We start from the raw sequence: 43,594 nt of genomic DNA on the forward strand, positions 1-43,594 counted from the left end.
TCAAGCACTTCATCGCCGATAATACTGCAGGGTCCCCCTGTGGAAACGTAGGTCGCTGCCAGCTCATTGAGTTTTACAAATCCCCCCAAGAGCTTATCTTGTCTTACTAAGAAAAACAATAGTAGGTCAAGGTAAGCTTTTTTATTTTCTACATTTTTATTGTATCTTTCTATTTTTAAAAATTAAAAAACCGTATGATTTAACATACGATTTAAAATATAACAATTTATTTTCTATTTAAAATTTCACAAACTTCTTTTGCATGATATGAAATAATTATATTTGCCCCAGCTCGCTTAAATGCAATCATAGTTTCCATCATAACTCTTTCATAATCAATAAGTCCAGCAAGACCAGCGTGTTTTAACATAGCATATTCACCACTTACATTATAAACACAAATAGGAAGTTTAGTCTCATTTCTTATATCTCTTACAATATCTAAAAATGCAAGTGCTGGTTTTACCATTAAAATATCAGCACCTTCTTTCTCATCTTCTAAAGATTCACTAATAGCTTCAAGTCTATTTGCAACATTCATTTGATATGTTCTTCTATCCCCAAAGCTTGGAGTTGATTCAGCCACATCTCTAAATGGTCCATAATAACCACTTGCAAATTTTGTAGAGTATGCCATGATTGGTAAATCTTTGAAACCATTTTCATCTAAAGCAGCTCTTAAAGTTGTAATAATTCCATCCATCATACCACTTGGTGCTATCATATCAGCTCCTGCACGTGCGTGAACTAGTGCTTGTTGGGCAGATATTTCAAGTGTTTTATCATTGTGAACACTTTGTATTTTTGGATCAAGTATTCCACAATGCCCATGATCTGTATATTCACAAAAACATAAATCTGTAACTACAAACATATTTGGAAACTTCTCTTTAATTGCTTTTATTGTTCTTGAGATTATACTTTCATCACATAAACACTCACTTCCAACCGAATCTTTAATATCTGGAATAGCAAAAAGAATAATAGAATTTAAACCTATTTTTTGTAAATATTCACACTCTTTTAAAATTTCATCAATACTCATTTGAAAAACACCAGGCATACTTGATATTTCTACTTTAATACAATTTCCCTCTTTTACAAAAAGAGGATATATAAAATCATCTTTGCTAACAGTTGTTTCTTGAACTAAATTTCTTAAAGTTTCATTTAATCTTAATCTTCTAAATCGTTTAAACATAATATTTACCTCTTTTTGATATAATCTTTGGATTTTAACAGTTTAAGGTTTAAATACAAATGAATATAATCGAATCAAATATAGCAAACCTTCCTACTAAACACGGAAATTTTAAGATAAAAGCATATAAACAAAATAATCAAGAGCATTTAGCTTTGATGAGCGAAGATTTTAATCCTGAATCTATTGTAAACTTGCGAATACATTCAGAGTGTCTTACAGGAGATGTTTTTGGAAGTGTTAAATGTGATTGTCAAAAACAGCTAGAATTAGCAATTTCTTATATTGCAAAAAATAGTGGTTTAATAATATATCATAGACAAGAAGGTCGAAATATAGGGCTTTTAAATAAAGTAAATGCATATAGTTTACAAGATGCAGGAAAAAACACAGTTGAGGCAAATTTGGCTTTAGGTTTTAGAGAAGATGAGAGAGAATATAGTATTGTTGAATATATTTTAAAAGATATGGGAATAAAAAAAATAAATATTCTTACGAATAATCCTGCAAAAATAAAGTTTATTGAAACTTTGGATGTAGAGATTGTAGAAAGAATTCCAACAATAGTTGAACCAAATTGTCATAATAAAAACTATTTAAATATAAAAAAAGAACAAATGGGGCATATGCTTTGAGTTTAAAAAAATTATTACAAGAAAATAGTTTAAATTTTCAAGATATTTTTTATAAAGATTGTGAAGTTTTTGTTGAACTTTTACAAAAGTGGGGAAAGGTTCACAATTTAAGTGGAAGATTGACTGATGATGATATCTATGAAAATATTTTAGATTCACTTTATCCTCTTAATTTCATAGATGATTTTAATAGTTTTGCAGATATTGGTACGGGAGCTGGTTATCCTGGGCTTATTTTAGCAATTGCACGAAAAGATGTAAAAGCTTATTTGATAGAACCAAGATTAAAAAGAGTTGCTTTTTTAAACTTTGTAAAAGCAAGTTTGGGTTTGAGTAATCTTATAATTTTGCAAAAAAGAGCAGAAGATTTAGAAGATTTAGAAGTTGATTTAATTACAAGTAGAGCTGTAACAAATACAAATTTACTTTTAAATATTACTTCTAAGATAAAAAAAGAGCATACATCTTATCTTTTTTATAAAGGAAGTATGCTAGAAGAAGAGATTGAAACTTCTAAAATATCGAACTTTAAAGTTGTTTCAAGATGTGAACGAAATTATTTATATATTAAAGGAAGAAAATGTTGATAAAAGTAATAGCTGTTATTTTGGCTGGTTTTGTTGTTTATTTGCTATTTTTTAAAAACAAAAGAGTTGATGGTGTTAAAAAAAATGATAAATTAATCTCTGATGAGATGGTAGAGTGTCCTACTTGTAGTACATTTGTTTCTCAAAAAGAGGCTATAGTAAGTAGTGGAAAGTTTTTTTGTTCAAAAGATTGCTTAAATAACAAAAAGGCTTAAAATGAAGATAATTGGAGATAGTTTAATTCCATTTGAAGATTTTTTTAAAGTTTTAAGTATTGAAGATATTAAAAATACAAAATCAAATTCAATGCTTTTTTTTGATTTTAATGAAGAACTTTTAAAATACTCTAATTCTGAAAATTTAAACTTTTTGGTATATGTAAACTCTATAAAAGAGGCTATTTATGCTTCAAGCTTTAATGCAAAATATATAGTTTGTAAAAATAAATTAGCTAAAAAATTACAAAAAATAGCTGATAATTATATGTGGGATTCAAAAATTTTGACTATTATAAACTCTAGTGATGATTTGGAAAAAGTTGCTTTAGAAGAGATTGATGGAGCTATTTATAAAGATGTATTGGAGATAAAAGTATGAAAGAGATATTAGATTTTGTAGTTTTAGCTCTATTTGTTTTTATGGTTGCTATGTTTATTATAAATTTTAATAGACAACAAATAAAAAAACACACAGATAAACTTGAAAAATTAGATGAGATAGAAAAAAACAAAAACCAAGATAAGGAAAAAGAAAATGCTTAAACCACTTTTAATAGAAATTGGAGTTGAAGAGTTACCAGCTATTCCATTTTTAAAAGAGCTATCAAATATCGAGAAAAAATGGAGTGATATTTTAGAAAAAAATAGTTTACTTTGTAATTTTGAGCTATTTTATACTCCAAGAAGATTGGTTTTATGGCACAGAGAGTTTCAAGTAAAACAAGAAGATAGTGAAGTTGAAAATATTGGTGCTCCAAAAAATATAGCTTTTAAAGATGGTGTAGCAACTCCTGCAGCTATTAGTTTTGCTTCAAAATGTGGTATTAGTGTAGATAAAATTTCATTTAAAGATTTTGGAAAAGGTGAAGTTTTATATCATAAACAAAAAATATCTGGAGTTTTTTCAAAAGAGCTTTTAAACAATATGGTAAACGAATTTGTAGCGAGTTTAAATTTTGGAAAATCTATGAGATGGGGAAGTAGAAGTGATAGTTTTATAAGACCTATTAGATTTTTTTCTATGATGATGGATAATGAAATTGTAGATGGAGAGCTTTTTGGAGTAAAATCTTCTAATTTATCTTTTGGTCATAGAATGGATAGTTATGAACAATTTATTTTTAATGATGTTGGTGATTATTTTTGCAAGTTGGATAAATATGGAGTAGTTTTATATCAAGATGAAAGAAGAGAAAAAATCTTAAAACAACTAAAAGATATTGAGATTAAACACAATATTCAAATAGAATTAGATTTAGAGTTATTAGACGAAGTTGTTGCAATTACTGAGTATCCAACAGCTCTTTTAGGAAAATTTGATGAAGAGTTTTTGCAACTCCCAGCTGAAGTAATTGTTACATCTATGAAAGCAAATCAGAGATATTTTGCAGTTTATAAAAATGAAAAACTTACAAATAATTTTATAGTTGTTTCAAATGCATTAACAAATGATTTTGGATATATAATCTCTGGAAATGAGAAGGTTTTAAGACCAAGACTTGCTGATGCAATGTTTTTTTATAAAAATGATATAAAAAATGGTTTATCAAATGAAGGACTTAAAAAACTTGTATTTGTAGAAGGTTTAGGAACAGTTTATTATAAATGTGAAAGAGAAGCAAAAATTGCTTCATATTTGGCAGAGATTTTAAAAATAGATAAAAAAGATATTGAATTATTGCAAAAAGCTGTAATGCTTTCAAAAGCTGATTTAATGAGTGAAATGGTGTATGAGTTTACAGAACTTCAAGGTCTTATGGGTTACTACTACTCAAAAATAGCAAATTATGATGAAAAAATTAGTCTAGCTTTAAAAGAACAATATCTTCCAAGTGGTGAAAATAGTGAACTTCCTAGTTCTGTTTTTTCTTCAATAGTTGCTATGTCAAATAAAATCGATAATCTTATGGCTCTTTTTAGTGCTGGAAAAATCCCAACAGGATCAAAAGATCCATTTGCCTTGAGACGAGCAGCTTTAGGAGTTGTAAAAATTGCAATCGAACATAAATTAGATATTGATTTTAAAGCTATTTTTGAAGATTTAAAAGCAAATTATAAAAATCTTGATTTAAAAGTTTTAAATGAATTTTTTATAGAAAGACTTTATAAAATCTTTGATAGTGTAAATCCAACTGTTTTAAAAGCTGTAATAAGTAGTGGAGAGACAAATATATACAGAATTTATCAAAAAGTAGAAGCTTTAAATCCATTTGTTGAAAGTGATAATTTCAAAGATTATAGTGCTACATTTAAAAGAGTTGCAAATATTGTAAAAGATATTGAGATAAATGGCTCTTTAGAACTTGTTGAAACACTATTTGAGCAAGATGAAGAGATAAATTTATATAATAGTTTTAAAAAAATAAAGAGTTCAATCTTCATAACTTTTGATGAAGAACTTGAAGCTTTATTTTCTCTAAAACCACAACTTGATAGCTTTTTTGATAAAGTTTTTGTAAATCATGAAGATGAAAGAATTAAAACAAATAGAAAAAATCTTATTGCACAGGTTTATTTAGGATTTAGAAATATTGCAGATATTAAAGAAATAACAATTTAAGTTTTTGTTTATTTTATAAAGATTTTTTATATTTGATTATATGTAGAGATTAACTCTCTATATAAATATAATTCTTAAAATCTAAATTAATTCGATATTATCGGTATTATAAGAAAATTTAAGGTTTGTAAATTTTTTATAATTACACCTATATCACACTACAATACAAACTTTTTATAAATCCTATATTTTAGAACTTTGAATTTAGCTCATTTTATCTAAGATAAATATTTGCTAACATTCTACTCTATTTACCATTTCCATTTTTGAAAGGGTGAATTTGAACTGCTCTATGATGTAATCTTGAAGCTATTTCATAATACTTCATTCTTCAAATATTGTATGATTTAATTTTAATACTGTAAATCAAGTATTTTAAAATTAATTAAATTATAAAATATATAAAATACTATTTTTACAGTATTTTAATTGACTAAGTATTAATTTTAATATATAATACTGTAAATCAAGTATTTTTAAGGAATAAAATGGCAAAAAAAGTTATACCAACTGATTATCCTATTTATGATAGAGAAATAACTATTGAATATTTAGGAAAATTCATTAAAGCAAAAAGAACAAAATCAAATTTAACCTCTCATCAAACAGCATTATTGTGTAATGTTCCTGTTGATGTTATTACAAAGCTTGAAAATAATAAAGGTGGAGTTACTCTTGATAGTTTTTTAAAAGTTGTCAATGGTCTAGGTATTTATATCCAATTAGACGGAAAAAATAAATGAAACATAATATTAATATTTTTTGTAATAATGAACGAGTAGGAATATTAGAAATTGATTTAAATTCAAACGATGTTGAATTAATATATGATGAAAACTGGAAAAATATAGGATTTGAGTTATCTCCACACCTTAAATTTAATGAATCAATAGATTCAAATAGTATTAAAAAGTTTGTAAATAATCTTTTACCAGAAGGTAATGGATTAGATGCCATTAGTATAATATTACAAATTTCAAAAGCTAATAAATTTGGTTTACTTGAAGCAATCGGAAATGAAACTGCAGGGGCTTTAACATTTAGCACAGATAATATTGTGGTTACTAATTTTAGAGAAATAAGTAATGAAGAATTGACTGAAAGAATTATGAATAAAGATAATATAAATATTACTTTGTGGGATGGAAAAATTAGACTTAGTTTATCAGGTGTTCAGGATAAATTGCCATTAGTAGTATTGAAAGATAATAAGTATGGTATAGGAGAAGGAAAAATTGCTTCAACTCATATATTAAAATTTGAAAAAAAAGATGATATACATTTAGTTTTAAACGAATACTTTTGTATGAAATTAGCTAAATTATGTGGTTTAAATGTTGCAGAAGTTGAAATAAGAAAGTTTGGTACTCAAAATATTTTATTTGTAAAGAGATTTGATAGAGAATTTTTTGAAATTGATGATAAATCTTTTGAAATTTCTAAAAGACATATTATTGATGGATGTCAATTATTGGATTTAGATGTTAATATGAAATATGAAAAGGTTTATACTGATTATAGAGGTAATGCAAATTTTAAAAATTTATTTGAATCTTCAAAACTCACAACAAATAAAATTTTAACAAAATTAAATCTTTTGAAATGGACACTATTTAACCTGTGTATAAATAATTTTGATGCTCATGCAAAAAACATATCTTTTTTTGTAAATAAAAATGGTCTAGAATTATCCCCACTTTATGATTTAGTAAATATTGATATGTACCCTCAATTCCATAATAATTTTGCTATGGCTTTTGGTGATGAATTTGACTCAAAAAAAATAGGTGCTTATGATATGGTTGGTTTTTGTGTTCATATAGATATTCAACCAAGATTAATAAAAAATGAATTTAAATTAATTGTAAATAATATTCGTAAAAATATTGGAATAATTAAAAATGATATGTTAGGTTTATATAGTGATAATGAGATCAAATTTTTAGAAAAATTAGAAAGTAATATTTTGGATACTTGTAAAAAATATGAAGATATTTTTAAAACATTAGATAGTGATTATAAGTTCTATAAAGATGACTGGTTATAATCAAAAGAGTTATTATATTAATTTGTAGTACAAAAAGGCTACAATAAACAAAAAAAGGATTTAATATTATGGATGTGACTCTAAGAACTATAGTTGATAGTGTTACTCAATCCAAGGTGTTAACTGATTGCTATCGGGGTCATTCCATATCAAATCCTTTTTATTATTAGGCCATAAGTGGCATAAATCTACATTATTTATTAATGTGCTACTCTATATTCTGGATTCCAATTAAGTTCATTTTTTGCTCTTTGTATAGAAAGTCTTTCATCTACATCAGAAATATTATAAATTCTATTTTTATCACATTTAATAGCTAAAAATGCTGCATGTGCTGCTGCTTCTACATGTACAGGAGGTACGAAATCAACTGGTTTATCAAAACCTGTTCCATCTCCATATAATAAGCCATTTCTAAGAATTATCCCAATAAAAGGTGCATTTAATACTTGGTTTTCTAAACTTGAAACAGCTCTAGATGTTTCTCCATATATTGGATCTTCAAAATTTAATAAATCCGAATCTTCAGTATAAGGAAAAGATGCAGGTTCATAAACAAATGCTATACTTTGTGCAATCATTTTTTCCACCCCAGCTTTTATTGATGCATTAACTAAATTTTTAGTTCCAATATCTCTTAATTTTGCATTACTTACTAATGCTTCATCCATCTTTGCTGGATCAAGACCTGCTGGTAAATCAGTAAGTTGGTGCATTACAATTGTAGGTTTAATAGTAGTTAAAATATCTTCTAATTTTTTTTCATCATAAACATCAATAACTACAGGCTTTACCCCAATATTTTCAAGAAGTTCAATTTTATTTTCATTTCTTGTAGTTCCATAAACAATCCATCCATCTTTTATCAACATTTTGCATAAAGTTCTACCTATTACTCCTGTTGCTCCTGCAACAAATACTTTTTTATTACAATTCATTTTTTAATCCTTAACTATATATAAATTCTTTAATACTTTCTATATTCCATCCATCTTAAATTATCTGTATCTTGGTGACATTTTTATCCATTTAATAATTAAACAATTCTCTCTAAGTTGTTATTTTAATTAACTGAATAAATTTTTGTCTACTTTTTTTGAGTTATTATAGTATGTATTGATATCCTTACTTATCGTAATCACTAGTTTCTAAAGTATAAGATTTTTGAATTTTAGCAATATTTATTTTATAATCTTTAAAAATAGACTCTCTTCCTTTCTTTTGAGCAGACATATGGTCAATATTCTTTTTCCAAGAAAGAATAGCTTCTTCATCTTCCCAGTATGATAATGATAGAAGTTTTTTTTCATTTATTAAAGATTGAAACCTTTCGACACTTATAAAACCTTTTTGATTTACTAATTGCTCTTTTAATATTGAAGCAATTATTAAATATTCATTTTTTCGTTCTTCATTAATTTCAACTTCAAAAATAACTGCAAACATATTCTCTCCATTTTTAATTTAATCTATTATAGTATGAAATAGTTTTATACTATAATAGATGATTAGCGAAAAAAAGCCATTCTTTTGATTTTTCTTCAAAATTTGAGAATACTGAAGACTGCGTTCTAATTACTATAGCCAGAACAATATTAACTCTCTATATAAAAATATAATAAATTTCTAATAAAACCTTTGTAAATAAGCAAAAATACGATTTTTAAGCTTTGTTAAATAATTTAAATTACACTCATATCACACCCTAATAAAATCAATAGTATAGATACTGATAAATAAAGTATTTTTTCTTTTAGTATTTTATTTGTCTTGTATTAAAAAATCTTTTAGTAATTCATCTTGTTAATAAATTAATCTAATCTTAAACTAATTTATTAATATAATTTCTTAAGTTAATTAAATTATAGTCTATATCATATTTTAATATTTAATGTATTTAATATTATTTAATATATATAGAAACGATAATTTGGATAAATTCATTATATTTACATAAATTTTAAATATATATATACTTGCACTATAAATATTTAGAGCTTTGGCAAGCACACATCTGCTTAGATAGGTTTATCACTTGATAAATTTGCCTAAGCTCTAAGTATTTAAATTAGATGTGAGTTTGCCAAAAAAGCACTCTAATTTTTTTACTAATCTTAAAATAATGTAATTTGTTAAATCTAAAGATATAAAGCCACTTTATTGTTGGAGAATATTTTGAAGTTTAAAAAAGGAGGTTTCTAGCAATTCTTAACATGATAGTTTGGCGACTACAAGAATTGCTAAAAAAGTGAAAGCATTTTAACATAAATCACAAAAATTATCAACCTTATTCTAATTTCAAAAAAACAACTTAATTGTTGAGAATAAAATATTGTCCAAATAAAACTATAATAAGCGGTAGAGTGTAAGGACTGCACAGTAAGGCGAAATCCTACGATAAAATTAAATACTTATACAAGGCAAGTAGCCACTTGTCGTAAAGAGGGTAATTCCCTCTTAGAAGGTTAGCCAAATAATAGACCAAATCAGCAAGGTGTGAGGATGTGTATGTGGTACGATTCACCTTGGAGATGCCCGTTCTACTATTTTTATATAGTAGCAAGGACACTCCTATAGATTTACCAGTTAAGATATAAAACAGAGGTTTTTAAATTAGCAATAGAGTTAATACTGGATTGATAAAGATATAGTTACTAGATAAGGGGAACCGTCTAGTGTAATTGTGTTGTAGATTAAGAGCTGAACAATAATCTACTTAAGTCGAAGCGACCGACCGAAAAAGTCGAGTCATAACTTAACTTGTCCTGTAACAAAGTGTTAAATCCATTTTGTTACAAGGGCAAGTTGTCTCCGCTTCCCTCTCTCCCCTATCAAATCATCTCTCTCTTTATTCTCTCTTCCAAAAAAAAGCGGAACAACAAGAAGGAGACAACTGAGATAAAAAAGGTGGAATAATTTAATTAGATTTAAAAATTATTCCGGATTAGCTAATTTATATGAGTCAAATGTATATTCCATTAAATGAAGTCTAAATTCTTTTAATTTATTGTTATTTTGTGCTACTTTATATGCTTCAATAAATAAATTGAACGTAATTAGATCAATTTGGTCATTATCTTCTAATTTTAAATATGTATTAAAATTGTTTTTAATATTACTAAACTCAAATGTAAAGTTCATAAGATGAATTCTAAAGTTTTTAATATCATCAATATTTATAGAACTAATGTAAGCTTCTTTCAATAAAGAAAAAGTACCATTATCTATATCTATTATATTGTTGTTCTTAATTAATTTATCAAAATCTTTAGGTGCATTTATTGTTTTTAGATGTAATTTATAGTAATAGTCATCTTTATATATATCATCAGGATCAGTAAAGTCAGATAAATTATTTTTTGAGTCTAAATTATCAAATATTTCGTTATAGATTCCTAAATCTTTACACTTCTTTTTAATTGGATTTATAGAGTTATTGTTTTTCCATTTTGAAATTGCTGGTTGTCCAATTTTAATTATTTCAGCAAGTTCAGAAATAGTTTGAACGTTATAATATTCCATTAATTTATTAATAATCATAGTTGCAGTATGCATTTTATTCCTTTTTTATTACTATATTCCTTTTTTATTACTATATTAAGTAATATATAAGGAATATAATGGAATAATTCTTTTGTAACAAAGGAATATTATTCCATATATTTATTATATCAATTATTCTTTTGTATTCCCTTTAAAAGGAATTGGTATTTCAGAATTTTGCAATAAGTATTTATCTAGGCTTATTGGAACAAGTTATTAAATCTTAAAAGGATTAAAAATGAATATAGAATTAGAAATAGAGAAATATGAAAAAGAAATAAAAGCTTTAAATATTTCTAAAGGAATTAATCTTAATTCAAAACAAGCTGCTAATGTTATTGGTGTTTCTCCAAGTACAATTGAAAAATGGAGGAAAGACGGTATTGGTATTGATTATATAATGGTTGGTGGACGAGTTATGTATCCTATAAAAGCAATTGCAAGATTTCAAGTTTTAAGACAAATTAAAACAGCGTAGGATCAATTGTGAAAGATGTGCTTAACGCAAAAAAAGAAAAGATTATTGGAGAGATAGAACAAGGAGGACTTAAAAAACTTAAAAAAACTAAGTTACTAAGGTTAATCAAAGATGAAATTCAATCATTATCTAATTATTGGACTTTGTTACAAATTTTAGAAATGATAAATAAGGAATTTGATTTACAAATCTCAAATACAGTTTTTTATGATTTTTGTAAGAATAATCTTAAAAAAAATAATATTGAAACAGTAGATAAAATAGGTGAAATTCGAAAAGGTGTATCTCAAAATAGAAATACAAAAAAAGAAGAAGAAAAATCAATATTGGATTCTGATGAATTAAATGCAATTGCAATGTATGGATCTTCTAAAGTACAGTAAAGGAATTAAAATTTGAAATATATAGTTGTTACAAATCATAAAGGGGGTGCAAGTAAAAGCACTACTACAATGCAAATATGTGGTGCATATGCACTTTATAAGAATATGAATGTGGAAATTTTTGAATTTGATGATGAGAATAAAGATTCTCAAAATTTCACAAAATCAAAAATTAAAAGTACGCAGGTAGAAGTAGGGGATGGTTCTGAAATTACTACAACCTTGAGAAATTTATTCAATGGTATTGATAAGGCTGATATGAGGTTATGTGATGTAGGAGGTAATAAGACTACAACAATTTTTTTGGATGGTCTTAAAAAATCAAGAATGTTTAAAAAAGTAGATTTATTTATTATTCCTATGTCAGGTGGTTCACAAGACCTTAAAAATGCTAAAAAAACACTAGATGTAATTTTAGAGATGGATAAAAATGCAAATATTATGTTTTGCTTATCACGTGTTAGAAATCCAAGAAGAGTTCAATTTCAATATGGTGATTTCTTTAATGATAAAGATTTAAAAAAATATCCATATATTATTTTGAAAGATAGTGATGTGATAGATTTAAGTAGAAAAATTAAGAAATCTGTATATGAACTAGCAACTGATCTAGAATCAAAAAATGAGATAGAAGATGCTTTTGACATTGCTTTGGATGAAGAAGATAACCAAAAAGTATCCAACTTGTCTGTTATGCTTGAAATTTATGATGAAGCTGAAAATTATCTACAAACAACATTGAATGTAGCATTTGATGAATTGGATAAATTATTATATGGAGAATTAAAATGAGTGAATTATCAATAAATGAAGTTGTAAAAATTGTTCAAGAGCTAAAGGCTCTTGAAAGAAAATTTGGTGAAGAAAAAGGATTAATAAATTTATTTAAAAAACTAATTCAAGATTCTTCAAAATTAGATGAGAGTTTAAAATTACATTCTTTAAAAATAGAGGAAATTGTTAAATATGTTAATTCTTCAAAAAATGATATGCAAAAAGAGGTTGATAGTAATATTAATGAAATAAAAGCTTATTATAAAAAAAAGATGGATGACTTAAAAGTAGAGATGATTGAAAGTTTTGATAAAAATGAAAAAAAATTTAAAGAAGTAAGAGAAGATTTATTTTTAGGGTTAGATGTTTTACAAAAATTAAATTTAGAAGCACAAAGAGAAAGAAATAAAATTGATTTAGTGTATAAAATCTATTTTCCTCTTATGGGTCTATTTCTAGGTGCTAGTTGTACATATCTTTATATTTATAAATATTTACAATATAAGCTTAATAGTCAAGTGTTCTTAATGATAGAGCCAGCATTAAATATTTTATCATAAGGAATTAAGCGATGATTGAAAAATTTAGAACGCCAACATTTAAAGTAGAAAAAATAATGTTTGATTGTAAAAATAAGCAAATTTATGTTGAGTGTAAAGATTTACTCTTTAAAGATAGTGAGAGAAAAATTTTGAAAACATACATATTGTCATTTTCTCATTTTAAAAATGATATTTTAGAAAATATAGCTTTGACTATAATGGATTGGTGCAACAGAAATAAAAGAAGAAAAAGTTAATAAGGAATAATATGATTGCTAAAAAAGTTAAAAAAATGCCTAAATCTAAAGCTTCAAAAAGAATAGAGCTAAGAGTTACTGAAGAGTTTCTTCAAGATTTAAATTCAAAAATTGAAGATAGTGGTTTGTCAAAAGCAGATTATTTTAGACATATATTATCTCAAGGGAAAGTTGTTGTAAAAAAAGATTACAATGTTCTTGCAATGCAAGTTAAAAAGTGTGGAGTAAATTTAAACGAGATAGCTTATGTATTAAATGTTGCAAATTTAAAAAATGAATTAAATAATCAAGATTATCAGGCTTTGCTAATTGAATTAAAGTTGATTCAAAATCAATTAAATAAAATTGGAGCTTAATGTGATAGTTAGAGTTAAAAGAGCAAAATCAGGTCTCTCTCAATACATAAGAGATGGTAAAAAAGCCGATTCAATTTATAATAGAGATGATAAAGATATAGTTACCCCAATTTGGGGTAATTTAGATGCTTTTGAAAAAGCTGAAAATTATTGCGTTGAAAACAAAAATTGGTCTGAAAATTATATGCATATTACATTTGGTTTTTCAGATAATGATTGGATAAAGATTGAATCTTTGCCAACAAAAAATGAACAAAATGTATTAATGCAAGAATTGGTATTGGATTATATCAAACACCATTTTAGTGGCTATGATATTGATAATGAAATTATAAGTTATGCAGAGTTGCATTATCCAAAGATAAAGTACGATGAGTATGGTAATAAGAGATACCCTCATATTCATCTGGGGATATCATTTTTGAATTCATTATCAGATACAAAACTCAGAAATTTATTTGCAAATAACAGTTTTTATGATGAATTAATGGTCAGAAAAACAAATTTTAAATTTGGTTTTGAGCAAATAAAAAAAAGAGAGGTTAGAGTTAAAAATTTTGATTCTCAAGTGGGTAGAGATAGAAACGAGTGGATTGAACTACTTGATGATTTAAATGATAGAGAAGAGCTTGTCTATTTTCTTGAGAATCAAATTAATTTTCAAGAAGGAATAGATTACAGAGTTGTTGATACTAAAAATAATAACTATGTAACATTAATTGGAAAAAGTTATAAAACAGATAAAAGTGGTAAAAAAACAATTCAAGATATAAATTTACAAGGTAGGGGATTAGAAAGATTTGTTGATGTTAATTTTGATGCAAAAAATCATAAAAAACTTGAAGATATGACTCAAGAGGAATTACAAGAAATTTTAAATGAAGTTTATGAAAAAAGAGTTGAAGAAATTTTCAAAAGAAGAAGTAAAAAAGCTACCGAAGATTTAGAAAAAATTTATGAAGAAGATAAGGAATTAAAAAAAGATTTTGAAAAGAAATATTCAACAAATAGTAATTATAACTCTATAAAATCTTTAACTTTTCAACATTTAACTTTTCAACAAAAGATTTTTTATAAACATTATGGAGTAAATATACAAGATTCACTTAATGGTTATTATATAAAAGTAGATGATACTATAAATAATACTAGTTTTATAAATAAATCAATCGGCATAAATATTGAAGATAGAGGTGATGAGGTTATATCTTTTTCAAATACTGATTCAATTGAGAATGAAGCTAAATTAATGCTTGATATTGCAATCGCAAAAGGGTGGAATTTATTAGAAATTGAAGTTGATGGTCCAGATGATTTTATAAAAGAAGTAAAAAAACAAATTGTTGAAAAAATTGAAGAACAAAATAAAAAGGAAGGAATAAACTTAAATAATAGTGAAGAAATTTATAGACCCACATCTTTATTGGACAATTATATTTTTGATAATAAATCTAAAATTTTTGAAGCTGAAAAAATAAATGATATAAATTTCTTAAAAGAGAGTTTAAATGCAAAATTAGTTTTAGAATTTGCAAAACAAAAATATAACATTAATCTTGATGATTTTGAAGTTGTTGATGGAAATAAAATTAATAATAAGACAAATAGACAAAAACCAAAATCAATTATAGATTTTTTTACTAAAGAAATTGGAATTCGAGTTGGTGAAGCAACACAGATTTGTAAAGATTTGATATCAAAACAACTAATAAAAAATGATAGGGATTTAAAACATGAAGAAAGAATAGAAGAGTTAACACAACAATATGAAGATATTTCCAATAAAGATATTGTAGATGAACAAATTGAAATGAATCAGAATAGAGAAGATAACCATCATGCAAGAAAAAGAAAAAATAGATAAAATAATGACAAAAAAAGAGTTGGGCTGTGATATTTTTAAAGATAAAGTAAAATATTTTGAAAATACCTTAAGTAACATAAATAACAGTGTTTTAGAAAAAGAGAAATAATGAAAATAGATATATTAAGTGACTTACATTTCGATAACTACTTCTATTGTAAATACACAAAAGATGATGTAATTAAATTTTACAGCCAAATTATTGATTTTAATAATTGTGGTGATGTATTAGTAATAGCTGGTGATTTAGGACACAATAATCATCAAAATATAAAGATATTAAAAATTCTAAAAGAGTTTTACAAAAATATAGTTTGTGTATTAGGAAATCACGATTACATAAATATTTTAGAAATTGAAAATTTTGATGATTTTTATGAAATGGAAAAACCTAAAATCGAAAAAGTTTATAAAGATTGTGATGTAATGATTACTCATATTAACCCAAGTGTAAAAGATGAAAATATGAATAGTAAATATAAAAATAATCTATCAAATACATTTTTTTGCTTTGATGGTGAAGAGTATTTAAAAAATGGAAATATGAAATACTGGATATTTGGACATAACCACGATGTTATTGAATATAAAGAACATAATGTTACTTGTATTTGTAACCCTGTTGGCTATCACAATGAGAGTGGAAATGGTAAGTGGATTAAAATTAAGCAAATAGAGGTTTAGGAAAGGAGACAATATGCAATTAAGTAAATATACACAAGATAATGACAAAGTTTTAACTGTCATTGATAGAAAAATGATTTTTAAAATAGATGATAATTTTTTTATAGATGATAAAGGAATTAAAAGTTTTACAGAAAAAAATATTGAAAATATAGTACCTTTAAAACTTAACCAAGAAGTACATTATGCAAAAAAGTATATTAAAAGATGTACAAGAAGTGAAAATGGAATTATCTCTTTAGCTTTTAAAGAAGATATATATAATTTTCTAAAAGGCAAAGAGTATGATGAAGAAGAGTGTTATGTATCAAACGGAAGTTTTTTAGTTGCTTGTTATTTAATGAGCGTTCCTGTAAAGCTTTTTTATGATGGAAGAAATGAGATAACAAAAGATTTAGAAATAACAGAAGATATTAAAAATAATATGTGTAGTTTTGCCGAAGTTTGCTTACAAAAACCATTAAAAGAATATGTTATAAAACCGACAAAAAATAGAACTTATTTTGGTTTGGAAATACATCAAGGTAATTTAGTTAAAGAAAATGATATTAAAAAACTACCTTTTTATGATTTTTGGTATGAGAGTGCAAAAGGAAGCACTTATGTAATTATTGATGATGAAGAGTATATATATTTAACTGATTTTGAGAGCTTTTCAAAACTGTTTATTAAAACTGGAAAACATAGGTTTCAAAAAGGAGATTAAAATGGAAACTTGTAATTATGAAGAAAAAGAAATTAAACAATTAAAAGTAAAAGATAAGTGGGAAAAAGATTTTGGAATTTTAACTTTTGATACAGTAAAAAACAAATTTCACTTTAAATATGATGATAATTGTAATGGCTACTCTTTTTCAGATATTAATATTCAAAATGGTAAAGAGTTTGAACAAAAGGAAATGTTTAATGTATTCTCTTTTGATGATAGTTTTGCTAGAAGTAAAATGATTGAACAATACAATTTATCAGGAAAAAGCAATAATGAAATGCAATGGTTTTTTAAAGAGCTTTGTGCAAAAAACAAAACTTTAAGCTGTAGAGGATTTTATTTTGAAGAAATGTAATGATGGTTTAGAAATAATAAAAAGAGCCAATGAGCTAATTAAACAAATCGAAAAAGAAGCTTTAGAGATAATCAAAAAAAGAGAATTGATTAAAAGTAAGATTGTTGATAATAGTATAGAAATAGATTTTATTGTTAATTGTCTTACAAAAAAAAGATATGATGATTTAACTTATAATGAGAGATTATTTGTAAATGATATTTTTGAAAATGCTACCAAAGAAGATTTACAAGTTTTAAAAGATAAATATTTTATTGATTTAGAAGATTTAAAAGCTATCTTTTTAAGCTCTCCTTATAGTGAAAATATTAGAGTAATAAGTAGAAAAAATGAAAAAAAACTAGACAAAATCAAAAAAAAGACAGAAAAAAGTAGAAAAAAGTAGAAAAAAGTAGAAAAAAGTAGAAAAAAGTAGAAAAAAGTAGAAAAAAGTAGAAAAAAGTAGAAAAAAGTAGAAATTCACAAAAGTCTTCATAGGCACATCGACCAATCACCGTACAAAAATCGCATACGCTAATTTTGGGTGATTGATGTGCAAAATTCACTTAAAAAACTAAATAATTTTTTCTTTTTTTAGATTTTATGAATAAATAATTTTCTAACTTTTTATATATAAAACTAAATTATTTTTTATAAATATTTAATTTCTCTCGACAGTTTATTCCAATTCTATCTTTAGTTCTGATATTTTAAAAACAATTTTATTAAAATTACAATAGTTTTAAGTTGACATTTTAAATTTTATAAATTAATATACATATAAATTACTTTCTTAACCACCTTAGAAGTTTCAAAAAAGTATAATCAATATAAATTTAACACTATAAAAATACACACAATATTTTATATTTAGGGGATTAAAACTATATGGGTGAAGAGAATAAAAAAGCACTTGAACAACAATTATGGAATATTGCAAATGAACTTAGAGGTAAGATGGATGCCGATGAGTTTAGAGATTATATTCTAGGTTTTATCTTTTACAAATATCTATCTGAAAAAATTGAAAACTTTACAAATGAACTTTTAAAAGAAGATGGTATTACATTTACAAGTCTTGATTCAAATAACTCTGAGCATGAAGAGATATTAAATAGCCTAAAAGATGATTGTGTTCAACAACTAGGATACTTTTTAAAACCAAATGAACTATTTTCAGCTATGGCAAAAAAAGGAAATAGTGATAACAATAACTTTATCCTTGATGATTTAACACAAGTATTAAGACATATAGAGTCCTCAACTATGGGAACAGAAAGTGAAGATGATTTTGAACACCTATTTGAAGATTTAGACTTAACTAGCACAAAGCTTGGTCGTACTGAAGAAGCAAAAAATAAACTAATAGCAAAAGTTCTATATCATCTTGATAATATCAACTTTGAACTAAAAAATCATGATAGAGATGTTTTAGGTGATGCATATGAGTATCTAATAGGGCAATTTGCAGCAGGAGCAGGTAAAAAAGCAGGGGAGTTTTATACTCCTCAAGAAGTATCAAAAATTTTAGCAAAACTTGTAACTGTTGGAAAAAGTAGATTAAAATCAGTATATGATGCAACTTGTGGTTCTGGTTCACTACTTCTTCGTGTAGCAAAAGAAGTTGAAGATGTGTCAAACTTCTATGGGCAAGAGTTAAATAGAACTACATATAACTTAGCTCGAATGAATATGATTATGCATGATGTTCACTATAGAAAATTTGATATTAAACAAGAAGATACTCTTGAGCATCCACAACATTTAGAGCATAGATTTGAAGCAATAGTTGCTAATCCTCCATTCTCTGCAAACTGGAGTGCAAATCCACTTCACTTAAATGATGATAGATTTAGTCAATATGGGAAACTAGCACCTTCTTCAAAAGCTGATTTTGCATTTATTCAACATATGATTTATCATCTTGATGATAATGGAACTATGGCTATTGTTTTACCTCATGGTGTGTTATTTAGAGGAGCATCTGAAGGTCATATTAGACAATATCTAATAGAAGATAGAAACTATTTAGATGCAGTTATAGGATTACCTTCAAATATCTTCTATGGTACTTCAATACCTACATGCATTTTAGTATTTAAAAAGTGTAGAGAGCATAGTGATAATATATTATTTATTGATGCATCTAATGATTATGAAAAAGCAAAAAATCAAAACTATCTAACAAATGAAAATATTGAAAAAATCATTGATACTTATGCAAATAGAAAAGAGATAGAAAAATACTCTCATCTTGCTTCTATGCAAGAAATAAAAGAGAATGACTACAACCTGAATATTCCAAGATATGTAGATACTTTTGAAGAGGAAGAAGTTATTGATTTAGACAAAGTATCAAGTGAATTAAAGGCTTTAGAAATAGAGATGAAAACAACTGATGAAACAATAGCTTCGTTTTGTAGAGAATTAAATATCTCTACGCCATTTTAGGAGATAGTTTTGGAATACTCTTATAAAAGACTAAATTTAGATAGCTATATAGAACTATTATATAAAGAGGGTTTTCAAAAATCTAAATATGAATATGACCAATTAAAAGAAATAATTGAAGAAATTGGAATTTTTAGATTTAAAGGATATGTAAAAGCATTTCGAAAAGATGTAAGTGAATATAGTATAGATGATGTTTTGGAGCTTTATAACTTGGATAGACAAATTTCTATAAATTTATTTAAATCAACTTCTCAAATTGAAATAAAATTAAAAACTTACCTAATAGAGATTGCTTATAGTCTTACAAATAATCCATTTTTCTATCTTTTAAAAGATTCATATGTTGATAATTTTAAATTAAGTGATGAATCTATTTATGATTGGGAAGTAAAAGAGCTAAAGAATAAAAAAAATGAAATATATCTTCATTATAGAGATTATTATTTAGGCAAATATGATTTTAACTCAAATAAAGAGAAATATTTAAAAGATAAAATATTAATTGACTTGAATAGTAATATGAATATAAATTATCCACCATTTCACTATTTTATTGAAAATGTTACACTTGGAAGTTTAATTAATATTATTTCAAAGCTAAATGTAAACGATAATAGTATTCTAAAACTTTTAGCAAATAGATTTGGTATGTATGATAAAGATGTATTTTTGAATTATTTATTAAGATTAAAAGAGCTAAGAAATAGATGTGCCCATAATGGAAGACTATTTAACAGAAATTATAGAGGTGTTAAAGCTTATGGATTACACAAAAATCTTAGAAAAAATATTTATGAGCATAAACTATTAGATGTATATTTTTCAATGCAAATTCTTTTAGAAAAGCATTCCAAAATAAAAGACACTAAAATTTTAGAAGAGCTATTTGTAAATGATATTTTAAATAACTGTGATAAAAAAAGGGAAGATTTTATTATGAATATAATAAAAATAAAGACAAGGTAAGTGTGCATGCAGGGACTTACCGTAAGTGCTGTAATTGTATACAACTATAGTTTAAAAAGAGTTTAAAATGAGCAAAAGTATTAATGTACCTAAATTAAGATTTAAAGAGTTTAGTGGAGAATGGGTAAATACAAAACTAGGAAATCTTGGGAATTTTCAAGGTGGAGGAACTCCAGCAACATCAGAAGATAAATATTGGATTGGTAATATACCTTGGATTTCTAGTTCAGATATCATTGAAGGAGATATTAAAAACATTAAAATACATAGATTTATTAATGATATTTCAATAAAAGAATCTGCTACTAAACTGATAGCAAAAAACAGTATTTTATTTGTTTCTAGAGTTGGTATTGGTAAGGTAGCAATTGCAAATACTGATTTATGTACTAGTCAAGACTTTACAAATCTAACATTAATAAAAGACGATAGCTATTTTATAGGATATTATTTTTTATCAAAAAACAGATTGTTAGAAAAATATAGTCAAGGTACATCAATTAAAGGTTTTACTATGAATGATTTAAAAACTTTAAAATTAAATCTTCCATCAAAACAAGAGCAAGAAAAGATAGCTTTATTTTTAGCATCTGTTGATACCAAAATAGAGCAACTTACAAAAAAAGAAAAACTTTTACAACAATATAAAAAAGGTGTAATGCAAAAAATCTTTAATCAAGAGATTAGATTTAAAGCTGATGATGGTAGTGAGTTTTGTGATTGGGAAGAGAAGAAATTGGGGGATATTTTTAGTGGTATAAAAGGTCAAGGACTATCAAAAGGTGACATTGTAGAAAATGGAGTTAATAAATGTATTCTCTATGGTGAACTTTATACTAGCTATCCTGAAATTATTAAAGAAGTTATTAGTAAAACAAACTCTATAAATGGTGTTAAATCTTTAAAAGGAGATTTACTTATACCTTGTTCTACTACTACTACAAGAATAGATTTAGCAGATGTCACGGTATTATATGAAGATAATGTTTTACTAGGCGGGGATATAACTATTTTACGATTTAAGAAAAATGGAAACTCTACTTTTTTTGGTTATTATCTAACTCATTATAAAAAATATGATTTAGCAAAATATGGTCAAGGGAGCACAATCGTTCATATGTATTATAGTCACTTTAAAACTATGATAATAAAGATTCCACCATCAATACAAGAACAAAATAAAATAGCAAATTTTTTATCTTCAGTAGATTCTAAAATCGAGCAAGTTAATAAACAATTACACTCTATAAAAGAGTTTAAAAAAGCACTTTTACAGCAGATGTTTGTGTAAAGGTGATAAATGGCAAAAACAGGTTCTGATTATGAAAGATTTGTATTAACAATACAGCAAGCTATACTTAATTCTGAAGAGTTTTCTAAACAAAAGAATATAAAAATTGAATTAAATAAAAAGATTGTAGATAATACTGGTACTGAAAGAGAATTTGATTTATATTGGGAATATGAATTAGCAGGAATCACATATAAAACTATAATCGAATGTAAAGATTATAATTCAAGAATATCTGTTGAAAAAATAGATGCTTTGATTGGTAAAATAAAAGATTTACCAGACATAAAACCAGTATTTGCAACTAAAACTGGGTACCAAAGTGGTGCAGAAACAAAAGCTAAGCATAATAAAATAGATTTACTTATTGTTAGAGAGCAAATTGAAGATGATTGGAAAGATAAAAATGGAAACCCTTTTATAAAAAAAATATTCATAAGATTAATAGCTTTACCAGCTCCAGAAATAATAAATTTTCAAACATTTGTTGATGAAGATTGGATTATAAAAAATACTAATATCGATACAACAAAGCCTATTACAATGCAAGGAATGAATAACGAAATATTTATTTATGATGAAAATAAAAATGAACAATATTCATTGCAAGAATTATCAAAGAAAACTTCAGAAGAAGATGAAGAAATAACAAAAGATACTTTTAGACATATTGAAATATTTGAAAATGCCTATATAGACTATAATAATGTAAAATTAAAATTAAAAAAGTTTTTATTTGATTATATTCGTCAAAATCCCATAGAAAGTAATATTGAAATAGATATTACAAAAGAGTTAATTGGCGTTATAGAATATATAAACCAAAATAAAAGAACTGCAGTTTTTAAAGATAGAATAATAAAAGATTGGTGATGAATAATAAATAATAATTTTAAAACAAGGAAACAAAATGAGTGAGATTGAAAGTCCAATAAAAGTTGATATATCTGAATCTACAAATGGTATATTAAATGCTTTATTTTTACCTGGTATAAAACAAGTAGGTATGGCTTTAGGTAATACTTTAGGATTGATTAATACGGCAACACTGCCATTTAGATTTGTAAATGTATATTCGCAAGAAAACTTTAAAAGATATACAGATAAAGTTAAATATATTCCAGAGGAAAAAATAAAAGAAGTTGAACCAGAAATTGCAATTCCTCTAATAGAAAAATTGTCTTATACTGGTAATAGTGATTTAGCAGAAGCTTATGCAAATTTATTAGCAAAAGCATCCAATAAAGATGATGTTGATTTGGTTCATCCTGGATTTATTAATAAACTTAATTCTATGTCTCCCGATGAAGTAAGAATTTTAGAGTATTTAAAAGATTTTAAAAGTATAAGTTATATTGTTTTTAGAGCAATAAATAAAAAAGATTCTAGAACACAAAATTTAAGTTATAGACTTATTGGATTGGAGAGTGTTTTAGGTTTAGCACCAAACAGAATACAACAGCATATTGAAAATTTGATTTCTTTAAGTATTTTAAGAGATAGAGATGATGCTTCATTGGCTGATGTTCAAAAATATGAAGAAATTATTGACTTATATAAAGATACTAAGATGAAATTTGAAATTAAAATTGCTAATGGAGAATATGGAGAAGATAGAGAGCTTGATATACAAAAATGTTTCTATGAAATTACAACAATAGGTAAAGTATTTATTAATGCTTGTACAACTTCATCGGTTATAAAAGTTTAATTACAGGAAAAACTATGAGTACGCAAAGCGAAGCACTATTAGAAGAAAATTTATTAAAACAACTCCAAAGTTTAGGGTATGAAAGAGTTGTTATTAAAAATGATAAAGAGTTAGAAGATAATCTAAAAATTCAACTTGAAAAGCATAATAAAACAACTATTAGTGATAATGAATTTAAAAGAGTTCTAAATCATCTAAATAAAGGAAATGTTTTTGAAAAAGCAAAAATATTAAGAGATAAATTTGTTTTACTTTGTGATGATGGAACAAGTAAATATATTGAATTTTTAGATTCTGAACATTGGTGTCAAAATCTATTTCAAGTAACTTCTCAAGTAAGTGTTGAAGGTATTTATAAAACTAGATATGATGTAACTATTTTAATTAATGGACTTCCTTTATGCCAAATAGAGTTAAAAAGAAGTGGCTTAGAGCTAAAAGAAGCATTTAATCAAACACTTAGATATAAAAGACACTCATATAGCTCTAATAATGCTTTATTTAACTATATCCAACTATTTGTAATATCAAATAATGTTAATACGAAATACTACTCTAATAATAAACTAGAATCTATGAATTTTAAACAAACTTTCTATTGGAGTGATAAAAACAATAAACGAATAGATAGTTTAAATGAATTTGCAACAAATTTCCTAGAAAAATGCCACTTATCTAAAATGATTTGTAAATATATCGTTTTAGCTCAAGCTACAAAATCCCTAATGGTTCTAAGACCTTATCAATTTTGGGCAGTTGAAGCTATTATTGAGCGAATTAGAGATACAAATAAAAATGGATATATTTGGCATACAACTGGAAGTGGAAAAACTCTAACATCTTTTAAAACAGCTCAAATTCTAATGAAACTTCCAAAAGTTGAAAAAGTAGTATTTGTTGTAGATAGAAAAGATTTAGATTATCAAACAACAAAAGAGTTTAATAGCTTTAGTGATGGAAGTGTTGATGGAACTGATAATACAAAAACTCTTGTAAAACAGTTTACTGATGATACAAAACTAATTGTTACAACTATTCAAAAGCTAAATACTGCAATTTCAAAAAAACAGTATTTAGAACAAATGAGTATAGTAAAAGATAAAAATATTGTATTTATCTTTGATGAGTGTCATAGAAGCCAATTTGGTGAAACTCATTTAGCTATTACAAAATTCTTTACAAATAATCAAATGATAGGATTTACAGGTACTCCAATATTTGTAGATAATGCAACAGGAAATGCTCTTGGAAAAAGAACCACAAAAGAGCTATTTGATGAGTGTTTACATAAATATGTAATTACTGATGCTATTAATGATGAGAATGTTTTAAAATTCTCTGTTGAGTATATAGGTAAATATAAACAAAAAGAAAATAGTGTAACAAATATTGATATTGCTGTTGAAGATATTGATAAAAAAGAGCTTCTTGAAAGTAGTGATAGAATTGAAAAAATTGTTGATTACATAATTGCTAATCATGATAGAAAAACTCACTCAAAAGAGTTTACAGCTATGATGTGTGTATCTTCAGTTGAAATGCTTATAAAATATTATGAACTATTTAAAAGCAAAAACCATAATTTAAAAATTGCAACAATCTTTTCATATAGTGCAAATGAAGATGATAAAGATGCAACAGGAATTGTTGATTTAGAAGAAGCTGAAGGTGCATTTGTTGATGAAGAGCATATAAATAAACACTCTAGAGAAAAACTAGATGAGTTTATTGAATATTATAATAAAATGTTTGGATGCAAATACTCCACAAAAGATTCTCAAAGTTTTTATAACTACTACAACGATATTTCAAAAAGAGTTAAACAAAAAGAGATAGATATTTTACTTGTTGTAAATATGTTTTTAACTGGATTTGATAGTAAAACTCTAAATACACTTTATGTTGATAAAAATTTAAAATATCATGGATTAATACAAGCATTTAGTAGAACAAATAGAATATTAAATGAACAAAAATCTCAAGGTAATATAGTTTGTTTTAGAAATTTAAAAACTGCTACTGATGATGCAATTGCACTTTTTTCAAACAAAGACGCAAAAGAGATAATTATAATGCAACCATATGAAAGTTATGTAGAAACTTTCAATGAAAAATATGATGCTTTAAAATTAATTGTTCCAACAGTTAGTAGTGTTAGTGACTTATATAGTGAAGAAGAGAAACTAGAGTTTATAAAAGCATTTAGAGAGCTATTAAGAGTAAAGAATATTTTAGGTGGATTTAGTGATTTTAAATGGGATGATTTAAAGATACTAGAGCAAGAGTTTGAAAATTATATGAGTAAATACCTTGATTTAAAACCAAGTGTTAATCCTAATAAAGAAAAGGTATCTATTTTAGAAGATGTGGACTTTGAGTTAGAGCTAATTCATAAAGATGAGATAAATGTTACATATATTTTAAAGCTTCTTGGTTTATTTAAAGATAATGACAATGAAGAACAAAAAGCTAAACAAAAAGAAGAGATTTCAAACTTACTAAATAATAACCCTCAACTTAGAAGTAAACGAGAATTAATAGAAAAATTCATCAATGAAAATCTAGTAAAAATTGATAACAGTGATAGCATTGAAGATGAATTTATAAAATTCTGGGATGAAGAAAAAGTAAAAGCATTTGAACAAATTGCAAATGAAGAAAATCTAAATAAAGATGAACTAAAAAAAGTAGTTGATACATATATTTATGAACAAAGAGAACCACTTCCAAATGATATTGCTAAAACATTAAATATTGCTCCAAAATATTTAGAGAGAAAAACTATAGTTACAAGGGTTTTAGAAAGAATAGTTGGGTTTGTTGATAAGTTTTATGAAAGTTAAATAGTATTAATTTACTAATAAATAAATACTAAAGTGATATTAATATAATAGTAAATTAATATCACTTTATATATAATTATTCATATAAATAATCTAAGGAATTTTGATGATAATTTCAGTTTGTAATGAAAAAGGTGGTAGTGGAAAAACTACAATTGCTTTAAATATTGCAGTAAAACTAGGGCTTTTAAAAGAAGATACTTTGCTTATTGATGCGGATCCTCAAAGAAGTATTGAAGTATTTACAAATATTAGAGCTAATGAAAATATTGATCTTATTTTTAATACTGTTTCTAAATTTGGAACAAGCCTTGGTAAAGAAGTTAAAAGTTTACAAAATAAATACTCTTCTATTGTAATTGATACAGGTGGAAGAGATAGTGAAGAGATGAGACAAGCATTAGCAATTAGTGATTTAGTAATTATTCCTACACTTCCTAGTGATTTAGATATTGCTGTTTTAAATAAAATGATAAATTTATTTAATCAAGCTAAAGCTTTTAACCCAAATGCTAAAGCATTAATTACTATTTCAAAAGCTAGCCCAAATCCTTTTTTAACTAAAAAGATAGAAGATTTAAAACAATATATTAAAGATAAAAATCTTGAAGATATTAAACTTTGTGAAAGTGTAATATTTGAGAGAGAAGCATATAAAAACTCTTTTTCAAATGGCTTAGGTATTTTAGAATTCCTTGATGAAAAGTCTAAAGCTTATCAAGATTTTAATAACTTCTTTGATGAATTAGTTGAATATGTAAATAGTTAATTAGTAATTATTTACTAATAAATTAATATTAATATATTTATAAAATAAAGGTTATAAAATGAAAGAATCAATATTTAAGAAAAATGAAAAAAAATCATTTGCATTTGTTGAAGACCAAAATACTCAAAATAATGTGAATGAATTAAATGAATTTGTAAACTCTGGAAGAGGGCAGACTAAAAAAGTTTTAAATCCAAAAGGTAGACCAAAACTTGAACTTGATGAACTAAAACAAGAACAAATAGTAATTTACCTTACTAAAGAACAAAAAGATGAAATTACTAAAAAAGCAAAACAATCATCTCTTAGTGTTTCAAAATATGTGATGCTTAAAGTATTTGGTATAAATTAACATTAGAGTAAATAAACTTATGAAATTAAAAGGTATAAATAATGATAATGCAAAATTTACAAAATGAATTAATTAGTTTTATAGTAATAGCTTTGGTTGTTATACTTTTTGCTTATTATGAATTTAAAATACGAAACAAATAAAAATATTCAGAATTTATTTTTATAATAAGAAAATTCATAAAAGCTAAAACTATTAATAATTACTTCAATTTTAACTTAATGAATTTTTTATAATTTTCAATAAATGTTATTTTCAAAATAATATAAAAGTGACATTTAAAATACATCGTAAAACACTTGTTTTCCGAGATTTAAGAATTTTATGTATTTATTTAATTTAATATTTTATACGAAAACTACAAAGAAGTTTTTCGACTAATGTCGGAAAATAGTATGGTTATTTTCGTATATAAACCAAATAATAAGAAATCTTTACAATTATTGGAAAAAAGTAAAAATTATTTTTATAGACTTAGAGTATTATTTATAATCTCTTCTATGTCAGCAATAGAAGAGATTACATTCTCACTCATTAAAAAACCAATTGCATGTGCATCTTGGTCTTTTGGGATTGTCATCATAGATATAGCTTTTTCTCCGTTTAAATAAAGGTTTAGACGTGCTTCTTCAATTGTCACGTCTTCAACCATATTGGCTTCATTTTCTATAAGTTTGTCAATAATTACGGTTTTTAAATATTTGCTATTATCCATAGTTTTCCTTAATATGCAAATTTTGCATATTTAAAATCTTTTTTTAAATAGAAAAAGCCCTAAAGCTTTTCCTATCTTTTTAATAAATCTTTATCCTCTTCTAATACATCTGGTCTTATTTGCTCTAAGTACTCAATTGGCAATTTCCCAGTTATCACACCTGGAATATAACCTTTTACTGAAACAAAGTATGAATATACTGTTTCAAATGTAAAGAAAGAAATAATTGCACTACCCATAAAATGGATAAATAGAATAAATCTTTTTATCTGTATTGTTTGTGCATGCGTTGCTGCATCTGGAAACATATACCATATTATAAAACCACTTAATACAAGTAAAAAACCAAATGCAACATACATATAGTAGTTGATTCTATTCATAGGTTCATATTTTCCTCTTAAAAAGAATTTATGCCATATTTTAGAACTAGGTCTTACAAAGTATTTATGATCTTTAAATGCAATAACTGTAACAATAAACCAAACTGGAATCCAAGCAACACCAACAACTTCATGTGTAGCTCTCATAAGTCGAGGAATATATCCTCCACCTGTCCAGTTTCCAAATGTTATTGAAAAACCAGTTATAAACAGATAAATCATAATTACAATATTTAACAAAATAACAACTCTTTGAAAAAGTGAATAAACTTGCACTTTCTCATTTTCTCTTGTAATTTTTGCTTGTTTTCTACCTTTTGCAACAATAAACATTATTGTAAACAGACAAAATTCAAATAAAAATACCCAAGGAAGAAGATGTTGTCTCTCTTCAAATGCTCTTATAACTTCAGGAGCAATTGCATCATATCTAGGTCCAAAAAGACCTACTTCCATCTGTTGATACTGTGTTAAACTATCAAAAGGTACAATTTGTCCAGTAAAATTACCTTTTAACATTTGCATTAAAAATTGGTAAACATAGTTTATATCAGCTATTGAGGCCAACCAAAAATACCAATATGTTAAAAGTATGAACAAAAAGCCTACAATTAAGTAAGCTTTATATTCACTTAGAAAACTTTTATTTTCCATATGCTTTATACTCCATGTCCATAAGAAGCTACTCTTTCTCTATATATATTTGATACAGATTCAGCATCTCCTACAAGTAATGCTTTTGTTGAACACATTGAAGCACATACAGGAACTTTACCTTCAGCAATTCTATTTTGTCCATATAGTTTTCTTTCTTTTTCACTGTTTGTCTCTTCTGGACCACCAGCACACATAGTACATTTATCCATAACACCTTTTGTACCAAAAGCACCATTTTTAGGAAATTGTGGAGCACCAAAAGGACAAGCATATAAACAGTAAGAGCATCCTATACATTTGTTTTTATCATGAAGCACAATTCCATCTTCTCTGATATAAAAACAATCTACTGGACAAACTTGCTCACAAGGTGCATCTGTACAATGCATACAAGCTACTGAAGTAGAAAACTCTTTTCCAATAATACCTTCATTTATAGTTACTACTTTTCTTCTACTTATCTCAACTGGTAATTTGTGAGCTTCAGCACAAGCAACAGAGCAACCATCACAATGAATACATCTATTTTCATCACAATAGAACTTCATTCTTGCAAAATCATATTTTTTACTCATGTTACTTCTCCTAAGCTTTTTCTATTCTACATAAACCAGTTTTTGTTTCTGGAATTTGAGTCATAATGTCATATCCATAACCAACTACAGTATTTGCAGCTTCACCTGTTGAATAAGGTTTTGTACCTTTTGGATACTTATGTCCTAAATCCTCACCTTGGAATTTACCCATAAAGTGAAATGGCATAAATACAGTTTTTTCATCAACACTATAAGAGTATTTAGCTTTTACATGAATTTTTGTACCTTCAACACCATGAACCCAAACCATATCACCATCTCTAATACCAAGATTTGATGCTAAATTTGGATTAATATCGACAAACATTTCACCATCTAATTTAGATAGATACATACTAGCTCTAGTTTCAGCTCCAGCACCACTATGAGTAACTAATCTTCCAGTTATCATAATTATTGGGAAATCTTTTGCCCAATCTTGTTTATTTTGTTTAGATGCATATTGAGTATCCACTCTAAAATGATCTTTTTTATCAGGATAAGTTGGATACTTTTCTACCATTTTAATATTTGGAGAATGAATTGGTTCTCTATGTAAAGGAATTTGATCAGGGAAATTCCAAGCTTTTGCTCTTGCTTTTCCATTACCATAAGGTGTTAATTCTGCTTCAATTGCCTTTTTAACTAAAATTCCACTTATATCAGTTGCAAAATTTTTACCTGCTACAAGTTTTTTTTCATCTTCTGTTAATTTTAATCCTAATGATTCTGCATTTTCTGCACTAATAGCTGGATGTCCCTTTTCTAAAGTAGAATTTTTAGTTGGAACATTTGCAATTAGACTTACTCCATCTCTCTCAAGTCCCCAATTTACTCTAAATCCCATACCACCTTTAGAAACAGGTTTAGATGTATCATAAAGTATTGGACTTCCACAATGTGTTTCATTCCAACATGGCCATGGTAAACCATAGTATTCACCTTTCACTGGTCCTACTCCTTGAAGAGTAAACTCATTGAACAAGTGCCAATTCTCTTGGTGTTTTTTTAATCTTTCAGGTAAATGTCCACCCATTCCAATAGATTTTACACCTCTTGCAATCTCTGTTGTAGCATCTTCTGGCCAATTAAAATTCCCTTTTCCATCACCTAGTGATTTTGTATATTCATTATAAAAACCTAATCTTTTTGCTAATTCAAACATTACAAAATGATCTGTTTTTGATTCATATAATGGTTCTACTATTTGAGATCTCCATTGCACATTTCTTCCTGTTGCTGTTACGGAACCTGAAGTTTCAAATTGAGTTGCAATTGGAAGAATAAAAATATTATCTGTTTTATCTGTTAAAATAGCTGCTTCGTTTACAAATGGATCTCCAAGAACTAGTAAATCAACATTATCAAGTCCTTTTTTTACTTGCTGAACTTGTGCTGTTGAAGTAATACCATTACCCATAACAATAAGTGCTTTTAAATTTGTTCCTGCATTATGAATTGCATCTTCGCCTTCTTGCCCTGCTATAACACCAGACCACCAACGAGCTAATGTAAATCCATTTTTATTCATCATCTCTTGATTTTTAAATCTTGATTTAACATAATCATAATCTACATTCCAAACATTAGAGAAATGTTTCCATGCTCCATCTGCTAAACCATAATATCCTGGAAGTGTTTCAGAAGAACAACCCATATCAGAAGCACCTTGAACATTATCATGTCCTCTTAAAATATTACATCCTCCACCTTCAACTCCCATATTTCCAAGAATCATTTGTAATATTGGACCTAATCTTGTATTTCCAGTTGCAATAGAATGTTGAGTTAATCCCATTGTCCAAACTAAACATGCAGGTTTAGATGTTGCAAATAATTTTGTAATTTGAACTAATTCTTCTGCTGGAACTCCTGTTACTTCTTCAACAACTTCAGGTGTCCATTTTTTAGCTTCTTCAAAAATATCTTCATATCCAAAAACTCTACTTTCTAGAAATTTTTTATCTTCCCATCCATTTTTCAATATTAGATGAATCATTCCATACATAAATGCAATATCTGTTCCAGATCTAAGTCTTGAAAATAAATCTGCTTTTGCAGCAGTTTTAGTATATCTCGGCTCTACAACAATAAGTTTTGAGTTACTTCTTTCTTTAGCTTTTAAGAAATGTTGAAATCCAACAGGATGAGCAACAGCTGGATTTGCACCCATTATCAATATAGCTTTAGCTTTTTGTATATCACCTAAATGATTTGTCATAGCTCCATAACCAAAAGTATTTGCAACTCCAGTTACTGTTGAACTATGACAAAGTCTAGCTTGATGATCGATATTATTTGTTCCATAAAATGCTGCAAATTTTCTAAAGTAATAAGCTTGCTCATTACTCATTTTAGCTGATCCTAAAAACATAGTCGCATCTGGACCATCTATTTCTCTAATAGTTTTAAGTTGATTTGCAATTTTATCTAAAGCTTCATCCCAAGAAACTCTTTTCCATTGACCATTAACTTTTTCCATTGGATGTTTTAAACGAACTTCTGATCGAACCATATCAATCATACTAGCTCCCTTACAACAAACCCCACCTAAAGATACAGGATGATCTTGAGCAACTTCTTGTCTTACCCATACACCATTATGAACCTCTGCCTTAACACCACAACCAACAGCACAAATTGTACAAATTGTTTTTACAATTTTTGAACCAGGAAATGGATTTTTAATCTCTTCTTGCGTTGCTGCTCTAGTTACACCAGAGTTAGCAAAAGCTGAAGTAGCGCCGAAAACACCAGCAAGTGCAGACATTTTTAAAAAACTTCTTCTACTTGCAACAGCGTTTAAAGCATCAATAGTATTTGCTGACATATATTATCCTTTATAACGCTTTTTTATAAAATTCTTCCCAAGCGATAGTTTTTTTGTATAGAATCTCTTTTTTATTAGATTTTCCAACAATAACACCATTGTTTGAATCATCTTGAACAGATGTTTCACCATTTCCAGCCAATAAAACAGTTCCTGTAGTAGCAACTGTAGCAGCTGTGATAATTGCTGCTTTTTTTGCAAAAGCTCTTCTGCTTTCTTGCACGACTGACCTCCTTATAGAAATTAAGCCACTTTGTAAAATTACAATGAGACTTAACTAAAAAAAAAGACTTTTTCTTAATTAAGTATCATTCATGTAGAGTTTTACTCTACATTGAACAACTTACTTCTTCTAAATCATCGTTAATATATCCACCCTTTAAACCATTTGCTTTCATTGCTTTATTTTTAGCTCTTCTTTCTTTTTCTTCTTCACTTATTAAAGAATTTCTATTATCACTAATTTTCTCTTTTTTATGTGGTTTTTTAACTTCTAAATATAATCTTTCAAAAGCTATAAAGGAACTAAATATCACAGCAATGTCTTTATAAATAACACTTTTTTCATTTTTATAAAGATCTTCAGTGAATTCATCTACAAAAGGATTTAAAATCTGTTCAAAAATACAATGAATAGTATTTTTATATTCTAAATCCCCTAAATTAACAGCTTCGATTAATTCAGATAAAACTGCTAAAATAAATCCTACGCTATCTTCATTTTCGAAATAGTTATTTTCATCTCTTCTTATTTTTGTTTTCGCCAAAAACTGAATCATCTCTAATCTTTTTGTTCCATTTTCTATACCTTCATCATAAAAGGAAGCTGTATTTCTTACAACATCTGAAGATAAGTTTGAAAATACTTCATCAAATTCATTTATCAAAATTTTATTTGAATCTTTATCAAGATTATTAATAATATTTATTATAGATTTTTGTGAATTTTCATCAAGTGGAGATTCTTTTATGATATTTAATATAGTTATTAACTCTTTATATTTATCCATATCTTTTGGATATACAAATACTCTAGAAAAAAAGTTATAGTATAAAGCCCTAGCTTTGTTTATCTCTAAATCATTTTTCATATAAATTCTCCATTTTTTTGTTGATTTAAAATATTTTGCATCATTATTTTTGGTTTACAATTAGCACAACAGTACAAACTTCTTACTTTTACAGGATCACTTGCAAAAATTGTTGCCATTTTAGAAGCAATTTTTTCTATTGCTTTTGTTGTTGCAAATTCAACTCCACACTCAACACATGCAAAAAGTTTATCTTGAGCTAAAACACTCTCTTTGAACCAAGTTGGTTTTAGTTCAATTACATCTTGTTTTATTGTCAAGCAATTTGTTTCAGGGCAAGATACTTCACAATATCCACATGCTGTACAAATACTTGGATTTATTCTTAGGGTATTATCACTAGCATCAGCAACTAAAGCTCCAACATTACAAGCACCTACACAAACTAGACATAAAGTACATGTATCTTGATTTACTTCAACTTTTGCATAATGAATATGTTCACCTGTTTCAACAACTCCCAAATCATCATTTCCAACAATTTTTTGAAGTCTATGAGAGAATACTTCTCTTTTTTTGAAGCCATCTTGATTAAAGTTAAAATAAGAGTTTTCCACAAAAGATATTTGTTTTAAAGCCAAAGATAATTCATCTTCATTCATAGCAATTAAAACAGCATCTTTTTGGTATTTTTTTTGATAAATATCATTTAATATTCTAATAGCATCTTTTGTACCTTTTGACAAAAAATCACTATAAAAAATAAGTTGCGAACCTGATATTTGAAGTAAAGTAAGCAAAGTTCCTTCATGTAAAAACTTTTCACCATCAATAGAAAATGGTAAAATATTCTCTTTAAGCTCTATATTTAAATTATCCAAAGACATTTTTGAAGGAATAATTAAAGGGTGTGTATCTTTATAAAACTTTGATATTTCATAAAGTGATTCTTTATTTGTAGGAGTATAATCTAATGCTCCACTTGGGCAAACACTAATACATCCACCACATCCATGACAATCTACTTGAGAGAAAGTTAGAGTTTTTGTTGTATCATCTTTTGTAATTGCAACAGTTGGGCAAACCTCTTCACACTTACTACAAATAACTTCTCGTCTTCCATCATATTGACAAATAGTTTTATCATAAGTTGTAAATTTTCTATATAAAAAAGAGTTTATATTATCTTTTAATATTTTAACTACTTCATTTATGCTACTTAAGTTTGGATCAAAAACTCCAATTCTCTCTTTTGGAGATGGTTTTGCATCAAACCAAACAATTTGAGAAACTCTTAAAGTTATATCTTTATGACTATCTTTTACTATTACTTCAAAATTTCCAATCTCTCCACTAATAGTTTTTAAAATTGTTTCATCTATTCTAAAAAGTTCAAAGTCATCTTTTGATAGTTTAGAAGTGAATAAATCATACTCTTCTTGTGTTTTTGTAATTAACAAAACCTCTTTTGAAACATCTACACTATGCGAAATATCCTGAGCAAAGTCAAATCTTGTAGCATTTATCTCATACAGCTTTAAAACATTTTGAATCTTTTTTGATAAGTCATCTTGTGAATTTTTAATATAAAAATCTATCTCAGAAGCAATAAATTCAGAGTTCACATCTTTTGAGTTCGATATTAAAAAACTTTTATCTTTAATATCATCTAAACTAGTAGCTACTTGGATTTTTTCACTTAAAGGGAAATCCAACCCGTTTTTATTGTAGTATATATACTCTTGCATAACCTATGCCCTTAAAATATATAATTATAGTTGTAAGATTTAGAGCTTTTTATAGCTATATTGCATATAAGTTTATTAAAATAAATTAATAAATAGTAATAATTCTTTGTATTTAGTGATTTAAAATGATTATTTGTAATCAAGAGAATCTCCAAAATTATATTTAAATTTTGGCCATCCAATAAATGTGAAAATTAATGGTGGTATCTCCAACTGAGACCTAAGAATTATACTTTAGCAGAAATTAATTAAATAGTAAATTAATTTTTACCAAATATAAGATAATCAGCTATTATATAAGTTGTAATATCTTAGTTTATTTGCTAACTAAAAAATTATTTTTAAACACTTGTTTTCCGACACTTTATTTGCATTTATAAAAATATTTTAAAAATTAGCAATTTTATATATGGTAAATATCATCGGATTGAGTCATAATATGGAAACTATATAATAAATGGTTTCCGTATATATGTAGGTTATAATAGAGTTGTAATAAATGATATAAATTAATTTTGATATAAAATATTGAATTATTATTGAAAATTATAATCTCTCATTATCCATTATAATTATATGAATGGCTTAATTGAGAGTTGAAATTTTTGATAGAATTTTAATAATTATCAAATGTTGATAATTTACTATTTAATACTATCGACAATATTTTTTAAATAAATTATTTATATAAAATTTACAAGATAACATAAAATTAGATTTTAACTCATTTTCAATGTTTAAATTCATACTACAATAGTTGTCTATAAAATGATCAATAAAATCTGTAGTGCAAATTATTTGAATAGATCTTGCCAATTTATAAGTATCTTTAATAATTTTTTTCTCCTCTTTTTTTAATTTAGAATAATCATTACATGTATTTACAACTTCAGAGACAATATTTAATTTTAAATCTAATTCATCATTATAAAAATTTAAAGTATGAAATTTATAATAAATATTTTCTGGATAAATAATATTTGTCAATTCATTATTAATAATTGTTTCAAAATCAATTTCTTTATATTTCATATTTGCTAAAAAATCTATATTTATTATCTTATTAAATAAATTGATATAGTTTTTTAAAGTTTTATTGTAGTCATTATGTCTATTTTTATAAAGATTTACAATATCTTCTTCTATTGAATTTACGATGTTATCCATTTTTTGCTCCTAAAAGTATTTTGAGTATAAATAGTTACTTAATATTTTTTTATTTAGTAACCATTTATAAAGACTATTAACTATTTTTAATTTATATTTAAATAATTTGAACTATTTAAACATTAATCTAAATTTTTATATATAATTTAGAAAATAAATTATTTTTGATAATTCCAAAATCATTTTTTTCATATCTTATTAAGAAATCCTGATTAGAAATTTTAAAGATGTTATTATTTATACGTACATTTAAGTTGAGATTTGATTTTATAAATCGGTAAATTGTATTTTCTGAGATATTTTTTTTTGCAAAATTAATATCTTTTATATCAGATTCTAATATTGTATATTTTTTATGAAATTTTTCTTTAATAATACAATATTGTTCACCCTCTAATCCAGTCATTATAAAATCATCTTTTGATACATTTTGTAATCCTTCTAAAGTCTGAATTAAACAATCATTTTTTGCGATTTCATAATTTAGAACTACAGGAATAGGCTTTACTAAGCCTGATTCACTGTTTGATATTAAATTAAAAAAATCTTCATCATTTTTTATTATAAGCATTTAACCCTCAAATTCAATATTTGAACTGCCACAAAATGGGCAAATAGTAAAAATTCCCCCTTTAAAATGTCTGTCACAATCCCAACAAATCCATAACATTTTTGACTCCTTTGAAAATTTTATTTGTAAGAATATTTAATGATAAATATTCACCATTTCGAACATAATTATTTAATTTTTTATTATTTACCTCCTTTTTAAGATTTAAATTTTTATTACTTATATATTTGGTGTACCAATTAATATTTTTGTTTTTTTTACACCATTGATTTCTCTTATATAATGAAGTTTATCACTACAAAGTTGTATTGATTTTTCTAAGATAACTTTTGCTTTTTTGTTAGTTATGATAAATTTTTTAGAAGTTGATATTTTCAAAATAAATCTTTCTAATCCTTCACTAATTTCCATCCATGTTTTTGAAAAATTTTTTTTGAATATATTAATTAATCTTTTTTTTGCAATATTTTTATAAGTCTCATTAATAGCACAAGCAACCATTTTTAAACCATGTTTTGCTTTGTATATCAAAACACCAATAATATTATTATCAAGATATATTACTTTCCAAATAGAAGTATTTTTTAATAAATCTTGTTTATCTTCAAAATTTAATCCACCTTCAATATTTTTATATGTAGATTCTAATAAAGTATAAACTTCATCTAATATTCTTTGTTTTGTATGTAATGCTTTAATAGTTACTGTTTTTGAATTTTTAGATTTCATTATAAACTCCTAAATAATTTATAATGAAATGATATAAGTTTTTTATAGTTATATTTTACTGATTTTTACTGATACGGAAATAAAATATTTCTATGTGTTAATTATTATTTTGAATTTTCTGAAGTTTTTCTAGTAAAGATTTAGCTTCAGCAGTTCTTCCATTATTAGAATATAAAAGATATAAATTATTTAAAATTAATGAATAATCTCCCAACCATCTATCTTTGTTCTTAAAATATCCTTCTTTTAGAATATCTAAAGCCTCTTCTTGTAATTTAATTGCTTCATCTATTCTATTAGTCTCATAATATGAATTAGCCAAATTATTTAAATTTGTTGAATAATATCCAAGCCATCTATCTTTGTTCTTAAAATATCCTTCTTTTAGAATATCTAAAGCCTCTTCTTGTAATTTTATTGCTTCATCTATTCTATTAGTCTTAGAATATGAAAGAGCCAAATTATTTAAACTTGTTGAATAATATTCCAACCATCTATCTTTGTCCTTAAAATATGCATCTTCTGTAATCTTTTTAGCTTCTTCTTGTAATTTTATTGTTTCATCTGTTCTATTAGTCTCATAATATGAATTAGCCAAATCAATTAAACAACTAGAATAATCTCCCAACCATCTATCTTTGTCCTTAAAATATGCTTCTTTTAGAATATCTAAAGCTTCTTCTTGTAATTTTATAGCTTCTTCTATTCTATTAGTATAAAAATAAAAATTAGCTAGACTATTTAAATTTTTTGAATAATCTCCAAACCATCTATCTTTATCTTTTAAATATGCTTCTTTTAGAATATCTAAAGCCTCTTCTTGTAATTTTATTGCTTCATCTATTCTATTAGTCTCATAATATGAATTAGCCAAATTATTTAAACTTCTTGAATAATATTCCAACCATCTATCTTTGTCCTTAAAATATGCTTCTTCTGTAATCTTTTTAGCTTCTTCTTGTAATTTAATTGCTTCATCTATTCTATTAGTCTTAGAATATGAATTAGCCAAATTAATTAAACATCTAAAATAATATTCCAACCATCTATCTTTATCATTAAAATATGCATCTTCTGTAATCTTTTTAGCTTCTTCTTGTAATTTTATTGCTTCTTCTATTCTATTAGTATAAAAATAAAAAATAGCTAGACCATTTAAATTTCTTGAATAATCTCCCAACCATCTATCTTTATCTTTTAAATATGCTTCTTTTATAATATCTAAAGCCTCTTCTTGTAATTTTATTGCTTCATCTATTCTATTAGTCTCATAATATGAATTAGCCAAATTATTTAAACTTAATGAATAATATTCCAACCATCTATCTTTATCTTTTAAATATGCTTCTTCTGTAATCTTTTTAGCTTCTTCTTGTAATTTTATTGCTTCATCTGTTCTATTAGTCTTAGAATATGAAACAGCCAAATCAATTAAACATCTAGAATAATCTCCAAACCATCTATCTTTATCATTACTATATAATTCTTTAATAAAGAAGTATAAATTTTGAGCATAAGAGATAGCTTTTTTACTATAGTTAACTTGTATGTATTTATATTCTAATTCAAACATAAAATTAATAATATTCTCACAAAGCTCAATATTTGTAGAGTTACTTAATAAAAAGTCTATTCTTTCTTTGCTCTCTATATCAAAGTTTTCAGTTTCATAGCACAGAGTATGTATATATATTACAAATAATACTTCTTGATAAAACTTATTATTAGGCTCTTTTATTAAGCTTTCAAGAATATTTAAAAGCTTTGAAGATGCCCCATGATTATAATACTTTTCAATTGAATTATTAAATTCTCTATGAAAAAAACTTATATTTCCACTTTCATTTTCTTTTATAAAAGGTGAAATATCATAAAAAAATCTGCTCCATATAGATAGTGGTATATAAATAATATTTTGATGATAAATATTATTTATACTTTTTATCAACTCTTCATCATTTGATAATATATGGTAAAGAGTAGATTCATTTAAATTAAATTGAGATGCAAATATATAAGAAAAGAATTTTTCTACTAAAAGTTTATTATGATGTCTTTTCTCTACAAGATTATCAATAAATTTATTAACTGCTTCATCTTTGTTATTTGGCAAACTAAAATCAGAAAAATCACTTTTCCAATTTTTAACTTCTTGAGATATTATCTTTAAATAAAAAGGAAATTGTACTTTTTGATATATAATATTTATATATTCTAATTGATCAGAATTAAGTTTACGATTTTCTTGTTCTAAATAATTTAAGATGATTTCTTTAGAAATATTTACATCCTGAATATTTTTAATCTCAATTATATTATTAAATCTATTTTTTATCTTCTCAAAATATATACTATCATCACTATAGTTTTTATCATTTAATACACTTATTACAATTTTTAAGTTTTTAGGTAATACACTACTTAACCAATAAAGTTGAGTTTGATCTTCTAGTTGATCTAAAGAATCAATAAAGATAGTAGTCTCTTCTTTTATGGAGTTTAATTTATCTAATATATTTAACTCAAACTCTTCAGTTTTAATTTCTTTGTTATCTAACCTTTTTAATTCAAGTGATTCTTCACTATTTATTTTAAACTCATTTATATCTATTTTTAGCTCATCTAGTATTGAAACTAATAAATCATAGCTATTTGAAGAGGCTTTAGAAATACCACAAAATCTATATACTATTTTATTTGTAGATATGTTTTGATACTCTTTTATGGCTTTTGCTATAATTGATGTTTTACCAATACCAGATTCACCATAAAGAAATAGTGGTGGTGCAATTTCCTTATTGTTTAAATACCCTAAAATATACCCTATCTCTTGTGTACGACCAACAATATCTTTTGAACTATTTTCTAAGAAGCTTTCTTGAAATGCAACTTCTTGTTCTAATTCATTTAAAGTATCATTTCTAATAATATTCCTTAACACAGCTTGTTCAAGAATATTTTTTATTTTTGTAATAAATTCTTCTATATATTGATCTGAAATTTGATCATTTTCATTAATATTTGTATCTATTTTTAGATAATTTTCTTCAAGAACTAAATTTCCTAATTTATTTTTTAATGATTCTAACTTATTACTTTTTTCAAAATACTTTGATGATTGATTTATTGAATTCTTAATTTCTCTATTAAAAACAAATATTGATTCTTTATTTGTTTTATTTTTTAAATATTGTAATAATTCATATTCTATTGCTGATGTAAAATATTTATCTTTTGTATTTTCATCAAGATTTGATTTAATAACTGCTTTTTGAAAAATATTCCTTAAATATCCTTCAATCTTAAACCAATTTGAATCATTTTGATATTCATCTTTACGTTTTCTTAATATATAGCTAGATGGAATTTCATTTTCATCTAATTCGTACCAATTTGCAACCAAGTATTTATCATCGCTCGATAATAATTCTACTATATTTTCAAATTCTTTTTGTTCTATTTTATTTTGCAAAGGTATCCAACCATAACGATTTCCAATCAACATCAAAAAATCTGGATGTGGTTCTGAAATACATTTGTCAACTTCTTTTAAGCATATATCTAATGTTTTTTGATCAACTTGTGCTTCAGAAGAAACTCCCCATCTTAGATCAATTGGAAAAAACTGATAGCCATTTTGATAGCATATTTCTGATATATATGGAAAAACTTGGTTTTGTAAAGCATCTCTTTCTATTGAAAAATCATCAAATGTTGATGATATAAATAATCTTAGTATTTTTTTATTATCCAAATATAGCCTCTAACAAATGAATATATGAAATATTAATATAACAAATAAGCACTGTATTTGTTATAAAATATCTAATCAGTAAAAATCAGTAAAAGATATACCTATTTAAATCATATAATTTCAATAACCAAAAAGGTTAAAACAAAATTAAGGATAGAAAATGGCATATGCATTATATATAAATGATATTAATGAAAAAGCTAGATTACATGATGAAGATTGTAATAGGGTACATCAGCATGGTAAAAAAGGTGGAGATAAAGGCGAATATAGATACTTTGAAGATTATGATGATGCTTGGAATTATATGAATAGGCATTTAGACGATTATGATTGCAATGATTGTCGATATTGTAATCCTAGTTAATGTAATAATCAAAATCCAATGTTTAATCATATAAAATAATATTTATGATTGAACATGGAAGAAAATATACTTTAACTTCAATTTAAAATTAAAAGATTATTTATAATGAAATGTTATATAATTATGGCATTTATAATTTACTGATATTTACTGATTTAAAATTAAAAATAATTTAAATTTAAAGCTTTATTTTAAACCATAAGTAAATTTTATGACATTTTTTAGTAGATTTATAAAATGAATTATAAATATAAAGCTTTTATTAGTTACTCAAGAAATGACAAGAATACTGTAGATTGGTTTCATAAAAATCTAGAAATTTTTTCTTTACCAAGAAATATTCAAATTGAATATCCTCATCTTGAATTAAAACTAGGTAAATTTTTTAAAGATACTGAAGAACTCTCCTGTCATTATGATTTATCTGAAGCCTTAAAAGATGCACTTGATAAATCTGAGTATCTTATTGTATTTTGTTCAAAATCCTCTGCTGTTTCTCAATATGTAAACCAAGAAATTGAATACTTTATATCTAAGCATTCATATAAAAATATTATTCCTATTATAATAAATGGAGAACCTAATGCATCATTAAATCCAAAGTTAGATATTTTGGAAGAATCATTTCCAAAGGTATTTAGGGAAAATAGTTACAACTATTCAAATCCACTTGCTATTGATATTAGAGTTGAAAAAGATTCAAAAAAAAGAGCTTTAATAAAGATAATTTCAAAGTTACTTAATGTTGATTTTGATTTTTTATGGCAGAGAGAATTGAAAAGATTAAAGATTAAAAAAACGATATATTATTCAGTAATATTTATATTAATAATCTTCATTAATGTATTAATACATTTATTTTTAAATTCAAAAAAATTAATTGTAGAAAATAATAATTTAACTAATTCCATTCAAAATATTGATTCTAAAATACAAAACTCTATAGAGTCTGAACGAAATTTCCAGCAAGAAAGAGTAAAACAGTTACAATTGCAACACCAAGAAAGAGTAAAAGAAGCAATAAAACAAAGAGAGGAAGTTGAAAAATCCATTGAAGAATATAAAAAAACAATTAATAATATAAATATAGAAGATTATGAGAAAAATGTTTTTAAAGATAGCTGTATTAGAAATATTATTATGAGATTTGGAATTCTAAAAGAAGAAAGGCTTAATAATTTTTGTTTATGTATATATGAAAGTGGTGCTGGAAAAATATGGGAAGATGAACATAAAATTACAAATTGTAAAAATTCTCTTGTAAATGATTTTAAAACAATAAAAGATCAATTAAGTGTTAGAGATTTTTTTATTGGGCAATCTATTACTTTTATTAAATTAATTAATAAAAATCTTTCTGAAGTGGAATGACCCCGAAAATATAGACACAAATTAATTCAGTTAATTAAAATAACAATTTAGAGAAAATTGTAAATAATTGAAGGAATTAAAAATGGCAAGAAGAGAATATAGTGAAGAGTTTAGAAGAGATGCTGTAAAACAAGTTAT

At 25.4% G+C, this 43,594-nt stretch carries 46 protein-coding genes; 30 read left to right on the forward strand and 16 right to left on the reverse strand.

The features are described from left to right. Positions 1 to 226 precede the first annotated feature (226 nt). Complete coding sequence (gene hemB, locus CJ670_RS07175; protein ID WP_105939451.1) at positions 227 to 1,201, reverse strand: porphobilinogen synthase; 975 nt, start codon at positions 1,199 to 1,201, stop codon at positions 227 to 229. Positions 1,202 to 1,260: 59 nt separating this feature from the next. Here hemB and ribA point away from each other — a divergent pair, with 59 nt between their 5' ends. The 6 genes from ribA to glyS are packed head-to-tail and all read left to right on the forward strand — an operon-like array spanning position 1,261 to position 5,201. Beyond that, positions 1,261 to 1,836, forward strand: coding sequence for a GTP cyclohydrolase II (gene ribA, locus CJ670_RS07180; RefSeq protein ID WP_105939452.1), 576 nt, complete (start codon positions 1,261 to 1,263; stop codon positions 1,834 to 1,836). Continuing rightward, positions 1,833 to 2,423, forward strand: a complete 591-nt coding sequence (rsmG, locus tag CJ670_RS07185; protein ID WP_105939453.1) for a 16S rRNA (guanine(527)-N(7))-methyltransferase RsmG — start codon at positions 1,833 to 1,835, stop codon at positions 2,421 to 2,423. The genes ribA and rsmG overlap by 4 nt, the downstream gene beginning before the upstream one ends. Beyond that, positions 2,417 to 2,638 (forward strand): PP0621 family protein, encoded by a 222-nt coding sequence (locus tag CJ670_RS07190; protein WP_105912596.1) that lies wholly within the window; start codon positions 2,417 to 2,419, stop codon positions 2,636 to 2,638. The genes rsmG and CJ670_RS07190 overlap by 7 nt, the downstream gene beginning before the upstream one ends. 1 nt (position 2,639) lies before the next feature. After that, positions 2,640 to 3,020 (forward strand): hypothetical protein, encoded by a 381-nt coding sequence (locus CJ670_RS07195; protein WP_105912597.1) that lies wholly within the window; start codon positions 2,640 to 2,642, stop codon positions 3,018 to 3,020. After that, entirely contained in the window at positions 3,017 to 3,184 is a 168-nt protein-coding gene (locus CJ670_RS10845) for a hypothetical protein (RefSeq protein WP_165785195.1), read from the forward strand. Before CJ670_RS07195 ends, CJ670_RS10845 begins: the two co-directional genes overlap by 4 nt. Continuing rightward, positions 3,177 to 5,201, forward strand: coding sequence for a glycine--tRNA ligase subunit beta (glyS, locus tag CJ670_RS07200; RefSeq protein ID WP_105939454.1), 2,025 nt, complete (start codon positions 3,177 to 3,179; stop codon positions 5,199 to 5,201). The genes CJ670_RS10845 and glyS overlap by 8 nt, the downstream gene beginning before the upstream one ends. 247 nt (positions 5,202 to 5,448) lie before the next feature. Here glyS and CJ670_RS11010 read toward each other — a convergent pair whose 3' ends face one another. Further along, positions 5,449 to 5,529: a Fic family protein gene (locus CJ670_RS11010; RefSeq protein WP_165785197.1), complete on the reverse strand. Its 81-nt coding sequence runs from the start codon at positions 5,527 to 5,529 to the stop codon at positions 5,449 to 5,451. Between the two features lie 160 nt (positions 5,530 to 5,689). Here CJ670_RS11010 and CJ670_RS07210 point away from each other — a divergent pair, with 160 nt between their 5' ends. Both CJ670_RS07210 and CJ670_RS07215 read left to right on the forward strand, forming a co-directional pair. Then, entirely contained in the window at positions 5,690 to 5,944 is a 255-nt protein-coding gene (locus tag CJ670_RS07210) for a helix-turn-helix domain-containing protein (RefSeq protein WP_105939455.1), read from the forward strand. Then, the gene (locus tag CJ670_RS07215) at positions 5,941 to 7,248 is read left to right on the forward strand and encodes a HipA domain-containing protein (RefSeq protein WP_105939456.1); all 1,308 of its coding nucleotides are present in this window, start codon (positions 5,941 to 5,943) and stop codon (positions 7,246 to 7,248) included. Before CJ670_RS07210 ends, CJ670_RS07215 begins: the two co-directional genes overlap by 4 nt. Before the next feature lie 200 nt (positions 7,249 to 7,448). On the opposite strand, the gene CJ670_RS07220 is transcribed toward CJ670_RS07215, so the two are convergent. The 3 genes from CJ670_RS07220 to CJ670_RS07230 form a co-directional block, all read right to left on the reverse strand. Beyond that, positions 7,449 to 8,186: an NAD-dependent epimerase/dehydratase family protein gene (locus CJ670_RS07220; RefSeq protein WP_105939457.1), complete on the reverse strand. Its 738-nt coding sequence runs from the start codon at positions 8,184 to 8,186 to the stop codon at positions 7,449 to 7,451. Between the two features lie 187 nt (positions 8,187 to 8,373). Next, a complete protein-coding gene (locus CJ670_RS07225) occupies positions 8,374 to 8,694 on the reverse strand; it encodes an antibiotic biosynthesis monooxygenase family protein (RefSeq protein WP_105939458.1) in 321 nt (106 codons plus the stop codon). 1,488 nt (positions 8,695 to 10,182) lie between these two features. Further along, entirely contained in the window at positions 10,183 to 10,803 is a 621-nt protein-coding gene (locus CJ670_RS07230; RefSeq protein ID WP_105939459.1) for a hypothetical protein, read from the reverse strand. 226 nt (positions 10,804 to 11,029) lie between these two features. Here CJ670_RS07230 and CJ670_RS07235 point away from each other — a divergent pair, with 226 nt between their 5' ends. From CJ670_RS07235 to CJ670_RS07325, 20 genes are all read left to right on the forward strand, one after another. After that, positions 11,030 to 11,269, forward strand: coding sequence for a helix-turn-helix domain-containing protein (locus CJ670_RS07235; RefSeq protein WP_105939460.1), 240 nt, complete (start codon positions 11,030 to 11,032; stop codon positions 11,267 to 11,269). Between the two features lie 8 nt (positions 11,270 to 11,277). Continuing rightward, positions 11,278 to 11,652, forward strand: coding sequence for a hypothetical protein (locus tag CJ670_RS07240; RefSeq protein WP_105939461.1), 375 nt, complete (start codon positions 11,278 to 11,280; stop codon positions 11,650 to 11,652). A gap of 12 nt (positions 11,653 to 11,664) precedes the next feature. Next, the gene (locus CJ670_RS07245; RefSeq protein WP_105939462.1) at positions 11,665 to 12,444 is read left to right on the forward strand and encodes a nucleotide-binding protein; all 780 of its coding nucleotides are present in this window, start codon (positions 11,665 to 11,667) and stop codon (positions 12,442 to 12,444) included. Beyond that, positions 12,441 to 12,986: a hypothetical protein gene (locus tag CJ670_RS07250; protein ID WP_105939463.1), complete on the forward strand. Its 546-nt coding sequence runs from the start codon at positions 12,441 to 12,443 to the stop codon at positions 12,984 to 12,986. The genes CJ670_RS07245 and CJ670_RS07250 overlap by 4 nt, the downstream gene beginning before the upstream one ends. Positions 12,987 to 12,997: 11 nt before the next feature. Then, the gene (locus CJ670_RS07255) at positions 12,998 to 13,225 is read left to right on the forward strand and encodes a hypothetical protein (protein WP_105939464.1); all 228 of its coding nucleotides are present in this window, start codon (positions 12,998 to 13,000) and stop codon (positions 13,223 to 13,225) included. Positions 13,226 to 13,236: 11 nt separating this feature from the next. Next, positions 13,237 to 13,581 (forward strand): plasmid mobilization protein, encoded by a 345-nt coding sequence (locus CJ670_RS07260; protein WP_105939465.1) that lies wholly within the window; start codon positions 13,237 to 13,239, stop codon positions 13,579 to 13,581. Position 13,582: 1 nt separating this feature from the next. Next, positions 13,583 to 15,445 carry a hypothetical protein gene (locus CJ670_RS07265; RefSeq protein WP_105939466.1) on the forward strand — a complete coding sequence of 621 codons (1,863 nt, stop codon included), beginning with the start codon at positions 13,583 to 13,585 and terminating at the stop codon, positions 15,443 to 15,445. Then, positions 15,420 to 15,554 (forward strand): hypothetical protein, encoded by a 135-nt coding sequence (locus CJ670_RS11070; protein ID WP_272869269.1) that lies wholly within the window; start codon positions 15,420 to 15,422, stop codon positions 15,552 to 15,554. Before CJ670_RS07265 ends, CJ670_RS11070 begins: the two co-directional genes overlap by 26 nt. Beyond that, positions 15,554 to 16,129, forward strand: coding sequence for a metallophosphoesterase family protein (locus CJ670_RS07270; protein WP_105939467.1), 576 nt, complete (start codon positions 15,554 to 15,556; stop codon positions 16,127 to 16,129). Before CJ670_RS11070 ends, CJ670_RS07270 begins: the two co-directional genes overlap by 1 nt. Positions 16,130 to 16,142: 13 nt before the next feature. Beyond that, positions 16,143 to 16,835 carry a hypothetical protein gene (locus CJ670_RS07275; RefSeq protein WP_105939468.1) on the forward strand — a complete coding sequence of 231 codons (693 nt, stop codon included), beginning with the start codon at positions 16,143 to 16,145 and terminating at the stop codon, positions 16,833 to 16,835. 1 nt (position 16,836) lies between these two features. Next, positions 16,837 to 17,193 carry a hypothetical protein gene (locus CJ670_RS07280; RefSeq protein WP_105939469.1) on the forward strand — a complete coding sequence of 119 codons (357 nt, stop codon included), beginning with the start codon at positions 16,837 to 16,839 and terminating at the stop codon, positions 17,191 to 17,193. Beyond that, positions 17,180 to 17,578: a hypothetical protein gene (locus tag CJ670_RS07285; RefSeq protein WP_105939470.1), complete on the forward strand. Its 399-nt coding sequence runs from the start codon at positions 17,180 to 17,182 to the stop codon at positions 17,576 to 17,578. The genes CJ670_RS07280 and CJ670_RS07285 overlap by 14 nt, the downstream gene beginning before the upstream one ends. A 482-nt stretch (positions 17,579 to 18,060) precedes the next feature. Then, positions 18,061 to 19,623 (forward strand): type I restriction-modification system subunit M, encoded by a 1,563-nt coding sequence (locus tag CJ670_RS07290; RefSeq protein WP_105939471.1) that lies wholly within the window; start codon positions 18,061 to 18,063, stop codon positions 19,621 to 19,623. Between the two features lie 9 nt (positions 19,624 to 19,632). Further along, entirely contained in the window at positions 19,633 to 20,592 is a 960-nt protein-coding gene (locus CJ670_RS07295; RefSeq protein ID WP_165785196.1) for an Abi family protein, read from the forward strand. A 67-nt stretch (positions 20,593 to 20,659) separates the two neighbouring features. Next, the gene (locus CJ670_RS07300; RefSeq protein WP_105939473.1) at positions 20,660 to 21,883 is read left to right on the forward strand and encodes a restriction endonuclease subunit S; all 1,224 of its coding nucleotides are present in this window, start codon (positions 20,660 to 20,662) and stop codon (positions 21,881 to 21,883) included. Positions 21,884 to 21,892: 9 nt separating this feature from the next. Beyond that, the gene (locus tag CJ670_RS07305) at positions 21,893 to 22,756 is read left to right on the forward strand and encodes a restriction endonuclease (protein WP_105939474.1); all 864 of its coding nucleotides are present in this window, start codon (positions 21,893 to 21,895) and stop codon (positions 22,754 to 22,756) included. A gap of 37 nt (positions 22,757 to 22,793) precedes the next feature. After that, complete coding sequence (locus CJ670_RS07310) at positions 22,794 to 23,594, forward strand: DUF4393 domain-containing protein (RefSeq protein WP_105939475.1); 801 nt, start codon at positions 22,794 to 22,796, stop codon at positions 23,592 to 23,594. A 14-nt stretch (positions 23,595 to 23,608) separates the two neighbouring features. Continuing rightward, the gene (locus CJ670_RS07315) at positions 23,609 to 26,437 is read left to right on the forward strand and encodes a type I restriction endonuclease subunit R (protein WP_105939476.1); all 2,829 of its coding nucleotides are present in this window, start codon (positions 23,609 to 23,611) and stop codon (positions 26,435 to 26,437) included. Between the two features lie 106 nt (positions 26,438 to 26,543). Next, entirely contained in the window at positions 26,544 to 27,206 is a 663-nt protein-coding gene (locus CJ670_RS07320; protein WP_105939477.1) for an AAA family ATPase, read from the forward strand. 58 nt (positions 27,207 to 27,264) lie between these two features. After that, a complete protein-coding gene (locus CJ670_RS07325) occupies positions 27,265 to 27,558 on the forward strand; it encodes a plasmid mobilization protein (RefSeq protein WP_105939478.1) in 294 nt (97 codons plus the stop codon). A 466-nt stretch (positions 27,559 to 28,024) separates the two neighbouring features. Here CJ670_RS07325 and CJ670_RS07330 read toward each other — a convergent pair whose 3' ends face one another. From CJ670_RS07330 to CJ670_RS07380, 11 genes are all read right to left on the reverse strand, one after another. After that, a complete protein-coding gene (locus CJ670_RS07330; protein WP_105915808.1) occupies positions 28,025 to 28,273 on the reverse strand; it encodes a formate dehydrogenase accessory sulfurtransferase FdhD in 249 nt (82 codons plus the stop codon). 71 nt (positions 28,274 to 28,344) lie between these two features. After that, positions 28,345 to 29,310 (reverse strand): cytochrome b/b6 domain-containing protein, encoded by a 966-nt coding sequence (locus tag CJ670_RS07335; protein ID WP_228154224.1) that lies wholly within the window; start codon positions 29,308 to 29,310, stop codon positions 28,345 to 28,347. A gap of 5 nt (positions 29,311 to 29,315) precedes the next feature. Then, entirely contained in the window at positions 29,316 to 29,888 is a 573-nt protein-coding gene (gene fdh3B / locus CJ670_RS07340) for a formate dehydrogenase FDH3 subunit beta (protein WP_105916270.1), read from the reverse strand. A 10-nt stretch (positions 29,889 to 29,898) separates the two neighbouring features. Then, entirely contained in the window at positions 29,899 to 32,718 is a 2,820-nt protein-coding gene (locus tag CJ670_RS07345; RefSeq protein WP_105939479.1) for a formate dehydrogenase subunit alpha, read from the reverse strand. 10 nt (positions 32,719 to 32,728) lie between these two features. Further along, positions 32,729 to 32,941, reverse strand: a complete 213-nt coding sequence (locus CJ670_RS07350) for a Tat pathway signal protein (RefSeq protein ID WP_105916268.1) — start codon at positions 32,939 to 32,941, stop codon at positions 32,729 to 32,731. 106 nt (positions 32,942 to 33,047) lie between these two features. Then, positions 33,048 to 33,809 carry a TorD/DmsD family molecular chaperone gene (locus tag CJ670_RS07355; RefSeq protein ID WP_105916267.1) on the reverse strand — a complete coding sequence of 254 codons (762 nt, stop codon included), beginning with the start codon at positions 33,807 to 33,809 and terminating at the stop codon, positions 33,048 to 33,050. After that, positions 33,806 to 35,497, reverse strand: coding sequence for a 4Fe-4S dicluster domain-containing protein (locus tag CJ670_RS07360; protein WP_105939480.1), 1,692 nt, complete (start codon positions 35,495 to 35,497; stop codon positions 33,806 to 33,808). The genes CJ670_RS07355 and CJ670_RS07360 overlap by 4 nt, the downstream gene beginning before the upstream one ends. Before the next feature lie 654 nt (positions 35,498 to 36,151). After that, positions 36,152 to 36,664 (reverse strand): hypothetical protein, encoded by a 513-nt coding sequence (locus tag CJ670_RS07365; protein ID WP_105939481.1) that lies wholly within the window; start codon positions 36,662 to 36,664, stop codon positions 36,152 to 36,154. A gap of 127 nt (positions 36,665 to 36,791) precedes the next feature. Further along, on the reverse strand, positions 36,792 to 37,235 hold the full coding sequence (locus CJ670_RS07370; protein WP_105912602.1) for a PGDYG domain-containing protein: 444 nt from the start codon (positions 37,233 to 37,235) through the stop codon (positions 36,792 to 36,794). Between the two features lie 219 nt (positions 37,236 to 37,454). Then, the gene (locus CJ670_RS07375; RefSeq protein ID WP_105939482.1) at positions 37,455 to 37,964 is read right to left on the reverse strand and encodes a hypothetical protein; all 510 of its coding nucleotides are present in this window, start codon (positions 37,962 to 37,964) and stop codon (positions 37,455 to 37,457) included. 97 nt (positions 37,965 to 38,061) lie between these two features. Beyond that, positions 38,062 to 41,718, reverse strand: coding sequence for a tetratricopeptide repeat protein (locus CJ670_RS07380; protein ID WP_105939483.1), 3,657 nt, complete (start codon positions 41,716 to 41,718; stop codon positions 38,062 to 38,064). Between the two features lie 160 nt (positions 41,719 to 41,878). Here CJ670_RS07380 and CJ670_RS07385 point away from each other — a divergent pair, with 160 nt between their 5' ends. Then, a complete protein-coding gene (locus tag CJ670_RS07385; RefSeq protein WP_105912355.1) occupies positions 41,879 to 42,085 on the forward strand; it encodes a hypothetical protein in 207 nt (68 codons plus the stop codon). Between the two features lie 237 nt (positions 42,086 to 42,322). Further along, positions 42,323 to 43,456, forward strand: a complete 1,134-nt coding sequence (locus tag CJ670_RS07390; protein ID WP_105939484.1) for a toll/interleukin-1 receptor domain-containing protein — start codon at positions 42,323 to 42,325, stop codon at positions 43,454 to 43,456. Positions 43,457 to 43,594: the final 138 nt, after the last annotated feature.

Origin of the sequence: Arcobacter cryaerophilus gv. crypticus, from assembly GCF_002993025.1 — a bacterium.
GTDB classification, from domain to species: Bacteria; Campylobacterota; Campylobacteria; order Campylobacterales; family Arcobacteraceae; genus Aliarcobacter; species Aliarcobacter cryaerophilus_B.

Coding starts and splice junctions, on each gene's coding strand:
- CJ670_RS07190 (WP_105912596.1), top strand. CDS start 2,417: ATGTTGATAAAAGTAATAGCTGTTATTTTGGCTGGTTTTGTTGTTTAT.
- CJ670_RS07305 (WP_105939474.1), top strand. CDS start 21,893: ATGGCAAAAACAGGTTCTGATTATGAAAGATTTGTATTAACAATACAG.
- CJ670_RS07370 (WP_105912602.1), bottom strand. CDS start 37,235: ATGCTTATAATAAAAAATGATGAAGATTTTTTTAATTTAATATCAAAC.
- fdh3B (WP_105916270.1), bottom strand. CDS start 29,888: ATGAGTAAAAAATATGATTTTGCAAGAATGAAGTTCTATTGTGATGAA.
- ribA (WP_105939452.1), top strand. CDS start 1,261: ATGAATATAATCGAATCAAATATAGCAAACCTTCCTACTAAACACGGA.
- CJ670_RS07275 (WP_105939468.1), top strand. CDS start 16,143: ATGCAATTAAGTAAATATACACAAGATAATGACAAAGTTTTAACTGTC.
- CJ670_RS07330 (WP_105915808.1), bottom strand. CDS start 28,273: ATGGATAATAGCAAATATTTAAAAACCGTAATTATTGACAAACTTATA.
- CJ670_RS07355 (WP_105916267.1), bottom strand. CDS start 33,809: ATGAAAAATGATTTAGAGATAAACAAAGCTAGGGCTTTATACTATAAC.
- CJ670_RS07310 (WP_105939475.1), top strand. CDS start 22,794: ATGAGTGAGATTGAAAGTCCAATAAAAGTTGATATATCTGAATCTACA.
- CJ670_RS07390 (WP_105939484.1), top strand. CDS start 42,323: ATGAATTATAAATATAAAGCTTTTATTAGTTACTCAAGAAATGACAAG.
- CJ670_RS07220 (WP_105939457.1), bottom strand. CDS start 8,186: ATGAATTGTAATAAAAAAGTATTTGTTGCAGGAGCAACAGGAGTAATA.
- CJ670_RS10845 (WP_165785195.1), top strand. CDS start 3,017: ATGAAAGAGATATTAGATTTTGTAGTTTTAGCTCTATTTGTTTTTATG.
- glyS (WP_105939454.1), top strand. CDS start 3,177: ATGCTTAAACCACTTTTAATAGAAATTGGAGTTGAAGAGTTACCAGCT.
- CJ670_RS07215 (WP_105939456.1), top strand. CDS start 5,941: ATGAAACATAATATTAATATTTTTTGTAATAATGAACGAGTAGGAATA.
- CJ670_RS07280 (WP_105939469.1), top strand. CDS start 16,837: ATGGAAACTTGTAATTATGAAGAAAAAGAAATTAAACAATTAAAAGTA.
- CJ670_RS07300 (WP_105939473.1), top strand. CDS start 20,660: ATGAGCAAAAGTATTAATGTACCTAAATTAAGATTTAAAGAGTTTAGT.
- CJ670_RS07235 (WP_105939460.1), top strand. CDS start 11,030: ATGAATATAGAATTAGAAATAGAGAAATATGAAAAAGAAATAAAAGCT.
- CJ670_RS11010 (WP_165785197.1), bottom strand. CDS start 5,529: ATGAAGTATTATGAAATAGCTTCAAGATTACATCATAGAGCAGTTCAA.
- CJ670_RS07270 (WP_105939467.1), top strand. CDS start 15,554: ATGAAAATAGATATATTAAGTGACTTACATTTCGATAACTACTTCTAT.
- CJ670_RS07365 (WP_105939481.1), bottom strand. CDS start 36,664: ATGGATAACATCGTAAATTCAATAGAAGAAGATATTGTAAATCTTTAT.
- CJ670_RS07315 (WP_105939476.1), top strand. CDS start 23,609: ATGAGTACGCAAAGCGAAGCACTATTAGAAGAAAATTTATTAAAACAA.
- CJ670_RS07375 (WP_105939482.1), bottom strand. CDS start 37,964: ATGAAATCTAAAAATTCAAAAACAGTAACTATTAAAGCATTACATACA.
- CJ670_RS07325 (WP_105939478.1), top strand. CDS start 27,265: ATGAAAGAATCAATATTTAAGAAAAATGAAAAAAAATCATTTGCATTT.
- CJ670_RS07255 (WP_105939464.1), top strand. CDS start 12,998: ATGATTGAAAAATTTAGAACGCCAACATTTAAAGTAGAAAAAATAATG.
- hemB (WP_105939451.1), bottom strand. CDS start 1,201: ATGTTTAAACGATTTAGAAGATTAAGATTAAATGAAACTTTAAGAAAT.
- CJ670_RS07335 (WP_228154224.1), bottom strand. CDS start 29,310: ATGGAAAATAAAAGTTTTCTAAGTGAATATAAAGCTTACTTAATTGTA.
- CJ670_RS07225 (WP_105939458.1), bottom strand. CDS start 8,694: ATGTTTGCAGTTATTTTTGAAGTTGAAATTAATGAAGAACGAAAAAAT.
- CJ670_RS07290 (WP_105939471.1), top strand. CDS start 18,061: ATGGGTGAAGAGAATAAAAAAGCACTTGAACAACAATTATGGAATATT.
- CJ670_RS07385 (WP_105912355.1), top strand. CDS start 41,879: ATGGCATATGCATTATATATAAATGATATTAATGAAAAAGCTAGATTA.
- CJ670_RS07230 (WP_105939459.1), bottom strand. CDS start 10,803: ATGCATACTGCAACTATGATTATTAATAAATTAATGGAATATTATAAC.
- CJ670_RS07210 (WP_105939455.1), top strand. CDS start 5,690: ATGGCAAAAAAAGTTATACCAACTGATTATCCTATTTATGATAGAGAA.
- CJ670_RS07360 (WP_105939480.1), bottom strand. CDS start 35,497: ATGCAAGAGTATATATACTACAATAAAAACGGGTTGGATTTCCCTTTA.
- CJ670_RS07345 (WP_105939479.1), bottom strand. CDS start 32,718: ATGTCAGCAAATACTATTGATGCTTTAAACGCTGTTGCAAGTAGAAGA.
- CJ670_RS11070 (WP_272869269.1), top strand. CDS start 15,420: ATGCAAGAAAAAGAAAAAATAGATAAAATAATGACAAAAAAAGAGTTG.
- CJ670_RS07260 (WP_105939465.1), top strand. CDS start 13,237: ATGATTGCTAAAAAAGTTAAAAAAATGCCTAAATCTAAAGCTTCAAAA.
- CJ670_RS07320 (WP_105939477.1), top strand. CDS start 26,544: ATGATAATTTCAGTTTGTAATGAAAAAGGTGGTAGTGGAAAAACTACA.
- CJ670_RS07195 (WP_105912597.1), top strand. CDS start 2,640: ATGAAGATAATTGGAGATAGTTTAATTCCATTTGAAGATTTTTTTAAA.
- CJ670_RS07250 (WP_105939463.1), top strand. CDS start 12,441: ATGAGTGAATTATCAATAAATGAAGTTGTAAAAATTGTTCAAGAGCTA.